The sequence below is a fragment of the Campylobacter sp. BCW_4332 genome (genome assembly GCF_001763175.1).
GTDB lineage: Bacteria > Campylobacterota > Campylobacteria > Campylobacterales > Campylobacteraceae > Campylobacter_D > Campylobacter_D jejuni.
Genome location: NZ_MJYF01000024.1, coordinates 1 through 57,671, shown reverse-complemented (window position 1 = coordinate 57,671; position 57,671 = coordinate 1). Strand labels below are relative to the sequence as shown.

Genomic DNA, 57,671 nt, shown 5'->3' with positions numbered 1-57,671 from the left:
ACTTTGGCTTAGTCAGCTAAATTTTTACCAAAAAGTCCTTGTTATTCTTTAAAAAAATGATAGACAAGGGTCTCAAATTCATTCTTGGTTAAGATCAGATAAATATTTTAAAATAAATTCCATAAATTCATCACTATCATTAGGACAACTTATTAAATCATAATCACATTTTGCTAAATGTTTATACTCCATACCTAGTTCAAAAATCGTTTCAGAACAATCTATACAAAAAGAAATAGGATAAATCAAAGCTTTATCGTTTAAATTTGCCAAAATATCGCTTGTATTTGGTTCAAGCCATTTTACAGGGCCTAGTTTGGACTGATAAGCTAAAATAAATTCATCAAAATGATCTTTTAATTTTTCTTTTAAAATTTCTACATGATTATTTACATGCTTTTCGTATAAATCACCCTTATCAATAATGCTTTGTGGTAAAGAATGCGCTGAAAAAATCAAAATTTTGGCATCAAATTTATTTTTTTTAGCCAAAATGTGCGAAATTATCATCTCATTATAAAGTTCATTTTTGTAAAAAATATCTATAGTTTTTACTTTTGCTTGAATTTTTTGCTTTGAAATTTCATTTTGCAGAACTTCTAAAGATGAAGTTACTGTGGTGCAAGAATGGTGCGGATAAAGTGGAAAAAGAATGATTTCATCACTTTCATTTAAAGTGTATTTTTGCAAAATTTCTGTGGCAAAAGGAGGCACATAAAGATTTACAAAATCAAATTTAAATTCATCTTGTTTTAAATTAAGCTTGTCACACAGGCTTTGAGTAAGTTCGTTTAAAGGGGATTTTCCGCCCATTTTTTTATAGTTTTCTTGCATGGCTTTAACGCGAGCCTTTGTTATGATCCATGCTACAAATTTTCTTAAAAATCGATTTTTGATTCCTAAAATATAAGGATCATTAAACATATTTTTTAAAAAAACTTCACAATCTTGTAAATTCGTAGCTCCGCCCATATTTAAAAATAAAACTAATTTCACGCAAACCTTTCTAAAATTTCTTGAACTTTGTAAGCATCGCTCGTGCTGGCTAGATGATTGGGTTGATTATCGATAAGTTTTAACAAAGCTTCGTGTTCTGAAAAAAGTGGACTTTGTTGAGTAAGTTCTATAAAATTTCCATCTTTTAATAAAGAAAAATCATTTAAATTGGCTTCATAAAAATGATTTTTAGTAATAAGATGAATTTTTCTTAGTTTTTGTGTGCTATTCCAACTTTGATGTATGCTAGCAATACATTTTTCAAGCCCACATAGAATAATGCTTTCACTTTCTCTTGTTTGATCTTGAGTGTATTTTTTAAGCAAATTGGTTTTTGTTATTTCTTGCTTGCTTAAAAAACAAAGCAAATCAAGATCATGTACAGCCAAATCTTGCAAAATCCCTACATCGCTGATTCTTTGCGGGTAGGGTGAAAATCTTTGTATGTTAATGCTGATAATTTCTTCATTTTCAAGCTCTTTTTTTAGGGCTAAAACTGCAGGATTAAATCTTTCGCAAAAACCTACGCCTACTTTTATGCTGTATTCTTTAGCTAAATTTGAAATTTCGTCTATTTCTTTTAAATTTAGAGCTAAAGGCTTTTCGATTAAAACGCATTTGCATTGTTTAAAAACTTTTTTTGCTATTGCTAAATGTGAATTTGTAGGTGTTGCTATGATGATAATATCATTATTTTGATTTAAAAATTTATTCAAATCATCATAAAAAATATCATCAAAAATATTTAGATTTGGATTTTTGCAAAGATCAAAAAGTGCATTAAGCTTAAAATGAGAATTTTTGCTAAGTTCATTTAAGTGGTTTTGCCCCATTTTTCCAAGGCCTATGATACCTATTTTCATGGAGTTAATCTTTAAAAATATAAATAACTTGTTCTTGTTCTTCTTCGCTTAAAAAAGGTGAAAAAGGCAAAGATAAGATGTGTTTGCTTGCATATTCTGAATTTTTAAGTTCTAAATTTGAAAACTTACTAAAGCAAGGTTGTTTATGCAAAGGGGTTGGATAGTGTATAGCATAAGGTATATTAGCTTTTTCAAATTTTTGCAATACACTAGATCTATCTTCAACTAAAACGCTGTATTGTGCATAAGCGCTAAAAGCATTTGGATCAATTTGCGGAATTTGGCAGTTTTTTAAATTTGCATTATAAGTTTGTGCTAATTTTTGTCTTTTGTCTAATTCTTTTTCTAGGTATTTTAACTTAACATTTAAAATCGCCGCTTGTAAAGTATCAAGGCGTCCATTTATACCTATAAATTCATGTTTATAACGCTGAGTTTGTCCGTGATTGAGTAAAATTCTTATTTTTTTAGCAACTTCATCATCATGGCAAAAAATAGCCCCACCATCGCCATAAGCTCCCAAAGGTTTTGAGGGAAAAAAGCTTGTGCATGAAATTTTAGCTATAGAGCAGGATTTTTCTCCTTTGAAACTTGCGCCAAAACTTTGTGCACCATCTTCGATCAAAGTGATATTTTTATCTTTTAAAATTTCTTCTAAAGCCCTTAAATCACTCATTTGTCCAAACATACTCACTGCTATAACAGCTTTAGTTTTTGGGGTTATTGCTTTTTGCACTGCTTCAAAATCAAGATTGTAATTTGATAGATTTATATCTACAAAAACAGGTTTTGCACCTGTTAAGGCCACAACTTCAGCTGTTGCTATGAAAGTAAAACTAGGCACTATAACTTCATCATCTTTGCCAATATCTAAAGCTCTTAAGGCAAGATATAAAGCACTGGTTCCACTTGAGCAACCTATAGCGTGTTTAACACCTAAAAAATGAGATAAATTTTGCTCAAATTCGTTAAGCTTTACACCGCCTATGAAAGAAGAGCTTGATAAAACGCTTTCAATTTCAGTATTGATTTCATCTTTGTATGCGAGATATTGGGCTTGAAGATTGATAAAATTCATAAAAAACCTTAGAGAAATAAAATTAAATAAAAATGTTTATTGTATTTTAGTTTTACTTAATTTAAAGTAATTTTGGTATGATATGTTTTTATAAAAATTTCTTTAGGAAAATTCATGGATATTAGAAAAGCTTATTTGGATTTTTTTGCATCAAAAGGACATGAGATAACCCCGTCAAGTCCTTTAGTTCCTGATGATGCAACTTTACTTTTTACTAATGCGGGTATGGTGCCTTTTAAAAGTATATTTACAGGAGAATTTCCACGCCCAAACCCTCCACGCAAAACAAGCTGTCAAACTTGTATAAGAGCGGGTGGAAAACACAATGACTTAGATAATGTAGGATATACCGCACGCCATCATACTTTTTTTGAAATGCTTGGAAATTTTAGCTTTGGAGATTATTTTAAAGAACAAGCCATAGCTTATGCTTGGGAATTTGTAACTGAAGTTTTAAAACTACCTAAAGATAGACTTTATGTAACCGTGCATGAAAACGATGATGAAGCTTTTAATCTATGGCAAAAACACATTCAAAAAGAAAGAATTTACAAATTTGGTGATAAAGATAATTTCTGGCAAATGGGCGATACTGGTCCTTGTGGTCCTTGTAGTGAGATTTTTTATGACCAAGGACAAGAGCATTTTAACTCAAGCGAAGATTATATGGGTGGAGATGGAGATAGATTTTTAGAAATCTGGAATCTTGTTTTTATGCAATACGAAAGAAGCGCTGATGGAGTGCTTAGCTCACTGCCAAAGCCAAGTATTGATACAGGAATGGGGCTTGAAAGGGTAACAGCGATTAAAGAAGGTAAATTTAGTAATTTTGATAGCTCGCTTTTTATGCCAATCATCAATGAAATTTCAAAACTTTGTAATAAAACTTATGTTTATGAAAGTGGAGCAAGTTTTAGAGTAATAGCCGATCATATAAGATCAAGTGTATTTTTACTTGCGCAAGGGGTAAGTTTTGACAAAGAAGGCAGAGGCTATGTTTTGCGTCGTATTTTGCGTCGTGCTTTAAGGCATGGATATTTGCTAGGTTTTAAACAAGCTTTTATGTATAAACTAGTTGATGTTGTATGCGATTTAATGGGTGGACATTATACCTATCTTAATGAGAAAAAAGACTTTATAAAAGAACAAATTCGCCTTGAAGAAGAAAGATTTTTAAGCACTATAGACAATGGGATTGAAATTTTTAATGAAGAGCTTAAAAACACCAAAGAAATTTTTAGCGGAGAAGTAGCCTTTAAGCTTTATGATACTTATGGTTTTCCGCTTGATTTAACGGCTGATATGCTAAGGGAAAAAAACCTCAAAGTTGATGAAGAAAAATTTGAACTTTTAATGAATGAGCAAAAAGCACGCGCTAAGGCTTCTTGGAAAGGAAGTGGAGATAAAACTGCAAGCGGAGATTTTAAAAACTTGCTTGAAAAATTTGGAGAAAATCATTTCATAGGTTATGAAAAAGCAGAATGCGAAAGTAAAATTTTAGCCCTTTTAGATGAAGATTTTAAAGAAGTTTCTACCCTTAAAGATACGGGTTGGGTGATGCTTGAAAACACACCTTTTTATGCGACAAGTGGGGGGCAAAGTGCTGATAGTGGGTTTATAGCTAAGTGTGAAGTTTTAGATACGCAAAAGTTTTTTAATCTCAATCTTAGCTTTGTAAAAGTAGGTGAAGAACTAAAAGTTGGCGATACGGTTCATGCAAAAATCGATACAGAAAAAAGAGAGCAAATCGCACGCCACCACTCAGCTACTCATCTTTTGCACCATGCTTTAAGAGAAATTTTAGGTTCTCATGTAAGCCAAGCAGGATCTTTGGTTGAAAGCAATAAACTAAGATTTGATTTTACTCATCATAAAGCTTTAAGCAAAGAAGAGCTAGAAAGCATTGAAAAAAGAGTGAATGAAATGATTATAAACTCAAGTGAAGCTATATTAGAAAATATGCCTTTAGAAGAAGCTAAAAAAAGCGGTGCCATAGCATTGTTTAATGAAAAATATCAAGGCAATGTGCGTGTTTTAACTCTAGGTGAAAGCAAGGAACTTTGCGGAGGAACTCATGTTAAAAATACTGCTCAAATAGGAAGTTTTTACATAGTTAAAGAAAGTGGTGTGAGTGCTGGAGTTAGACGCATTGAAGCTGTGGTTTCTAAAGCGGCTTTAGAATTTGTAAAAAATCAACTTGAAGAACTTTCTAAAGCAAAAAATGAGCTTAAAAATAATGATATTTTAAGCGGGATTAAGAAACTTAAAAATGAAATTTTAAGTTTAAAAAATGAGCTTAAAAACTCAAGTAAAACCGAGCTTGATTCTAAAAATATCCAAGGTGTTGAAATTTGCGTAAAGTGTATAGATAATGGCGATATTAAAGCTATGATTGATGATTTTAAAAACAAATTTGCTAAAGTGGTGATTTTACTTATCCAAGTAAAAGATGAAAAAATCACTTTAGCAGCTGGTGTTAAAGATGCGCCTTTAAAAGCAGGAGCTTTAGTTAAAGAAGCGGCGCAAATTTTAGGTGGAAATGGTGGCGGAAGAGATGATTTTGCTACTGCAGGTGGAAAAGATTTAAACAAAATTGATGAAGCTTTAAAACAAAGCTTAGAAACGATAGAAAAAGCACTTTAATGTTAATTCTTGCTTCAAGTTCCATTTCAAGGGTTAACTTGCTTAAAACCGCAAAGATTGATTTTAGGCAAGTTAGTTTTGATTATGATGAAAATTTAAATAAAAATATTTCACCTTTTTTATATGTTCAAAAAATAGTTCTTGAAAAAGAAAAACAATTTTTAAGTGCTTTAGGCAAAGATTTTCAAAACCAAAATTTACTTTTTGCAGATAGTATAGTTTGTATAGATGAAAAAATTCTTACCAAAGCAAAGGATAAAAAAGAAGCCTATGAAATGCTTGCCTTGCAAAATGGCAAGTATGCAAGTATTTTATCGGCTTTTTTGCTTGTAAAACCTGAAAAAAGAGTTTTTTCTCTTTCAAAAACTACGCTTTATTTTAAAAATTTTGATGAAAATGCTTTAAAAGATTATGTAGAAAATGATCTTTATAAAGGCAAGGCGGGTTGCATTATGTGTGAGGGTTTTCATCAAAATTTCATCACCCAACAAGTAGGAAATCTAAGCACTGCTTTAGGGCTTGATATCCAAACTTTAAAGGCTTATTTATGAAAATATTAAAATATATTTTTTCATTTTTTACTCTTTTGTTTATAGCTGGATTTATTTATGTGGCTTATCTTTTCACAAGTGCTGATACTGAGGGTTATACTTTTAAAGAATACAAACCTCCTCTTACAACACAAATTTACGATAGAAATGGCAAGCTTGTGGCTAATATTTTTGAACAGCATCGTTTTTACGCTCCTTATGAAGAGCTTCCTCCACGCCTTATAGAAGCTTTGGTTGCTATAGAAGATACAAGCTTTTTTGAACATAATGGAGTTAATATCGATGCCATTTTTAGAGCTGCTGTAAAAATCATAAAAAGCGGTGGAAAAACCATGGAAGGAGCTTCCACTCTTACCCAGCAATTTATTAAAAACACGGAATTAACCCCTGAAAGAACTATTACGCGTAAAATTCGCGAAGCTTTGCTTGCTTATAAAATGGAAACCATTTTAACTAAAGAGCAAATTTTAGAAAGGTATTTAAATTTTATCTTTTTTGGACATGGGTATTATGGAGTAAAAACCGCAGCTTTGGGGTATTTTCATAAAAATTTAAATGAATTAAGCCTTAAAGAGATTGCTATGTTAGTAGGTATGCCAAAAGCACCTAGCAGTTATGATCCTACAAAGCATTTAGATCTTTCCATCTCAAGAGCAAATAATGTTATTTCAAGAATGTATAATCTAGGTTGGATTTCAAAAGCAGATTATGATACAGCCATTAAAGAAATTCCGCAAGTTTATGATGATACGCTTACTCAAAATGCTGCTCCTTATGTCGTAGATGAAGTGATTAAACAATTAAGTCCTAATATCAAAGACTTAAAAACAGGTGGATATAAAATCATTTTAAATATAGACTTAGATGTTCAAAATATGGCGCAAAATGCTTTGAAATTTGGTTATGATGAGATAGTAAAACGTGATAAAAATGCAAATTTAAGCACTTTAAATGGAGCTATGGTTGTGGTAAATCATCAAAGTGGCGATGTTTTAGCTTTGGTAGGTGGGATTGATTATGAAAAAAGTAATTATAACCGTGCTACTCAAAGTATGCGTCAACCTGGAAGCTCTTTTAAACCTTTTGTGTATCAAGTGGCGATTAATTTAGGATATTCACCTATGAGTGAAATTGCTGATATTTCTAGAATTTTTGAAGGTGGAGCGGGTAATAATGAGGATTGGAAACCTAAAAATGAAGGGGGTAAATTTTTAGGTTTAATTACCTTAAAAGAAGCTTTAACAAGATCAAGAAATTTAGCTACCATTAATCTCGCACTTGATATGGGGCTTGATGTTCTTTACTCTAAACTAATGGAATTTGGATTTAAAGATATACCGCCTAATTTATCAATCGTATTGGGAAGTTTTGGTATTTCTCCTTTGGAGTATTCGAAATTTTATACCATGTTTGGGAACTATGGAACGATTAAAGATCCTCAAATTATCAGACAAGTTCAGGATAAAACCGGTAAAACCATCATGGAATTTAACTCAAATAAGCGTAAAGTCAGCGATGAAGCGCAAAGTTTTCTGGTTTTAGATATGATGAGAAATGTTGTTGAAAAAGGCACAGGGCGTAATGCAAGAGTAAAAGATATAGAAATAGCAGGAAAAACAGGAACAACGAATAAAAGTGTTGATGCTTGGTTTTGTGGACTTACGCCTGAAATAGAAGCAATCATTTGGTATGGAAATGATAACAACAAGCCTATGCGTTATACAGAAGGTGGCGCTAGAACGGCTGCTCCTGTGTTTAGAGAATTTTTAACTCAATATATAGAAAAATTCCCTGATACAACTAGAAAATTTAGCATTCCTAATGGAGTTTATCGTGGAAATTATAAAGGAGAAAGTGCTTATTATACCACCAAATCACCATTACCAAAAGCAAATATGAAATTTAATGAAAGTGAGATTATATTTTGAAAGTAGTTCCTTTCTACTTTCAAAATGATTAAGCTTTTTTGATGATTATTTCATCATCTTTTGCATCAATGATAATGCTATCATTTTCATGAAGTTCATCAGCAAGTATCATATCGCTTAATTTATCTTCTATAAGATCATAAATAGCTCTTCTTAAAGGTCTAGCACCAAAATCAGGATCAAAACCATCTTTAGCGATTAAAAGGGCTGCATTTTCGCTTAAACTTGCTTTTATCCCCTTGTTTTCTAAGCTCATTTGTAAATCTTTAAATAAAAGCTTGACTATTTCATAAGCTTCATCTTTTCCAAGTGGATTAAAGGTGATAATATCATCCAAGCGGTTTAAAAACTCAGGTTTAAAGAAATTTTTTAACTCATTTTTTACCGCATCTTCTTGTTCTTTTCCACTTAAATTCATAATGGCACTTGAGGCGATATTAGAAGTTAAAATGATAATGGTATTTTTAAAATCCACTGTTACACCTTTGCTATCGGTTGCTCTACCATCATCTAAAATCCCTAAAAGCACATTAAATACATCTTTATGTGCTTTTTCAACTTCATCAAACAAAAGCACGCTATAAGGTTTTCTTCGTACAGCTTCAGTAAGCTCTCCACCTTCTTCATGCCCTATGTATCCTGGAGGCGCACCTAAGAGTCTTGAAACACTATGTTTTTCCATAAATTCACTCATATCAAAGCGAATCATTGCTTTTTCATCATCAAATAAAAATTTCGCCAAAGCTTTAGCTGATTGTGTTTTTCCTACCCCTGTTGGCCCTAAAAATAAAAAGCTTCCTATAGGTTTATTGTCCGCATTAAGTCCTGCTTTGTTGCGTTTAATGGCTCTAGCTAAAGCACTTAAGGCCTTATCTTGTCCTATGACACTTTCTTTTAAATGTTTTTCCACTTCTAAGAATTTTTGTTTTTCAGAGGTTAGCATTTTTTGCACGCTAATACCTGTCCATTTGCTTAAAATTCCAGCAACCAAATCCTCGTCTACTTGATTTTTAAGTAAAACTCCATTTTCGCTCATTTTTTTCCATTTATCTTCTAAAATTTCTACTTCTTTTTCAAGACTTGGAATTTTTCCATACTCTAGCTCGGCTGCTTTTTGAAATTCACCTCTAGCTTTAGCTAAAGAAGCTTCATTTTTAAGTAGATCAATTTCTTTTTTCTTAGTGCTTATATCATCAAAAACACTTTTTTCATTTTCAAACTGTGAATTTAGGGCATTTTGTTTTTCTTTTAAATTAGCTAGTTCTTTTGTGATTTCATCGAGTCTTTTTTGATTTTTCTCATCATTTTCCATTTTTAAAGCTTCATTTTCAACTTCTAAAGTTTCTATATCTTTGCGTACTTTTCTTAAAGAACTTGGTTCACTTTCAATTTGCATTTTCAGTTCAGCTGCAGCTTCATCGATTAAATCAATGGCTTTATCAGGTAAAAAACGATCTGCTATATAACGCTTTGAAAGTTTAGCTGCAGTTACTAAAGCACTATCATTTATAGTTACATTATGATGAATTTCAAGCTTTTCTTTTATACCCCTTAACATAGCCAAAGCCTCATTAACACTTGGCTCACCTACATTTACAGGCTGAAAACGGCGCTGCAAGGCTGCATCTTTTTCAAAATATTTACGATATTCTTTTAAAGTAGTTGCGCCTATGGTATGGAGTTCACCTCTTGCAAGAGCGGGTTTTAAAATATTTGCCGCATCCATACTGCCTTCACTCGCTCCAGCACCTACTATAGTGTGAATTTCATCGATAAAAAGAATGATATTTTCACTTTTTATCACTTCATTAACCACAGCTTTTAATCTATCTTCAAATTCTCCTCTGTATTTTGCGCCTGCAATTAAAGCACTCATATCAAGAGCGATGACTTTTTTATTTTGTAAAGATTTTGGAACATCTTTTTTGATAATTCTTTGCGCTAAAGCTTCTACTATAGCTGTTTTTCCTACACCTGGTTCACCTAAAAGTATAGGGTTATTTTTGGTTTTACGTATTAAAATTTGCATCAAGCGTTCGATTTCTTCTTCTCTACCTATAACAGGATCAAGTTTACCCTCACTTGCTTTTAAGGTTAAATCTATACCAAATTTATTTAAGCTATCTAAGGTTTCATCGCTTGTTTTGCTATCGATTTTGCGTCCTGCCCTTAGACTTTCAAGCTCTTTTTGAAATTCTCTTAAATCTAAAAATTGCGCTAAAATTTCTTTAATAGGACTTTTTTGACTTTCACTTATAAGCCAAGTATCCACACTTAAATAACTATCTCCATTAGCACTCATCAATCCTTTAGCATTTTCTAATGAATTTATAAGTTCATTGGAAAAGCGTATATTTTCACGGCTTACATTTGAACTCGTTGCAAGTTTTGAAATTCTGCTTTTAATTTCAAGCTCTAAGGCTTCTTTAGAAATATTTAATTTATTTAAAATTTGATTTAAAATACTTGTACTATCTACGCTTAAAGCCCATAAAAGGTGCAAAGATACGACTTCGGTATTTTTAGAATGTATAGCTAAAGATGCTGCACTTTCAAGGTTTGAAAGCATATTATCAGTTAAAAAATCTTGTATATTTGTCATGTTTTATCCTTTATTTAGTTTATATACTTGACATTATATAACTTTAGTCATATAATGTCAAGTTAATTGAGTAAAATTTTTTAAATAATAGGACAAATGACTAATTTTAGATTATTTCATAAACATATCTATAGCCTTGTTTAATTCTTCTATGCTTTGAATATCATTTTCTTCTATAGCATGTACCATACAATGAGCTAAATGTTCTTTTAAAACTACTTTTGCGGTATTGTTAACTTCGGCTTTTATGGCAGCAAGCTGGATTAAAATTTCACTACAGTCTTTGTCATTTTCAACCATTCTTTTAATAGCACTTAAATGCCCTATGGTTCTACTTAGACGATTGCAAACTGCTTTAAGATGTTTTTGAGAATGTGTATGAGTATGTTTTTCTTGGCACATTGTATTAACTTTCTTTTTGGAATTTTTAGTCTATTTTAACATATTTTTAAGAATTTAAATTTATTTACGAAGTTTTAAGTAATTTTTATTAAAATTTACTCTTTAAACTAAAACTCAATAATGGAGCTTATTTTGAAAACAAAACGATTTTTTGCAGGTCTTGCAGGCTTTGCCACTACTTTTATTTTATGTCTATTTTTAACGAGTCATTTACAAGCTAAAGTTGATCAAAAAGAAGAGCAGGTTCAAAAACGCCTAGAAACTTTAGATAAGCTTACAAAAACTCTTGCCATAGTAGAGCAATATTATGTGGATGATCAAAATATCAGCGATTTGGTGGATAAATCTTTATCAGGGCTTTTAAGCAATCTTGATGCGCATTCTTCTTTTTTAAATGAAAAAGATTTTAATGATATGAAAATTCAAACCAATGGTGAATTTGGTGGTCTTGGTATAACCGTAGGTATGAAAGATGGTGCTTTAACAGTTGTTTCTCCTATAGAAGGAACACCAGCAGATAAAGCAGGGATAAAATCAGGAGATATTATTTTAAAAATTAATGATGAGGCCACTTTGGGAATTAATCTCAATGATGCTGTGGATAAAATGCGTGGTAAGCCAAAAACTCAAATCACTTTAACCATCTTTAGAAAAGGTACAACAAAACCTTTTGATGTTACACTTACAAGAGAAATTATTAAGATAGAAAGTGTTTATGCAAAAATGATAGAAAATGAAAACATTCTTTATCTTAGAGTTACAAATTTTGATAAAAATGTTGTAGATGTGGCAAGTAAAGAACTTAAAAAATATCCTAATGTTAAAGGGGTTATTTTAGATCTTAGAAATAATCCTGGTGGACTTTTAAATCAAGCCATAGGACTTGTAAATTTATTTGTAGATAAAGGTGTTATTGTTTCTCAAAAAGGACGCATCGCAAGTGAAAATCAAGAATATAAAGCCGATCCTAAAAACAAAATTTCTAATGCTTCTTTGGTTGTGCTTGTAAATGGTGGAAGTGCTAGTGCAAGTGAAATCGTAAGTGGAGCTTTACAAGATCTTAAACGCGGTGTTATTGTGGGTGAAAATACTTTTGGAAAAGGTAGTGTTCAACAAATCATACCTATTAATAAAACTGAAGCTTTAAGGCTTACTATTGCAAGATATTATCTTCCAAGCGGCCGTACTATTCAAGCAGTGGGTGTAAAACCTGATATTGAAGTTTTTCCAGGTAAAGTAAATACTCAAGAAGATGGTTTTTCTATAAAAGAAAGCGACTTAAAACAACATTTAGAAAGTGAGCTTGAAAAAATAGATAAAAATAAAAAAGAAGATAAACAAGAAAATAAAGACAATAAAAATCTAATCAGTCAAAAACAAATCAATGATGACGCACAGTTAAAATCAGCTATTGATACTATTAAAATTTTAAATATCAAACAAGGACAATAAAATGACAAAAAAAGAAATGCTCTACGAAGGAAAAGGTAAAAAACTTTTCAAAACTGATGATGAAAATTTACTAATTAGTGAGTTTAAAGATGATTTAACTGCTTTTAATGCAGAAAAAAGAGGCAATGAAAGTGGAAAAGGCGCATTAAACTGTAAAATCAGTACTGAAATTTTTCATTTGCTTGAAAAAAATGGGATTAAAACCCATTTGGTAGAAACTATAAGCGATACAGAACAAGTGGTTAAAAAATGTAAAATTGTTCCTATTGAAGTTATAGTACGCAATGTTGCAACAGGTTCTCTTACAAAAAGACTGGGCATTAAAGATGGCACTGTACTACCTTTTGCTTTGGTGGAATTTTGTCTTAAAGATGATGCCTTAGGCGATCCTTTTATCAATGATGAGCATTGTTTGATTTTAAATTTAGTGCAAAATGAAGCTCAAATTAGTGAAATTAAAAATATAGCTAGAAAGATTAACTCTATTTTAACTCCATTTTTTGACAATAAGAATTTAAGGCTGATTGACTTTAAAATCGAACTGGGTTTAACTAAAGATAATGAGCTTGTTTTAGCTGATGAAATAAGTCCTGATAGTTGTAGATTTTGGGATAAATTTAGTAATGAAAAATTAGACAAAGATAGATTTCGTCAAGATCTAGGTAATGTAAAAATGGCTTACGAAGAAGTTTTAAAAAGAATATTAAATTAAGGAAAAATATGGAAGTTATTGTAAATATTTCTTTAAAAAATGGGGTTTTAGATCCACAGGGCAAAGCGGTGGAAAAAGCTTTGCATTCTTTAAATTTTAATAGCATAAAAGAAGTAAAAATAGCAAAACAAATCAAAATTTCTCTTGATGAGAAAGATGAAAAATTAGCCAAAGAACAAGTCAAAAAAATGTGTGAAGAGTTGTTGGTAAATAGCGTCATTGAAGATTATGAGCTTGTAATTGAGAAAGAGTAAAATGAAAGTTGCTATTATTAGATTTCCAGGGACAAATTGTGAATTTGATACAGCTTATGCCTTTGAAAAACTTGGAGTAAAAACGCAGATTGTTTGGCATGAAGAAAAAGAATTTGATGCAGATTTAGTTGTTTTGCCAGGCGGATTTTCTTATGGAGATTATCTAAGATGTGCAGCTATTGCAAAACTTGCTCCTGTTATGCAAGGTGTTTTTAATCATGCAAAAAAGGGAGGATATATCTTAGGTATTTGCAATGGTTTTCAAATTTTACTTGAAAGCGGTCTTTTAAAAGGTGCAATGAAGCATAACAACAATCTTAGCTTTATCTCAAAAAACCAAAATTTAAGAGTAGTTTCTAATGATAATGCCTTTTTGAAAAATTTCAAAAAAGATGAAATTATTAATTTGCCAATTGCCCATGGAGAGGGAAATTATTACGCTGATGAGGCTACTTTAAAAGAATTGCAAGATAAAGATCTTATTACTCTAAAATACGAGTCAAATCCAAATGGTTCTGTATTTGATATCGCAGGAATTTGTGATGAAAACAAAAAAATCTTTGGACTCATGCCACATCCTGAGCGTGCTTGTGAAAAAGTTCTAGGTAATGAACTAGGTTTGAAAATGCTTAAAGGCTTTTTATTTTGAAAATTTTATTAACTTTAGTTTTTAGTGTTGTTGTATTGTTCGGCAGAGGTGAAATTTCTGTATTTAGCGGCCAAGATGAAAATATGCAAAAAGAATTACAAAAATTACCCCAAGAAGAACAAAAAATTTATCAAAATATTCCGCCAAGCGATGAAAATAATGACTTTGAAAGCAATGTAGATGATCCTTTTATAGCTAAAGGGAGTTTGGTTCTTACAAATGATGAATATCCAAGTAGGGTATATGTTGGAGAAGTTTTTCCTATTACGATCTATGCTCGCACTACGGAAAATACAAAATTTGATTTTAACATAAGCGTAGAAAAAACTAATTTATCTTTTTTAAATCCAGATGCAAAATGGGAATTTATCAATAACGAATATAAAACAACTTTATGGTTTGAAGCTAAAAATTCAAATGCTAGTTTGAGTAAAATTTCTATCAAACTTCTTAGAAATAATGAAGCTTTTCAAGAGGCTGATATCAATCTTAATCCTATCAAATTTGAAAATACTTTATCCAATAAAGATTTTTCACACCTTGTGGCAAGTTCTTTGGAAATTAAAAAAGTTAAAGCGAGTTATTTTGATGATGCTAATATCATTATGATGGTAGAACTAAACGCAACCAATACAAATCTTAAAAGCTTTTTTATAGAAGGAATTCAAAAGCAAGGCATTGAAAATTTAAAAGGGGATTTTAATGCTTCTAGTGCTTTTTATTATGCTATTTTGCCATTAAGTAAAACAAATTTTGAATTTTCGTATTTCAATAAGGACAGTAAAAAGCTTGAAAATATAAATTTAAAACTAAAAATTAGTGACGATGAGATCAGCACTCAGAGTGATTTAAATCCTGTAAATAAAGACTTAAATATTTATAAACAATATACCTTATGGTTTTTAGCGGTTTTATTTGGAGCTTTATTTGTATGGAGAAAAAATTACATTATTCTGGCTTTGGCAGTTGTTTGTTTTGCGCTTAGTTTTCTTGTAGATACCAATACTCAAAATGCAATTATCAAGGCTGGTTCTAGGGCTAAAATTTTACCTACAGAGCCTTCAACTTATTTTTATACGGCAAATGCAGATGAAAAAGTAGAAGTTTTAGGCAAAAGACAAAATTATATTAAAGTACTGTTTTCTGATGGAAAAATAGGTTGGGTTAATAAAGATGATTTACAAAAAAATTAAAGCTCTTTATTTTTGGATTTTTTTTGTTTTAAGCGTTGCTTTGGTGGTTTTTTGTTTTTACTTTACAAAATCTCAAAACACACTTTGGAAAATCCGCAAAATTTGGGCTAAATTTCAAAGATATACCATCTCTTATAAACAAGAAATCATTGGTACTTTTAATCCACAAGCTCAGATGATTTTAATGAATCATCAAAGTGCTTTAGATATCATTGCTTTAGAAGAATTATATCCTAAAAATTTATGCTGGATTGCCAAAAAAGAATTAGGAGAAATTCCTATTTTCAAAGTCGCTATGAAAAAACCAAAACTTCTTTGTATAGATAGAAAAAATCCGCGTGATTTGGTACGAGTTTTAAAAGAAGCAAAAGAAAGAATTAGCGAAGATAGGGTTTTGGCTATTTTTCCAGAAGGAACTAGATCTAAAAATGAAAAAATGCTTAAATTTCAAAGTGGAGCAAAAATTTTAAGTGAAAAATTAAATCTTAAAGTTCAGCCTATTTTAATTGTGGATTCTGCAAAAATTTTAGACACAAAAAGTTTTAGTGCAAGCAGTGGAGTACTTAAAATCATTTGTATGGATTTAGTCGATACAAATGATGAAAAATGGCTTGAAAACACCAGAAAAAAAATGCAAGAATTGCTCGAGCAAGAAAGAGCTAAGCTTTGCTAAATACCCTTTTAGTTGTTGGTTTTGGGGGATTTATAGGGGCAATCTTAAGAATGCTTTCTATAAATTTAGTGAATAAATTTTTTCCTTATTCTATCAGCCTTGGAACTCTTTTTGTTAATGTTTTGGGTTCTTTTATCATAGGACTTTTGTTTTCTTATGCCCAAAATAAAGGTTTATCTCCTTTGCTTAAAAGCTTTATAAGTACAGGTTTTTTAGGAGCTTTTACAACTTTTTCTACTTTTTCTTATCAAAATTTACTTCTTTTGCAAAGTGGAAATTATCTTCATTTTGCGTTAAATATTATCTTAAATGTCTTTCTTTGTTTATTTGCCGCATGGCTTGGTTTTATAATTTTCAAATAAATCTTTAAATTTACTTTAGAATTTGTATTTTTTGCTAAAATACCACTTTAAAAAATTACAAAGGAGATTAAAATGCAATTTCAAACCGAAGTAAATCAGCTTTTACAGCTTATGATACACTCTTTATATTCTAATAAAGAAATTTTTTTAAGAGAACTTATTTCAAACGCAAGCGACGCTTTAGATAAGCTTAATTTTTTGAGCGTAAGTGATGATAAATATAAAAGCTTAAAATTCGAACCTAAAATTGAAATCAAAATTGACAAAGATAAAAAAACTTTAAGCATTAGTGATAATGGTATAGGTATGGATAAAGATGATCTTATCAACAACCTTGGAACCATAGCAAAAAGCGGTACTAAAAGCTTTTTAGAAAATTTGAGCGGTGATGCTAAAAAAGATTCTCAACTCATAGGACAATTCGGAGTAGGTTTTTATTCTGCTTTTATGGTGGCTAGTAAAATCGAAGTTTTAAGTAAAAAAGCTTTAGATGATAAAGCTTATCTTTGGAGTTCTGATGCAAATGGTTATGAGATTGATGACGCAAACAAAGAAGAACAAGGAACAAGCATTACTTTATATTTAAAAGATGATGAGTTTGCTAATACTTATAAAATCGAAAGCATTATTGAAAAATATTCTAATCATATTCAATTTCCAATTTTCATGGAAAAAGAAGAATTTACTCCTGCTAAAGAAGGCGAAGAAGAAGGGAAAACTGAACTTAAAATTTCTCAAATCAATAAAGCCAATGCTTTATGGAGAATGCAAAAATCAAGCCTTAAAGCAGAAGATTATGAAAGATTTTATGAGCAAAATTTTCATGATTCAAACAAACCTTTACTTTATCTTCACACTAAAAGCGAAGGAAAATTAGAATACAATTCTTTATTTTTCATACCACAAAATGCACCTTTTGATTTATTCCGTGTGGATTATCAAAGTGGCTTAAAACTTTATGTAAAACGCGTATTTATCAGTGATGACGATAAAGAACTTTTACCAACTTATTTGCGTTTTGTGCGTGGGATTATCGATGTAGAAGATTTGCCGCTTAATGTAAGCCGTGAAATTTTACAAGAAAATCAAATTTTAAAAGGTGTTAAAGAAGCTAGCGTTAAAAAGATTTTAGGTGAACTTGAAAAACTAAAAAACAATGATAAAGAAAAATACTTATCTTTCTTTAAAACCTTTGGCAAGGTATTAAAAGAAGGACTTTATGGTTTTGGTGGAGAAAAAGATGGTCTTTTAAAACTCATGCTTTATAAAAGCACTAAAGGTGAAAATTTACGCTCTTTAGAGGAGTATAAAAATGACCTTCAAGGCGAACAAAAGGAAATTTTTTATATAGCAGGAAATAATGAAAGTTTATTAAGAACTTCTCCTTTACTTGAAGAGTATAAACAAAAAAATATAGAAGTTTTACTCATGGACGATGAGATTGATTCTTTAGTAACTCCTATGCTAGAATTTGAAGGTTTGAAATTTGTAGCCATCAATCAAGTAGAAGATAAAAATGAACTAAGCGATGAAGAAAAAAATACTTTTGCTCCACTTGTAGCTAAATTTAAAGAACTTCTAAAAGATCAAGTTGAAGATGTAAGACTAACCAGTCGTTTAAAAGATAGCCCAAGTTGTATAGTTTATGATAAAAATAAACCTGATTTTGCTATGCAACAACTCTTAAAACAAATGGGTCAAGAACAAAATTTCAAACCTATTTTAGAAATCAATCCAAAACACGCTATTTTTACAGGTCTTAAAAACAACGAAACCTTTAGCGCAGATATAGCAACCCTAGTTTTAAATATGGCAAAACTAAGCGAAGGTATGGGCGTGGATAATCCTGCTGAATTTAATGCAAGCCTTACAAAAATCATCAACAAGGCTTTTTCATGATAGAAAATATCCCTGCAAGTCTTTGGACAAAGCAAGATTTAAACGCATATCAAATTTTTGATGTGCGCACTCCTTTAGAATGGGAAGAAGGCATTTTACCTAATGCGCAATGTGTGGCTTTATATGATAATAAAGGGCTTTTAAATGCTAAATTTTTAGATGAATTTCAAAGTAAAAGAGATGAAAATAAAAAACTTGCTTTTATTTGTCGTAGTGGTCATAGAAGCATGGTTGCAGCTGAATTTATAGCCGAAAAATTGGGACTTGAAAGCATTAATTTAGATGGTGGCATGCTAGCCCTTAAGGGTTATTAATGCTAGGAATTTATTTACTCATAGCAGCTTTGTCTTTTTTAGCTCTTTATTTTGCTGTTAAAAAGCTTACTTTAAATATAGATGAGCGAACTCTTTTAGAGCCTATTAAAATGGATATTTATCCGAAATTTTGTGATTTAATCGATGAAAAAATCAGAGAATTTAAAGAAAATATCCAAAATACTAATTTAGCATTAAAAATTTCTTATCAAAAAGATGAATTTTTAGAAAAAATTGGGGATTTAAGCAGGGAGCTGACTTTCATACAAACCATGAATTTGAGTAATAAAAACGATAGTATTTGGCAAAATGAACTTTTTTCTTTTTTAAAAGAATTAGAAAATTTATTGCTTGAGTATCTAGAAAAAGGCGAAGAAGAAGCTGAAAATTTGAGGGAATTTCTGATGAATGAATTTGAAAAATTAAAAGGTTAGGTATTGCAAGAGGAAAGAAATTCTTTAAAATATTTTAAATTTATTTCATGGAGCATTTTTGCTTTAGTTCTGATTTTTATTTTAATTCGTTATGACGAGCTTGCCAATCTTTTAGCAGGAGTGGCAATACTTCTTATTGGAATGACTAATTTAGGTATAGGTTTTAAAGCTTTTAGTGGTGGTTTGCTTGAAAAAATTTTAGCAAAGTCAACTGATACAAAGATAAAAAGTATACTTTTTGGTACTTTAAGTACTTTAATTATGCAATCTTCAACTTTAGTTTCTATTATTACGATTTCTTTTTTGAGTGCAGGGCTTATTTCTTTAGGTGCGGGCATAGGGATTATTTTTGGAGCAAATTTAGGAAATACGGCAAGTTCTTGGCTGATTGTTGGTTTGACAAATATTAAAATTTCAATGTTAGCTATCCCACTTTTGATTATTGGAGTATTATTTTTCTTTCAAAAAGATAGTGTATTAAAGGGTTTGGGTAATATTTTTATTGGTATAGGATTTTTCTTTTTGGGTGTGGATTATATTAAAAGTGGTTTTGAAAATTTTAAACATATAATTGATCTTTCTCGCTTTGATTTTGCTGGTTTTAAAGGAGTTTTTGTTTTTTTAGGATTAGGTGCTTTGCTTACAGGAGTTATACAATCAAGCACAGCTACAATGGCTATTATTGTTGCTGCTTTACTTGCTGGACAAATCAGTTTGGAAAATTCCTTAGCAGCAAATTTAGGTACTAGTGTTGGAGGGGTTGTAACGGCTGTTTTAGCTTCTTTAAGTACCAATATTGAAGGAAAGAAATTAGCGTTTGCAAATTGTATTTTTAATTTTGGTATAGCTTTTTTAATAGTGCTTATTTTTCCTTATTTTATACATTTTCTTAATTTTTTATCCATTATATTAAACATAGAAGATATAGCTTTGAAAGTAGCATTATTTCACACTTTGTTTAATTTAATTGGTGTTGTGCTTTTTTCATTCTTTACTCCTCAAATTGTTCTTTTTTTAAATAAGATAGTAAAAGCTCCTAAAGATAAGAATAAAGACAAGCCTTTATATCTTGATAGTAGTTTGGTTAAGTTTAGTGACACAGCCATCGAAGCTTTAAGGAAAGAAAGCGAGCATCTTTATAACAATACCTATGCAATTGTTGCTCATGCTATAGGTTTTAGTCGTAAAGATATACAAAGTGATAAAAGTTTTAAAGAAATTTTAGAAAATAAAAGGTGGTTTAGTAAAAATGTGGATTTGGACTATTTGTATCAAACTAGGATAAAGGTTCTTTTTGAAGCTATTATTGATTTTTCAACTAAAGCACAAGTTTATATTAACGATGAAACAAAGAATCATAAAATTTTTACCTTTAAGATGGCAGCTAAAAATTTAGTCGAAACAACTAAAAATTTAAAAATTATCCAAGCAAATATTAAGAAATATTCTAGTTCTTCTAATGAATTTTTGGCTTTAGAGTATAATAAAATTAGATCGAATTTAGGAGAGCTTTTAAGAAGTATCGAAGAGCTTAGAGTGGTTGAAGATCGTGAAAAGCTTTATTTGATTATTAAAAATCTTCAAAAAGGAAAAGAAATTTTAAAAGAAATCGATACTTTAACCTTGAGCAATGTTGAACATCTTATTTCAGTAAGAAAAATCACAACAGCTGAAGGAATTTCAATACTTAATGATACAACTTTTGCTGCTAAGATTGCTGAAGAACTTATAGGTGCTGTTGAGGTGATATTTTCTAAAGATGTATCAAACTAGTTGTTTGTGTTAGTTTGGTTATTGTCTTGTATAGGCGTTAGAAATTCTTCATTGATTAAAATATCAACAACATCTTTAAACATAGGCAAAGCACTTTGTGCAGCATAATAACTATAGGGTTTAGTAGGATGTCTTACGAGAACTCCTATGGTATAGGCGTGATTTAAATCATTTGCAAAACCAAAAAAGGATGCATTGTAGCGATTTGAGGTGTAACCTTGTCTTTCGGCTATTCTTGCCGTTCCTGTTTTACCTCCTGCAATAATACCTTGTGTAATTGCCTTTTTTCCTGTTCCTTTTTCTATAACATTTATAAGAACATTTTGCATCGTTTTAGTGGCTTCGCTAGAAAGAATTTTTTCTTTTTTTACATCATTATCAAGATTTGTAAAGCGTCCATTTTGATAGAATTTTTCAGCTAAACGCGGTGTGATATAAAACCCATCATTGTTGAAAACATTATAAGCTGCAAGGAGTTGTATAAAGGTTGTTTTAAGTCCATAACCATAACTTAAAACAGATTTTTCTATATCTCTTAAGCGCTTAGGATTTGGAATTTCTCCTTTTTGTTCATAGGGTAGGTCAATACCACTTTTTTCGCCAAATTTAAATATTTTAAGTCCTGATACGATTTCTATATTGTTAAGTCTTTTAGCAATTTGTATCATGCCTATATTTGAAGAATATCTTATAACTTCCTCCATAGTCATTTTGTCCATTTTGTGATCGTCTTTGATGGTGAAACGTCCTAGCTTATAAGAACCGCCATAAGTATTAATTACTTCATCCATTTTTATTTTACCAAGTCTTAAGGCTGTTGTAAAGATAAAAGGTTTTATAACAGAACCTGCTTCATAGCCGTATTCTATAGCACTTGCATTAAGAACTGATAGATCTTTTCCACGATTTTGCGGGTCATAGCGCCTTGAGCTTGCTAAAGCTAAAATTCTTCCTGTTTTGCTTTCCATTACCCCAACGATGATTTCATTGGCTTTTAAATCCTCATTTCTTTGATCTATGGCTTTTTCTATGCTTTTTTGTAGTTTCAAAGAAAGATTTAAATATAAATCACAACCATTGATCTTTTTTTGTTGTAGTGAATTTAGATTTAAAATAATATTTCCACCTATATCTTTAAGTCCTTGAATTTTTTCATTTTGAACAGGACTTAGACATTCATCGTAGTATTTTTCTAAACCTTTAACTCCTATATTTTTTAAAATTCCACTTTCTGGATCTAATATCATTTTAGTATAACCGATAATAGGAGTAAAAGAATCTTTTGACATGTAAATTCTATCTTCTTCATGTTCGATGATATTTAATCCTCTTGTTTCAACTCTTCCAGAATTATTTGTAAAAGCTTTGAAAAAGCCTTGTATATAAAGTTTTTTAGCAAGGTCTTTAAGGTAGCTTGCTTGCTTGGAATCTAAGTTTTGTAAAAGAACAAAATTATAAGAACGTTTTTTTTGATTTTGCATTCTTTTTTTAATATCTGCTACTTGATCGTTACTTATCCCACTATAAATTTGAAAAAGCTTTAAAAATAGATCAAATTTATCTTTGTTAATACTTCTAAGATCAATTTCAGCGCGATAAATTTGTTTAGAACTTGTGATAGTAAAATTATCTTTAGTTATAATCGATCCTCTTAGAGCAAGAGCGTATTGATCTTTTTCAGTGTTAGGTATATGACGTTTTGATGTAAGAAAAAAAGTAGAGCTGATAAAAATAATCATAAACAAAAGTGCCATGCAGTAGGCAAAGGCAACTTTTGAAACCCTATTTTTTTTATATTCTTGCATTAGGGTTTAAATTTGAGTTCTTGTGATTTCTTTATAAGCACTGATCGCTTTATTTCTTACTTCTAGCATAAATTTCATACTGCTTTCAGCTTTAGTGATAGCTATAGCTGCTTGATGCAGATCTTTTACTTGTCCTGTGGCAATGTCTGTCATTGCAGCTTCTCCACTTTCTTGTGCTTTATTTAAATCATCGATTTCATTTTTAAGCATCTTGGCAAATTCATCACCAATTCCTGTGGAATTTTGACTTTTGTTGGTATTTGAAATATTATTATTTAATCTTAAATCATTAATATTGTTCATTTTTTATTATCCTCTTAATAAATCAATCGCACTTTGAGCTATAGTTTTTGCACTTGTAAAAGCACTTACATTCGCTTGATAAGCTCTTGTAGCTTCAATCAAATCTGCCATTTCAATAACAGGATTTACATTTGGATACGCTACATAACCTTCAGCATTTGCATCAGGATGGCTTGGATCATACTTCATGCGAAAATCTTTGTCATCTCTGACCACTTTATCCACTACAACACTTTGAATAGCAGGTTTAGCTTCTTCTGGCGAACTTGGATCATTTAAAGGATTTTCATATTTTAAAAAATTATTATCTTTGTTAATTTGCTCATTTAAAAGCTTATCAAAATCTGTTGCTTTAAAGATCACTTCGCGTCTTCTATAAGGCCCACCCTCAGCTGTTCTTGTAGTGTTTGCATTAGCTATATTAGAGCTAATAACATTCATTCTAAAACGTTGAGCACTTAAACCATAACCACTAATATCAAAATCACTTAAGTATGCCATAATTTACCTTTAACTTAATTTAGAGCTTGCATCAAGTATAGAACTAAAGATATTGCTTTGTCTTCTTAAAACTCCATCAAGAGCTGTTATCATAACTGTATTTTTACTCATTTCTGTGGTTTCCACATCTAGATCAACAGTATTTGCATCATTTCTTGCTAAATGTCCGTCTCTTAAGTAAATAGTAGATTTACTAGGATCTGGAAATTTCCAAGGTTTTTGATGTCCTTCTTCAGTTACAGCTAATTGCAATTCTTTATTATCATTTTTTTTAAAAATTTCATTTGCACGACTTACCAAAGCTGTTTCAAATTCAATATCTCTTGCTTTATAAAAAGGAGTATCAACATTTGCAAGATTGGCATTGATGAGTTGATTTCTTAGATTTCTACCCGCTAAAGCACCAGTAACTAGTTCTTTTGATTTAAATGGGTTGATCATTTTTTATCCTTTTTATAATTTTTAATATTAGCAAGCAAATACTGTTCCAATTTAACTATTTTGTATAAAAATATCAAAATTATTTTCCTTTTTGTAAATTTATGGCTTTATTGTGATCATCTATATTTGTGCTAAAAATATGAACTCCAGTATTTTTATCACGCACAAAATATAAATAATCTGTCTTTAAAGGAAAAATAGCTGCGCGAATAGCAGCTAAAGAAACATTACAAACCGCTTCTTTAGGCAATCCTGTAAATTTATAGGTATTATAAGAACTATTATCTTGTCTTATTCTTTGTGGGGTAACTTTTACATGGGAGTAAATTCCATAATTTAAAGTTCCATCCATTTGAAGCTTCATACCTTTTTTAAGTCGATTGTAAATTACGCTTGCAACTATAGGCATTTCATTTTCGTTAGCAGCTTCTTTTTGTATTACAGAAGCGATGATGATATATTGGTGCCATTTTTTTGGATTATAATCCCCAAAAATTTTCTCAGAAGTTTTTTTATTGGAAATTTCAGCATGGTTTAAAAGCATTTGAATGAGTAGATTTTCCGTAATGCCTTTTGGAATTTTATAAGTTTCTGGTAAAAAAACTCCTTCATCATAAGGAGCTTGAGCTTGAAATTCTTTTAAAAGTATATCTTTATCAAGTTCAAGTTGTTTGGCTGCTTGTTCTAAAAAGATTACACTTGTTTCCCCTGGGATAAGAGTAATGGTTTGAAGTGCTGCTTTAGCAATAGTGAGTTTATGTAGAAATTCAGCTCTATTTAAATCTTTTGTACCTATGTTGATCCAGCCTGATTGAGGGTGTCCTAAAAAAAATAAAATATATTTATCAATACTACTCATCTGATATTTATTTTGCTTTAAATATGTTATAATTTGAGAAATTGAACCTTGGGGAATAAATACCACAGAATTGCTTTTTAAAGGCTGAGTTAGATAATAAAAAATCCCCAAAATAAATATCAAAAAGAAGTTGCGTATGAAAAAGAAAATTTTATATATTGTTGTATTTTTTGTTGTGCTTATATTAGCTTTGTTTATAGTGCTTAAAAATGGGATTGTCATCTCTAGTATCCAATTTGATTTTTTAAAATTAGAACAATTATATATTAAATTAGATAAAAAATTAATTGTACGAGCAAAAAATATCACTATAAATGAGACTCAAAATTCCGAAATTTCATCACAAACTCACTCTTCTGATAATGCTTCAACAGAGATTTTAAAAATAACAAAAAATTTAAAATATCTATATACTTTTGTTGAAGAGATTGATATACAAAATTTAAATATAAAAGATAATCATGTGCGTATTTTATTTAAAGATAATGAATTTTTTATAGATAATGATTTATTGTTTTTAAAATTAACATTACAGCGTCAAAATAAAGAACTTATAGCTGGTATTAAAAAACTTTTATTAAAAGATTATGATTTAAATATTGATGGAAATTTAAGTATCAATACTAAGAGCGAGTTTTATTATTTTCAAGGTAGAGCAAGTGGAGAATTGCTTGACTTTAACGCAAGCATCTCTTACAAAGATAAAAATTTAGCTTATAAAATAGAAGATTTAAATATTAGAAATATTACGGAAATTTTTAAAAGAGTTAATAAAAGAATAGAACTTCCACAGAGTTTAAATCTTTGGATGGCATATAGGGCTAAGGGAGAATTTTATCATTTAGATTATTTGCAGGGCTTTATAGATTTTACTAAAAATAATTATTATTTAGACAATATTAGCGCATCAGGTTATGTTAATAATGTCAAAGTTCGCTTGGATGATAAAATGAATGCTATTGAAATTCCAAAACTCGATTTAAATTTAAACAAACAAAAGTTTGATTTTGTCTTTAATAAAGCTTTCTATAATGGTGCTGATTTAAGTTCTAGTAAGGTTTATCTATATGATTTATTTGATGAAAAAAAAGCTGGGATTTATTTGCGCATTAAGTCTAATAATCTAAAATTTGATGAAAAACTTGCTAAAGCTTTGGAAGATTATCATTTTTCATTACCTTTTTATCAAAAAAGCGGAAAAATTAAAAGTGATTTAGAGCTTAAAATTGATTTTCATGATAAGGGTGAAATTTCTTATAGTGGTATTTTAGCTTTAGAGAATGCTAGTATTTCTTTGGCTGATTTTAATATTACAAAAGCATTTGTAAAATTAAATCAAAATAATTTAAATATAGAAAATGCTAGTGTTGAAAATGGCTTTTTAAAAGCTGATTTTAATGCTAAATTTGACTTGCAAAAACAGCAAGGAAATTTCAATACTCAGATTTCAAGGCTTTATTTTGACAATGGGGAGCTTTTAGATTTAAAAAATCAAAATGTAGAAGTAAAATTAGATTATTCGCAAAATGTTAACATTAGCATTCCTCAGTGGAATTTGATTTTAAATTTTAAAGATGGACTTGAGGCTAATCTTAGTAATCCTAAGATTTTATTTTCATTTTCTCCATTGCTTAAAAAGTTTGGGTTTATCGATGCTAAAAATGTTTATTATAAAACTTTAAATTTTGAAGATTTTAATGCAAGCGTTAATGATGCTTATTTTAAAAATAATTTACTTATTAACGGTCAAACTCCTTATGAAAATGATAGCTTTGATATTGTAAAAAATAAGGGCATTATGGAAATTCATACTCAAAGTGATACAGCAAGTGCTAAAATAAGTTCTGATAATAAAGAAATTCATTTGAAAAATTTAAGTTATATTTATAGAAAAGGTTCCAACTCTTCAAATTCAACATTTGATATTTCTACTAATACCCAAAATATTAGTTTTGGTGGAGCAAATGTAGCTTTAATTTTGCCAGATTCTAATAAAACTTTGGCTTTTGATAAGGTAGAGGCTGATTTAAAAGGCAATGCTTTGGATCTTAAAGGTTCTAGAGGAAATGCAAAATTTGATCTTTATTATTCTTCTAATGATTTAAATTTAAACGTTAGCAATATTGATGATAATTATTTAAATGAGTTTTTACAAAAACAAGCTGTTCAAGATGGAGTGTTTAACTTAAGTATAAAAGGAAGTGGATTGGAGTATTTTGACGGACAGATCGATTTTAAAAACACTTATGTGAAGGATTTAAAAGGTGTAAATCAGCTTATTTCCTTTATTGATACTGTACCAAGTTTATTGATGTTTAAATCTCCAACTTTTAATCAAAAAGGTTTAAGCCTACATGATGGAAAGATTATTTTTAATAGAAAAAAAGATCTTTTAAGTGTTTCAGCTATTAATTTAAACGGCGATAGTGTAGATATATATGGTTTAGGATCAGCAAATTTAAGATTAAATACAGTGGATTTTAGTTTAGAGCTTAAAACTTTAAAATCAGCTTCAGAAGCTATATCCAAGGTTCCAATTTTAAATTATGTAATTTTAGGTAAAAATCAAGAAATTAGCACAAACTTAAAAATAGATGGAAGTATAGATGACCCTAAATTTCATACCGAAATTTTAACAGATACCCTAAAAACCCCTTTTAATCTTATTAAAAATATCATACAACTTCCTGCTAATTTACTTAATTAAAAATATTTAAAGTTTGTTTGAAAACTAAAACAAACTTTAAACTTACTCTTGCATTTTTTTTTATTTGTAATATACTTAAAAATGAAAATAAAAATAAGTTTTTAAAGGACTAAAAATGCAAATTACTTATACCTTAACAGATGAGTCCCCAGCTCTTGCGACTTATTCGTTTTTGCCTATAGTGAAAGCTTTTTTAAGTAGGGCGTATATAGGAGTAAAAACCTCGGATATTTCTTTATCTGGAAGGATTTTAGCTACTTTTAGTGAGTATTTAAAAGAGGAGCAAAGATGTGAAGATGCTTTAGAGCTTTTAGGCGAGCTTGTCAAAAGATCGGATGCAAATCTTATTAAAACCCCAAATATTTCAGCTTCTATTCCTCAGCTTAAGGCGGCGATTAAAGAATTGCAAGATAAGGGTTACATGTTACCAAATTACCCAGATGAGCCAAAAAATGATGAAGAATTGCAAATTAAAACAAAATATCAAAAAGTTTTAGGTTCAGCGGTTAATCCTGTATTAAGACAAGGAAATTCAGATCGTCGTTCAACAAAAGCGGTAAAAGACTATGCAAAAAACAATCCTTATCGTGTGGTTGAGTTTAATCCAAACTCAAAAACTCGTGTTTCTTACATGAAAGAAGGGGATTTTTTCTCTAATGAAAAAGCGGTTTTAATCGATCAAGATTGTGTGGCTAATATAGAATTTACAAGCGTTGATGGTAAAAATGAAATTTTAAAAGAGGGCTTAAAACTTGAAAAAAATGAAATTTTAGACGCTACTTTTATGGATGTGCAAAAACTTCAGGAATTTTATACAAAAGAAATTAAAGCAAGCAAAGATGATGATGTGCTTTTTTCTTTGCATTTAAAAGCTACAATGATGAAAGTAAGTGATCCTATACTTTTTGGCTATGCGGTAAAAGTATTTTTTAAAGAATTATTTATCGAATTTCAAGATGAATTTGAAAAATTAGGTATTAATCCAAATAATGGTTTAAGTGAGCTTTTAAGTAAGATCGAAAATTCAAGCAAAAAAGATGAAATTTTAAAAAAATACAATGAAATTTTAGCTAAATCTGCAGATATTTCTATGGTAAATTCAGATAAAGGCATCACAAATCTTCATGTTCCAAGCGATGTTATCGTTGATGCTTCTATGCCTGCAATGCTTAAAAATGGCGCAAGATTGTGGGATAAGGAAGGTAAGGAAAAGGACACAAATGCCGTAATTCCTGATCAAACTTACGCAACTATTTATGAGGCGGTTATTGAAGATTTGCATAAAAATGGTACTTTAAATCCTTCAAAACTTGGCAGTGTATCTAATGTAGGTTTAATGGCTAAAAAGGCTCAAGAATATGGCTCGCACGATAAAACCTTTGTGGCTAAAGAAGAAGGAGCTTTTAAAATAGTTTCTAACGGTAAAGTTTTATTAGAGCATAAGGTTAGAAAAGGTGATATTTATAGAGTCAATCAGGCTAAATTTGATGCGGTGCTAAATTGGATTGATTTAGGTATAGAAAGATCAGAACTTAGTGGAGCCGAAGCTATTTTTTGGTTAGATAGCAAAAGAGCTAGCAATAAAATCATGATAACTTTGGTACAAAATCGTTTAAAAGAAAAGGGTAGAAATATAGCCATTTTAGCTCCAAAAGAAGCTTGTTTAAGAAGTTTAGAGTTAATCCGAGAAGGTAAAGATGTTATTTCTATCACGGGTAATGTTTTAAGGGATTATTTAACCGATCTTTTTCCTATTTTAGAGCTTGGAACAAGTGCAAAAATGCTTTCTGTTGTGCCTATGTTAAAGGGTGGAGCTATGTTTGAAACAGGAGCAGGGGGTTCAGCACCTAAACAAGTAGAACAATTAGTCGAAGAAAATCATCTGCGTTGGGATAGTTTGGGTGAATTTTTGGCTTTGCAAGCAAGTTTGGAATTTTATGCAAATAAGTGTAGCAATCATAAAGCTAAGGTTTTAGCAGAATGTCTTGATGAGGCTATAGGCGAATGGCTTGAAAATAATAAAGCTCCATCAAGAAAAGTTAAAGAAGATGACAATAGAACAAGTCATTTTTACTTAGCAATGTATTTTGCAAATCATTTAGCAAGACAAGCAAGTGATATGGAGCTTCAAAGCTTTTTTAAAGATATTGCCCTAGAGCTTTCTTCTAATGAAGAAAAAATCAGAGCCGAATTTAATGATGCACAAGGTGTGAAAGTGGATTTGGGTGGATATTATAAATTTGATGATGAAAAAGCAAATAAAATCATGCGTCCAAGTGCAACTTTTAACGCTATTTTAGAAAAAATAGGACAAAGATGAAAATTACTGTTATAGGGGCTGGTAATGTGGGCTCAAGCGTAGCTTATGCTTTGATTTTAAGAGAAATAGCAAATGAAATTGTTTTAGTAGATATCAATGAGGATTTACTTTATGCAAAAGAACTAGAACTTACTCAAAGCATAGCTGCTTTAAATTTAAATATAGATTTACTTTGCACTCAAGATTATACTCATACCAAAAATTCAGATATAGTGCTTTTTAGTGCAGGTTTTGCTAGAAAAGATGGGCAAAGTAGAGAAGAATTGCTTCAGTTGAATACAAGCATTATGCTTGATTGCGCTAAAAAAATTAAAGATTTTACAGAAGATCCGCTTTTTATTATTTTAACTAATCCTGTGGATTTTCTACTTAATACTCTTTATGAAAGCGGAATTTTTTCATCAAAGAAAATTATAGCCATGGCGGGAGTTTTAGACAATGCAAGATTTAAGTATGAGCTTGCCAAAAAACTTAATGTCAAAATGTCAAGCGTGGATACAAGACTTATTGGTTTTCATAATGATGATATGGTTTTGGTAAAATCTTACGCAAGTGTTAAAAATAAAAATATAAGCGAATTTTTAAATGAAGAAGAATTTGATGATTTAGAAAATGAAGTAAAAACAGGTGGAGCTAAAGTAATCAAACATCTTAAAACTTCAGCTTATTTAGCCCCTGCTAGTGCTTGCATAAGAATGCTTGAGTCCATAAGAAGTGGCGAGTTTTTACCCATGAGTGTGATTTTACATGGAGAATTTGGAGTGCAAAACAAAGCCTTAGGAGTAATGGCAAGATTAGGACTTGAAGGTGTGATTGAAATCATGAAAATGGATCTTAGTTTGCAAGAAAAAGACAAATTAGAAAAATCTTTAATCAAATATCAATATAAAGGAGAATAAATGAACATACATGAGTATCAAGCAAAAGCAATTTTTACAGACAATGGCATCCCTACCTTAAAGGGAAAAGTTGCATTTAACGTAGATGAAGCTGTGGCTAATGCTAAAGAATTAGGCGGTAGTGTTTGGGCAGTTAAAGCTCAAATTCATGCAGGAGGCCGTGGTCTTGGTGGTGGTGTTAAAATCGCTAAGAATTTAGATGAGGTAAAAGATTACGCAAGTAAAATTTTAGGAATGAATTTAGTAACTCATCAAACAGGACCTGAAGGTAAGCTCGTGCAAAAACTTTATATAGAAAGTGGCGCTAATATAGTAAAAGAGTATTATTTGGCTATTTTATTTAATAGAATGGCAGAGCAAATTACCATTATCGCTTCAAGTGAAGGAGGGATGGATATAGAAAAAGTAGCCAAAGAAAGTCCTGAAAAAATTGCAAAAGTAGGCATTGATCCACAAATTGGTTTTAAAATGTTTCATGGACTTGAAGTAGCGAGAGTTTTAGGACTTGATAAAGATGAAGGCAAAAAACTCATTTCTATGATAGCTAAACTTTATAAGCTTTACATGGATAAAGATATGAATATGCTTGAAATCAATCCTTTAATTAAAACTGCAGAAGGGGATTTTTATGCCCTTGATGCAAAATGCAGTTTTGATGATAGTGCGCTTTATCGTCATCCTGAAATTGCTGAACTTAGAGATATTACTGAAGAAAATCCTGCTGAAAGAGAAGCGGCTGAATTTGGCTTAAGCTATGTGAAACTAGATGGAGATGTAGCTTGTATGGTAAATGGTGCGGGTCTAGCAATGGCAACTATGGATATTATTAATTATAGTGGTGCAAAACCTGCAAATTTCTTAGATGTAGGTGGGGGAGCTTCTCCTGAAACTGTTGCAAAGGCTTTTGAAATCATTTTAAGAGATAAGAATGTAAAAGTTATATTTATCAATATCTTTGGTGGTATTGTTCGTTGTGATAGGATAGCAAATGGAATTTTAGAAGCTACTAAGAATGTTGAGGTAAATATTCCAATTGTAGTGCGTCTTGATGGCACTAACGCAGCAGAAGCAAAGACAATTTTAGATAATTCAAATCTTAAAAATATCAAAGCAGCAACCAATCTTAAAAACGGTGCAGAGCTTGTAAAAAGTTTAGTAGGATAAGGATAGAAAATGAGTATATTGGTTAATAAAAATACAAAAGTAATAGTTCAAGGTTTTACAGGTAAAGAAGCAACTTTTCACGCTGAGCAATGCATGGCTTATGGTACAAATATAGTTGGAGGTGTCACACCTCATAAAGGCGGACAAACTCATTTAGGTAAACCAGTTTTTGATACCGTTGCAGATGCGGTTAAAGCAACAAAGGCTGATGTGAGCTTGATCTTTGTACCTGCTTTTGCTGTGGGTGATAGCGTGATTGAAGCAGCTGATGCGGGTATTAAGCTTGCAGTTGTAATCACCGAGCATACGCCTGTAAAAGATATGATGTTTGCTAAGCAATATGCTAATAAAAAGGGTATGAAAATCATTGGACCAAATTGTCCAGGTATTATCACTTCTGAAGAATGTAAGTTAGGTATTATGCCAGGTTTTATTTTTAAAAAAGGTTGCGTGGGGCTTATTTCAAAAAGTGGAACTTTAACTTATGAAGCTGCTAATCAGGTAGTTCAAGGTGGTTATGGAATTTCTACTGCAGTAGGAATTGGTGGTGATCCTATCATAGGTCTTGCTTATAAAGAACTTTTAAGTGAATTCCAAAAAGATGATGAAACTAAAGCTATTGTAATGATAGGTGAAATTGGTGGTAGTTTGGAAGTGGAAGCGGCTAAATTTATTAAAGAAAATATTAGCAAACCTGTGGTAGCATTCATTGCAGGTGCAACTGCTCCTAAAGGCAAAAGAATGGGACATGCAGGTGCCATAGTAGGAAGTGCTGATGAAAGCGCTGCAGCTAAAAAAGAAGCTTTGAAAAGTTATGGAATTCATGTGGTGGATTCTCCGGCTTTAATTGGTGAAGAAATTCAAAAAATATTAGGTTGATAAAGGAAAAACATGAGTATGACAGCTCCAAAAGATACCCCTGTTTGGGTAGATGAGCATAGATGTAAAGCATGTAATATTTGTGTTAGCTATTGCCCTGCTGGGGTTTTAGCTATGCGTGATGATGTGCATGCGGTTTTGGGACAAATGATAGAGGTGGTACACCCTGAATCCTGTATAGGCTGTACTGAGTGTGAGACACATTGCCCTGATTTTGCTATTATGGTGGCAAAAAGAGATGAATTTAAATTTGCCAAACTTACTGCTGAGGCTAAAGATAGAGCTGTAGCCGTAAAAAATAACAAATACAAAAAATTAGCATAGGAAAAATAATGAGAGAAGTTATAGCAACAGGTAATGTTTTAATCGCCAAAGCTGCGATTGATTGTGGATGTAAATTTTTTGGAGGTTATCCTATTACTCCTAGTAGTGAGATAGCTCATGAATTAAGCCATATGCTTCCTGCAAATGATGGAACTTTTATACAAATGGAAGATGAAATTTCAGGTATTAGCGTGGCTATTGGTGCGGCAATGAGTGGAGTAAAATCCATGACTGCAAGTAGCGGTCCAGGAATTTCTTTAAAAGCGGAGCAAATAGGACTTGCATTTATTGCTGAAATTCCACTTGTGATTGTAAATGTTATGAGAGGTGGTCCTTCGACAGGTCTTCCAACTCGTGTAGCACAAGGAGATTTGTTTCAAGCTAAAGCACCAACTCATGGGGATTTTGCAAGCATTGCTATTGCTCCTGCAAGTCTTGAAGAAGCTTATACAGAAACCATTAGAGCGTTTAATTTAGCTGAAAAATATATGACTCCAGTATTTTTACTTATGGATGAAACTGTAGGGCACATGAATGGTAAAGCGGTTTTACCTGATTTAAAAGATATTAAAGTGTATAACCGTAAAAAATTTGAAGGAGACAAAAAGGATTATAAACCTTATGCAGCAGGAGAAAATGAGCCTGCAACTTTAAATCCTTTCTTTACAGGTTATCGTTATCATGTTACAGGACTTCATCATGGAGATATAGGTTTTCCAACTGAAGATGGAGTTATAGTGAAAAAAAATATGGAAAGACTCATAGGTAAAATAAAAAACAATCAAGAAGATATTTGTGCTTATGAAGAGTATATGCTTAATGATGCTGAATTTTTAATCATTGCTTATGGAAGCGTAAGTCGTTCAGCAAAAGAAGCTATACAAAGATTAAGAGAGCAAGGGATTAAAGTGGGACTTTTCCGTCCAATTACTCTTTATCCAGTGGCTGAGAAAAAAATCGCTGAAGTTGTAAGCAAATTTAAAAAAGTAATGGTAAGCGAGCTTAATATGGGACAATATCTTGAAGAGATTGAAAGAGTAACTTCGCGTCGCGATTTTATTAGCTTGCACCGTGCAAATGGTCGTCCTATCACTCCAAGTGAAATTATTGCTAAGGTAAAGGAGAATATATAAATGGCTTTTAATTATGATGAATATCTAAGAGTAGATAAAATGCCTACTCAGTGGTGCTGGGGATGTGGTGATGGCGTTGTTTTAAAATGTATTATCCGTGCAATAGAAAAACTTGGTTGGAATATGGATGATGTTTGTCTTGTTTCGGGTATAGGTTGTAGTGGTAGAATGAGTTCTTATGTAAATTGCAATACAGTTCATACAACTCATGGTAGGGCAATAGCCTATGCAACAGGTATTAAATTAGCCAATCCTAGTAAACATGTTATTGTAGTAAGTGGAGATGGGGATACTTTGGCAATTGGTGGAAATCATACCATACATGGTTGTCGTAGAAATATTGATTTAACCCACATTGTGATCAATAATTTTATCTATGGACTTACGAATTCACAAACAAGCCCAACCACTCCAAAAGGTTTTTATACAGTAACAGCTCAATTTGGAAATATTGACCCTAATTTTGATGCGTGTGAATTAACTAAAGCTGCAGGAGCTTCTTTTGTGGCAAGGGGTAATGTGATCGAAGCTAATAAGCTTGAAAATTTAATTTATAAGGCTCTAGCGCATAAGGGTTATAGTTTTGTAGATGTTTTTTCAAATTGTCATATCAATCTAGGTAGAAAAAACAAAATGGGCGAAGCTGTAGCTATGCTTGATTGGATTAAAAATCGCGTTGTGGATAAAGCTAAATTTGAAAGCATGGATTTTGAAGAAAGAAAAGATAAATTTCCAACAGGAATTTTACATGAAGATAATTCTCAGCCAGAATACTGCCACGCTTATGAAGAAGTACGTCGTGCAGCCAAAGAAAAAAGAATGGTGGATTTAGGAGCTTTAAAATGAAATATCAATTAAGATTTGGCGGTGAAGGCGGACAAGGTGTTATCACCGCAGGAGAAATTTTAGCAGAAGCAGCCATTAAAGAAGGTCGCCAAGCTTTTAAGGCTTCAACTTATACTTCACAAGTGCGTGGTGGCCCTACTAAGGTGGATATTATCATTGATGATAAAGAAATTTTATTTCCTTATGCTGTAGAAGGGGAGATAGACTTTATGCTTTCGACTGCAGATAAGGGCTATAAAGGTTTTCGTGGCGGTGTAAAAGAAGGAGGCATCATAGTTGTAGAGCCAAATTTGGTACATCCTGAAAGTGAAGATTATAAAAAATGGCAAATTTTTGAAATTCCTATTATTACCATAGCTAAAGATGAGGTAGGAAATGTGGCTACTCAATCAGTTGTAGCACTTGCAATTGCTGCTTATATGAGCAAATGTATAGATTTAGATGTTTTAAAGGAAACTATGCTTCATATGGTTCCTGTAAAAACTCGTGACGCAAATGCTAAAGCTTTTGATTTGGGTGTAAAATACGCCACTCAAGCAAAACCACATTCATAATAAATTCCGCACCATGCGGAATTTAACTTCTAAAATTTTACATATTACAAATAAAATTTAAATTTTAATTATTTTAATTTAGCTACTTTTAACGATTAAAATTTTATAATCAAAAACTTATATTTTCAAGGAAAATTAATGGATTTTTTTGATGAAATGTTTAATAAAACTCCAAAAGAAAAATTTATAGAAATTATACAAAATGGAAATTTAGGAGCCTTAGAAAAAGTTTTTGAGGAATTTTTTGCTGATCATATTGCCATGGTAGAACTTTTAGAAAAACAAGGTTTAACAGAAATGGATGTAAAAAATTTCATATTAGAAAATGGTGATTTTATAGAAGAAAGGCAAAATGATATTTATATAGAATTAGGCGCAAAAATTTTAGGACACGAAGGCTAAAATTGTTTAAAATAAGCCCTTGTTTAATTTGTATTTTTTTTATTTTTAGCAATGTTTTAGCATCTGAACCAACTTTTGATTATACTTATAAATTTATACTTAAAAAAGATGAGAGAGCTAGTGTGCAGATTAAAGAAATAGGCTATGAAGATAAGGTGCAAAATTTTGATTTTTATTGGACTTTGTTTGATAATACTAATATCATCGTACATTCGAAATTTCGCAAATATCCGCGTCAATTTGTGATGAGTTTAAGAAGAAATTTAGATTGGGTAACTCAAACTTTAATACCTGATTATACCAATCCACATATTGATAGAGCAAGACTGATTTTAGAATTTAGTGCTTATAATAAAGGTTTGGCAACTTTTACAGTTTATATAGAAGATAAGGAATCTCGTTTAATGGTAGAATTTTTAGATCCGAGAAAAAAAGCTTTACAAAATCCACCGCAAAACAATCAGGTTGTTCCTATGATTAATTTTAACGAACCTCAGGTAAAACCATTAACAAACAAAGAAAATAATAATAGCAATTAACAAGGAAAAGATAGTGCAAAAAATAGATGAATTAATAAAACAGTTTTTACAAGAACTTGGCTATGAACCTATTTTAAATATGCTTTCAAATGTAAAATCAGGAAAGAAATTACGCTCTAAATTATTATTAGCTATCGCAGATGAGAGTGAGATTGCTTTTAAAATTTGCGCAGCTATAGAATTGATACATCTTGCTAGTTTGTTGCATGATGATATTATCGATGAGAGTGAATTAAGGCGTGGAGCAAGATCTGTTAATGCTGAATTTGGCACAAAAAATGCTCTTATGTTGGGCGATATTTTGTATTCAAAAGCCTTTTATGAATTAAGCAAAATGGATACTAGATTTGCAAGTATTATTTCAGATGCTGTTGTAAAGCTTGCTATAGGCGAACTTATGGATGTTGATTTGGGAGAGAAATTTAATATCAATAAAGAAGCTTATTTGAAAATGATCTATAATAAAACAGCTGTTTTGATCGAAGCAAGTGCGAGATGTGGAGCTATTTTGGCTGGATTATATGAAAAAGATTTTGCAGAATATGGAAAAAATTTAGGACTCGCTTTTCAGATGATTGATGATATTTTAGATATTAAGAGTGATGAAAAAATTCTTGGAAAACCTGCTATGAATGATTTTAAAGAGGGTAAGACTACCTTACCTTATATTTATCTTTATGAAAATTTACAAGAACAAGATAGGATATATTTGCAGACTTTATTTAAAAAAGATTTAAATGAAAATGAAAAAGAGTGGCTAAAAACTAAATTTGAAGAACAAAAAGCTTTGGAAAAAGCTATTTTAGAAGCTAAAACTTATGCAAAAAAGGCTAGTAAAGCGATTGAAAAATATGATAATAACAAGCTTAATGATATTATTAAAGCTATGATAGATAGGGAATTTTAATGTATTATTGTATATCTTTTACTCATAAAAATACAGATATTGCCTTAAGGGAAAAGTTAAGCTTTTCCAATGAAGCTAAAAAAAGTGAGTTTTTAAAAATCATTAGCACTCATGAAAATATTGAAGAATGTTTGGTTATAAGTACTTGCAATCGTGTTGAAATTGTTGCTTTTGTAAAAATGGCCTGTGCGGAGTTTATTGTTAAATCTTTGGCTTTGCTTTGTGATGTGGATAAAGATATTTTACTTGAAAAAGCTGATATTTTTGAAGATAGTGGAGCAATCCATCATCTTTTTTCCGTAGCAAGTTCTTTGGATAGTTTGGTGGTTGGAGAAACTCAGATAGCAGGACAATTAAAAGATGCCTTTGCTTTTGCCGTAAAAAATAATTTTTGCGGAGTGCACCTTTCACGAGCAGTACATAGTGCTTTTAAATGTGCTGCTAAGGTACGCAATGAAACTCAAATTTCTAAAAATCCTATTTCTGTGTCCAGTGTTGCTGTGGCAAAAGCAAAAGAACTTGCAGATTTAACACAGAAAAAAGCTGTTGTTATTGGAGCTGGAGAGATGGGGGAACTTGCAGCAAAACATTTAATTGCTGCGGGTGCTAAAGTGATTATTTTAAATCGTGATTTACAAAAAGCCAAAGATTTGTGTGAGAGACTTGGTGTTTTAAGCGAATATGATAGTTTAGAAAATTTAAAAAAATATTTAAATCAATACGAGTTTTTTTTCTCAGCTACCAATGCACCAAATGCTATTATTACAAATGCTTTAATAGAAGAACTTCCTTATAAAAGGTATTTTTTTGATATTGCAGTTCCAAGGGATATTGATATCAATGAAAATGAAAATATATCTGTTTTTGCCGTAGATGATCTTGAGATTGTGGTTCAAAAAAATTTAGCGTTAAGAGAACAAGAAGCTCGTATGGCTTATGGGATAATAGGTCGTGAAACAAGTGAATTTTTTAGATATTTAAACGATTTGGCTTTGATGCCTATTATCAAAGCTATACGCTTGCAAGCTAAAGAATATGCAGATAAACAACTTGAAATTGCGTTAAAAAAAGGATACTTGAAAAAATCCGACAAAGAAGAGGCTAGAAAGTTGATTCATCAAGTTTTTAAGGCTTTTTTACACACACCTACTGTAAATTTGAAGCATTTACAAGGTAAAATGCAAAGCGATACAGTGATTAATGCTATGCGTTATGTTTTTGATTTGCAAAATAATCTTGAAGGTTTAAATCAATATAAATGTGAATTTGATATGGAGAATAATGATGAGATTTACTAAATTTTATGCACCAAGCTTAAAAGAAGCGCCAAAAGATGCGAGTTTACCTAGTCATATTTTTTTAACGCGTGCAGGTTTTGTAGAACAAATTGGTAGTGGACTTTATAATTTCTTGCCTTTGGGAAAAAGAGTTTTAGACAAGATTAAAAATATAGTTAAAGAAGAAATGGATAAGGCTGGAGCACAAGAAGTAAATCTTAGTTTTATCACTCCTGCAAGTTTGTGGCAAGAAAGTGGGCGTTATAATGTTTTTGGAAAAGAGCTTTTGCGTTTTAAAGACAGAAAAGAAAATGAATTTGTTTTAGGTCCAACACATGAAGAAGCTATGCTTTCTTTGGTAAAAAACAAAATCACAAGCTATAAACAACTTCCTTTGCATTTATATCAAATTGGACTTAAATTTCGTGATGAAGCAAGACCTAGATTTGGGCTTTTAAGATGTCGTGAATTTTTAATGAAAGATGGATATAGTTTTCATGCTAATGAAGAAGATTTAGGGCGTGAGTTTGAGCTTATGTATAAAACTTATTCTCAAATTTTACAAAGAATGGGGCTTGATTTTAGAGCAGTTGAAGCTGATAGTGGGGCTATTGGTGGAAGTGGTTCTAAGGAATTTATGGTTTTAGCAAAAAATGGGGAAGATGATATTTTAATTTGTGAAAATTGTGATTATGCAGCTAATGTTGAAGCTGCAAAAAGAGCTAAAAAAACTTGTCAAGATGAGCGTCCTGAAGCAAATTATGCAAGTAAATTTCACACTCCAAATATTAAAACTATAGATTCTTTAGCACAATTTTTTAAAATCAATGCTTTTTATACGATTAAAGCAGTGGTAAAAAAAGCTATTTACGAAAATGAAAGCAAATTAGTTGTGTTTTTTATAAGAGGAAGTGATGATTTGCAAGAAATCAAGGCACAAAATGCTTGTAGTGCTCTTGAACTAGTCGATGCAAGCGAAAAAGAATTAGAAAAAGCTGGTTTGGTAGCCGGTTTTATAGGTTTTGTGGGATTAAAAGATATAGATTTTTATATAGATTTTGAGCTTGAAAACGAAAAGCAAATGATTATGGGTGCAAATGAAAAAGATTATCATTTAATCGGCATTGATGTTGTAAATTTAAACAAAGATCGTTTTAAAGATTTGATTGAAGTTAAAGAAGGGGATTGCTGTGCTAAATGTGGAGCAAAATTAAAACAAAGCAAAGGTATAGAAGTAGGGCATATTTTTAAACTAGGGCAAAAATATTCCAAAGCGATGAATGCAAATTTTTTAGATGAAAATGGCAAAAGTCAGCCTTTTTATATGGGATGTTACGGCATAGGTGTTTCACGCTTGTTGGCTGTAGCTATTGAAGCAAGTCATGATGAAAAAGGATGTATTTGGAATAAAACTTTAGCTCCTTTTGTGCTTGAAATTATTGTTTCAAATCTCAAAGATGAAAAGGCTTTAGAATTTGCTAACAAGCTTTATGAGGATTTAACCAATCTTGGATTAGAAGTATTGCTTGATGATAGAAATGAGCGTTTTGGGGTCAAAATGAATGATTTTGAACTTATGGGTTTTCCTTATGCGTTAGTTATTGGTAAAGGATTAGAAAATAATGAAATAGAGTTTATCCAAAGAGAAGGTTTAGTAAAGGAACTTATAAAAACTGATGAACTTATGGAAATTCTTAAAAAGAAAGTGTTATGAATTATAAATTAAGTTTAAGCCCTTTATTTGTACTTGAAATTATTGCAAGTATATTTTTTATAGTGTTTTTTGGTTTTGGTAATTTTTTATTTTTCATACTTTTGAGTATGATTTTTGGTGCGGTTTTATTGGGAATTTTTTGGAAAAATATGCTTGAATTTCAAATGGGTGGCTTAAAGGATATGTTAACACAATTTTCTTTTGTTATCGCAGGGTTTTTACTTGTTGTTCCAGGGATTATTACAAGTGTTTTTGGAATTTTTGTATTTTTCTTTGGTATTGCTTTGAAAATAATGACTAAATCAAAATATCAATACACTAAGCAAGAGTATCAAAATTCTAATGAAGAAATCATTGATGTTGAAATTATAGAGGATGGAAAATGAAGCTTATTATCGCAACAAGAAAAAGTCAATTAGCTCTTTGGCAAAGTGAACATGTAGCCCAAATTTTAAAAAATACACATCAAATTGAAGTGCTTTTAGAAGGTTTTAAAACAAAAGGTGATGTTTTGCTGGATTCTCCTTTGGCAAAAATTGGCGGCAAAGGACTTTTTACAAAAGAACTTGAAGAAAGTATGTTAAGAAAAGAAGCGCATTTAGCGGTACATAGTTTAAAAGATGTGCCTAGTTTTTTTCCTCAAGGTTTAGTTTTGGCAGCGGTAAGTAAAAGAGAGCAAAGCAATGATGCTATGTTAAGTCAAAATTATAAAGATTTTCTTTCTTTGCCAAAAGGTGCAAAAATAGGCACTACTAGTCTGAGACGCAAGATGCAGATTTTATTATTAAGACCTGATTTAGAGATTATTTCTTTGCGTGGTAATGTTAATTCTCGTATAGAGAAATTAAAAAATAATGAATTTGATGCGATTATTTTGGCAATGGCGGGAATTAAACGCTTAAACTTAGATAAGCAAGTGAATTTTGTTTATGGATTTAGCAAGGATGAGCTTATTCCTGCGGCTTCTCAAGGAGCTTTAGGTATAGAAAGCATAAATGATGAAAAAATTTTAGAACTTTTAAAATGTTTAAATGATGAAAATGCTTTGATTGAAACAAGCATTGAAAGAGAATTTATTGCTACTTTAGAAGGGGGTTGTCAAGTTCCTATAGGTATTAACGCAGAGCTTTTAGGAGATGAAATTTGTGTGCGTGCAGTGCTTGGACTACCCGATGGAAGAGAAATTTTAAAAGATAAAAGAATGATTAAAAAAGATGATTTTAAAGGTTTTGGAGAGAGTTTGGCTAAGGAGTTTATTGCTAAAGGTGCTAAAGAACTTTTAAAAAAAGCTGAGAGCATGCTATGAAAGAATTTATTCAAATTTTAAAAGAAAATGATCTTTTAAGGGTAATTGAAGAGCCTGTAGATGTAGATCTTGAAATCGCTCATTTAGCATATATAGAAGCTAAAAAAGGAGAAAAAGGTAAGGCTTTATTGTTTAAAAATCCTATAGATAAAAAATTAAATAAACAATATAAATTTCCTGTTTTGATGAATACTTTTTGCAATGAAAAGGCTTTAAATTTAGCTTTTGGGCGTGATTATGAAGAGGTGGCTGAAGAAATTTCAAAACTCACCAAGCTTCATATTCCTACGAGTTTTAAAGCAAAAATGGATTTTTTTATGAATTTGTTAAGTTTTAAAAATGTTCCTCCTAAAAGACTGAAAAAAAATAAAGCCTTGTATGATTATGAAATTTTAAACTCTCTTGAAGAACTTCCAGTGCTTAGAACTTGGGAAGATGATGCGGGTAAATTTATCACCATGGGGCAAGTTTATACGCAAAATTTAGATAAAACTCAAAATAATCTTGGAATGTATCGTTTGCAAATGAGTGATAAAAATGAACTTTTAATGCATTGGCAAATTCATAAAGATGGGGCAAATTTTTATCACGAATACAAAAATGCTGGTTTTAAAAAAATGCCTGTAAGTATAGCTATAGGTGGAGATCCACTTTATATTTGGTGTTCTCAAGCACCTTTACCTAAGGGAATTTTTGAACTTTTGCTTTATGGTTTTATTAAAAAAACTCCTGCAAAACTTACCCCTTGTGAAAATGGTATTTTTGTACCTTATGATAGCGATGTAGTTATTGAAGGTTATGTGGATTTAGAAGAGTTTAAAATCGAAGGTCCTTTTGGAGATCATACGGGTTTTTACACTCCTGCTGAACTTTTTCCTGTGATGAAAGTAGAAAAAATTTATACTAAAAAAGATGCGATCTATCAAGCAACGGTTGTAGGAAAGCCTCCTTTAGAAGATAAGATTATGGGGCTTGGTACCGAAAGAATTTTTTTACCCTTGCTTCAAACTTCAGTACCTGATTTAATTGATTATAATATGCCTGAAAATGGAGTTTTTCATAATCTTATCTTAGCAAAAATCGATGCAAAATATCCCGCTCATGCGCAACAAATTATGCATGCATTTTGGGGAGTAGGGCAAATGAGTTTTGTTAAACATGCGATTTTTGTAGATAAAAATGCACCTTCTTTGAAAGATTATGATGCTTTAATTCCTTATATTTTAAATCGTTTTGATACAAAGAAAATGTTAATTTCAGAAGGAATTTGTGATCAATTAGATCATGCTTCGCCTAATTCTTGTTTTGGGGGTAAAGCAGGACTTGATGCTTGCAAGGAAACACAAGTAGAAGAGCTTGAAATTTTAGAAGATGAAAAATTGTTAGAACTTTTTAAAACTAAGGTAGAGCTTTTAAATTTAAAGCAATTTTATAAAGAAAGCAAAAGTCCTATAGTTTGCATTTTGCTTAATAAAAAAGAAAAAATTGAACAAAGTTTTAATAAATTTTTAGAATTTAAAAAACATTTTAGGATTTTAGTATTTTTGGATACTGAAAATAAGCTTGAAAACCCTTATATGCTTGTTTGGCGTGTGGTAAATAATATAGATGCTAAAAGAGATATTTTTATCAAAGAAGAAAGACTTGGAGTGGATGCAAGTGCTAAGGGTGAAGCTGAGGGCTATTTAAGAACTTGGCCTAAGCAAACAGATTGCACTAAAAGCGTGATAGAAGATTTAATCTTACGTAATATCTTAGAAAATAATCCAGATCTTTTTAATAAATTTGAAATTTTTTAAGATAGTTGAGATTTTTTTAAAATTTTGGCACAGTTTTTGCTTACTATTTTTTATATTGAAAAATAAATTTTTCTTTATTAAGTGTTCATAAATTTATAAATTTGTCGATATAAGCTTGTAACTAGCAATAAGAAATTTTAAAAAGGATTTTAAAATGGAAATATCGAAGGCAAATGGGCAAATGGATACAGCTTTGGCAAACATTAGCCAAAGAACAAGTGAGACACAGGCTAGTTTAAACATTCAAACCGATAGAAGTCAAAGCCAAGGAGGCGATGATGGACAACAGCAAGGTGTGAATGAAAAGTTAGCTGATATTACAAAAAAGTTAAATGAACAAATGGATTCTTTAGATACTAATGTTCGTTTTGGTTATAGTGATAAAATTAATTCTATGTATATTAGCGTGACTGAAAAAAGTACTGGAAGGGAAATTCGTCAAATTCCTAGCGAAGAAGCTATGAGATTAGCTGAGTATTTTAGAGATGTGATAGGAATGATATTTGATAAGGAGAGTTAAAAATGGCATTCGGTAGTTTATCAAGTTTAGGATTTGGTTCTGGGGTTTTAACTCAAGAAACCTTAGACAAGTTAAAAGAAGCAGAACAAAAAGCTCGTATTGATCCTTATACTAAAAAAATCGAAGAAAATACAACCAAACAAAAAGATTTAACCGAGCTTAAAACCAAGCTTTCTGCTTTTCAAGCAGCTGTATCGTCTTTAGGAGACTCTACGGCTTTTGCAAAAAGAAAGGTTATAGCAAGTATCACTGATAATCCTCCTGCAAGCCTTAGTGTGACTTCAGGTGTTGCTTTGCAAAGCATGAATATCAATGTAACTCAACTTGCCCAAAAAGATGTTTATCAAAGCAAGGGTTTGGTAAATGATACAGGAATTATCAATGCAAGTTTAAAAGAACCTACAAATTTAACTTTTTTTTCTAATGGAAAAGAATATAGCGTTACTATAGATAAAAATACAACCTATAGTGATTTAGTTGATAAGATTAATACTGCTACGGGTGGAGAAATTGTAGCTAAGATGGTAAATACAGGAGAAAAAGACGCACCTTATCGCTTAACCTTAACGAGTAAGGAGACAGGTGAAGATAGTGCTATAAGCTTTTATCCGGGTGCAAAAGATTCTGATGGTAAATACAAAGTTGATGAAAATGCTAAAAGTGTTTTTGAAAGTCTTGGTTGGAAACTCGATGAAGATGCTTTAAAAGCTGAAGATTTTGATCCTGCTAAAAGTAAAAAAGGTGTTGGCATTATTGATAGCGAAGATAATCCTTTGCATATTCAAAAAGCTCAGGATGCTAAATTTACCATGGATGGTATCAAGATGACAAGATCGAGCAATACTATAACCGATCTTGGTGTAGGTATTACTTTGACTTTAAATAAAACAGGTGAAATTAATTTTGATGTTCAGCAAGATAGTGAGTCTGTTACCAAGGCTATGCAAGATATGGTTGATGCCTATAATGATTTAGTGTTAAATCTTAATGCCGCTACAGACTATAACAGCGAAACAGGAACCAAAGGTTCTTTACAAGGCGTAACCGAAGTAAACTCTATACGCTCAAGTATTATTTCTGCGCTTTTTAAAACTCAATCAGTTGATGGTACCGTAGAAGATACTAATGGAAATAAAGTAAGTGCTAAGGTAATGCTTTCTTTACAAGACTATGGTTTAAGTATGACTGAGTCAGGAACTCTAAATTTTGACTCTTCCACTTTTGAAAGCAAGATGAAAGAAAATCCCGATTTAACTGAAAGCTTTTTTTCAGGCATTACTCAATACAAGGATATAAACTATACTGGTGATTTAATTAAAGAAGATAGTCTTAGCAAATATGTGGGCGAAGGTGATGATAAAGGTATAAGTTTTTCTTCAGGTAAGTTTCAAATTGTTACGAATTTTGAAACTTATGATTTATCTAAAAATGCTGATGGAACTGATTTTAAATTAACAGGAAAAACAGAACAAGAAATGCTTCAAAATCTAGCTGATCATATCAATAGTAAAGGTATTGAAGGTTTAACAGTTAAAGTTGAAACTTATGAAAAAGATGGAGAAAAAGGATATAAGCTTAATTTTAAAACCGACGGAAGTTCTGATTTTGCCATAAAAGGAGATAGCGAATTTCTTAAACAATTTGGCTTAAGCCAAACGAGCATTGCTGCTGAGGCAGTTGAAGGTGTGGGTGTTTTTGCGCAACTTAAAACAACTTTACAAGGTATAACAGGCAAAGATGGCTCTTTAACAAAATACGATGAGAGTTTAACAAATGATACTAAGTCTTTAACCCAAACCAAAGAATCAACTCAAACTTTGATTGATACAAGGTATGATACAATGGCAAATCAATGGTTGCAATATGAGAGCATCTTAAATAAACTTAATCAGCAATTAACAACTGTGACTAATATGATCAATGCAGCAAATAATTCTAATAATTAAGGATAAAAAAGATGCAAAATAGTTTAGCTTATAATGCTTATTCTCAAAATCAAGCGGGGATAGAATCTCCGCAAAAACTTATCGAAATGCTCTATGAGGGAATTTTGCGTTTTTGTGCAAGGGCTAAAGTGGCGATAAGAAACGAGGATATAGAGCAAAGAGTATACTTTGTAAAAAGAACAACAGCTATTTTTATAGAGCTTATTAATACTTTAGATTATGAAAAAGGTGGAGATGTGGCGCATTATTTAAGTGGGCTTTATACAAGAGAAATTCAACTTTTATCTTTGGCAAATTTAGAAAATAACGAAGAAAGAATTAATGAAGTTATAAATGTAACCAAAGGTTTACTAGAAGCTTGGAGAGAAGTGCATAGTAATGAAACAGTGGATCAATGATTTTAAACTCGCGTTAATTCAAGAAGATATTAATAAGCTTGAAAATTTGCTTGATAAACTTGATATGAAAGCTTTTATTAAAAATTTAGCTAAAAGATCGCCCTCAGAAGACTTTATAAAAGAAAATATAAATGATATATTTTATCAAATTCAAGCTCTTTTGCAAGAAGCTGTTGCACTAATTGAACAAAAGAAAAAAGCAAAGGCTGTTGAAATTCAAAAATTTCAAAAAGCTTTGACCTATATTAGATCTTAAAAAGCATAGCGATAAGCCGAGTTCTGTCTTGAATGCTCATTTATCTAGTTTTGTTTTTACAAACAAAATCAAGCGAAGGGTTAAAACAAAGACGCTAACCATCCCTTCTTGCTGCACATTGGGTTTACATAGCCGAAATTGTTGCCAAAATCGCTGGTAGGCTTTTACCCCACCGTTTCACCTTTTCCACTTGTGTGGTAGTTTTCTTTCTGTTGCACTATCCCTTAGGTTTCCCTAGCCATCTGTTAGATGGAATGCTTGTCTTTAGCAGCTCGGACTTTCCTCTTCTAAAAAGAAGCGAGCATTTACTATGCTTTAAATTTAAATTTTAGCATAATTTTACTTATTTTTTTATCAAATAAAATAATTTTATTGTGATATCAATCAAAATTTGATAGAATTATTTTTTATTTTTTAACAAAGGAAATTTATGGCATCTTATTCAATGGGTGATTTAAAAAAGGGACTTAAAATAGAAATCGATGGAATTCCTTTTAAAATAGTTGAGTATCAACATGTAAAACCAGGTAAAGGTCCTGCTTTTGTGCGTATTAAAATCAAATCTTTTATTGATGGTAAAGTACTTGAAAAAACTTTCCATGCAGGCGATAAATGTGAAGCTCCAAATTTAGAAGATAAAACTATGCAGTATCTTTATGATGATGGTGAAAATTGCCAATTTATGGATACACAAACATATGAACAAGTAGCTATCAGTGATGATGATGTGGGTGAGGCAAAAAAATGGATGCTTGATGGTATGATGGTAGATGTACTTTTTCATAATGGCAAGGCTATCGGCGTAGAAGTTCCACAAGTTGTTGAACTCAAAATCATCGAAACGGCTCCAAATTTCAAAGGCGATACTCAAGGATCAAATAAAAAACCAGCTACTTTAGAAACAGGCGCAGTAGTGCAAATTCCTTTTCATGTGCTAGAAGGTGAAGTTATACGCGTTGATACTGTGCGTGGTGAGTATATAGAAAGAGCGAACAAGTAATACAAAAAAAGCTTTTGGACTATTCCAAGGCTTTTTTAAATTTATACAATTTTTTATTTTATTCTTCAAGGCATTCTTTAAATTTTTAAACTTGACTTTTCTGTAGTGTTTTAATTCTATATTATAAAGATGAGCTTATGAGAATATTTTTTCTATTTTCAAATATTTTTAGATGGGATTATGGTGTTGTTTTTTTGCCTAAAAAGGGTTTTTGCTTGTTATAATTCAAGATATTCTGTAAAATATTTTATAAGATGAGTAAATTTGTTACTAAATAGATATTTTTTAAATTTTAGATTTTGTTTTTATGCTTTGAAAAATATATTTTTTGATATCATAAGCCCTATAATATTTTAAAGGATGATAATGGTTTTTTTAATCATCTCTAGTATTATAGTAGCCATCATTTTAGGCTATATTACTAGACATAATGTTGGAATTTTTGCTATGATTTTTGCTTATATTATAGGAGCCTTTTTTATGGATTTAGCTCCTAAAAAAATCATAGCTTTTTGGCCTATTTCTATATTTTTTGTTATTTTTGCTGTTTCATTGTTTTATAATTTTGCAACCGTAAATGGAACTCTTGAAAAATTAGCTGGACATTTGATGTATCGTTTTGCTAATCATCCTTATTTACTTCCTTTTGTTATTTTTGTGGTTAGTGCTATTATAGCTGCTTTAGGAGCGGGTTTTTATACGGTTTTGGCTTTTATGGCGCCCCTTACTTTTTTACTTTGCGATAAAATCGGTTTAAGTAAAATTGCCGGAGCTATGGCCATAAACTATGGTGCTTTAGGAGGAGCAAATTTTATGACTTCTCAAAGTGGGATTATTTTTCGAGGATTGATGCAAAATTCAGGTATTGAAGCAAATGAAGCTTTTATAAATTCTAGTATTATTTTTGCTTTTACTATAATTTTGCCTATTGTGGTATTATCTTTTTTTGTGTTTAATGCTTTTAAAAATAAGATGCAAACCAGTGTTATTTCAAAACCTGATCCATTTGATTATAAACAAAAAACTACTTTAATTCTCATGTTTATGATGATTATTGTTGTTTTAATCTTTCCTGTGCTAAATATTATTTTTCCACATAATGAGACAATTAGTTATTTTAATAAAAAAATAGATATAGCTATGATAGCCATGATTTTTGTTGTCATTGCTTTATTTTTAAAATTAGCCAATGAGAAACAAGTTGTTGCTTTAATTCCTTGGGGAACCTTAATAATGATTTGTGGAGTAGGGATGTTAATTAGCATAGCAGTTGAAGCAGGTGCTATAAAATTATTTTCAGACCTTGTAGAAAATGAGGTCAATGTGATTTTTATTCCGTTAATAATGTGTGCTATTGCAGCTTTTATGTCGCTTTTTTCAAGTACTTTGGGTGTGGTTACTCCAGCGCTTTTTCCTATAGTTCCAAGCATTGCTGCAAGCAGTGGATTAAGCGAGGCATTGCTTTTTTCTTGTATTGTTGTAGGGGCTCAAGCTTCCGCTATTTCTCCTTTTTCTTCTGGAGGAAGTTTAATTTTAGGATCTTGTCCTGATAAATATAAGGAAAAATTATTTAAAGATTTACTTATTAAAGCTGTGCCAATAGGATTTATGGCGGCGATTTTAGCTACTATTATAATGAGTTTTATTTTATAAGGATAATTTAATGAAGATTGATACTCATGCACATATATTTTTGAAAAAGTTAAATACAGTTGCAAATGCAAGATATAAACCTGATTATGACGCTAGTTTTAAAGATTATAAAGCAAATTTAGATCATTATGATTTTGATAAAGGGGTTTTAGTTCAGCCAAGTTTTTTAGGTGTTGATAATGAATTTTTGCTTCAGAGTATCGAAAAAGATGAAAATATAAAAGCTATAGTTGTGGTTGATGAAGGTATTAAATTTGATGAGCTTCAAAAACTAAAAGAAAGAAAAGCTTGTGGAGTTAGATTAAATTTAATTGGCAAAGAATTGCCAAATTTTAAAAGTACAGTTTGGACTCAATTTTTTGAAAATTTAAGTAAGCTTAAAATGCAAATAGAAATTCAAAGAGATTTGGATAATAATCTTGTTGATATTGTTAAAAATTTAATTCCTTATGGTTGTAATATTGTTATCGATCATTTAGCAAGAGCTAATGTAAACTTAACAAATTTAGAGGATTTAATTTGCTTAAAAAACTCTAGAATATTTTTTAAAATTAGCGGTTTTTATAGAGCAAAAATAGACTATGTTAATAATGAACAAGCTATAAAATTTGCAAAGAAAATATATGAAATTTTAAAAGAACATTTTCCACTTAGCAATTTTGTTTTTGGAAGTGATTGGCCGCATACAAATTTTGAAGCAAATGTTAATTTTTCATCGGCTCTAGCAGCTTTTAATGAAGTTGTCGTATCTAAAAAAGAACAAGAGCAAATTTTAGGGGACAATGCTTGTGTTTTATTTGACTTTTAAGCTTTTCGTTTTATCCTAAAGATGTATTTTGCAATGCGTTCAAAATGTACTCTTAGATAAGGTTTATAAATTACAAAACCACCCAAAAGTCCTAAAATGCTTCCTATTACGACATCAACTAAGCGAGCGAGTATTAATGTATTTGCATTTTCACTCATAAAATTAGCCGCTTCTGAAAGATAAGTAGCATAAGGAGTAAAGAAAATCATAGCTAAAGCATAGTTTCGATTGACTAAAAATTGTCCTATAAAAAACAAAGACATCATAAGTAAAACAAGCTCTATATCGTGAAATTGTTTAGATAAAAGCCACCATGCAAAACATACTCCTAAGGCCGTTCCTATGATGCGTTGAATTTGTTTAATCCATATAGAATTTAAAGTTACACCTTGCATAATAGCTGTGCAAGAAATGGCTATCCAATAACTTCTTTCAAGTTCTAAAAAAGTTCCTATAAATATAGAAAAAGCCACAAAAGAACCCATGATCAAAGAATCCACAAAAACTGCGTCAAAACCTATGTATTCTCTAGGTGGAATTTCGCTAGGTAAAGCATTTTTAAATCCATAAATCACAACGATAGAATATAAAAAAGCCATTAAATTAGCTACCATTGCCCCAAGAAAAACAAGACCCACTAAAAAGATAAAATCCTTAGCTTCAAAAGGAGAATAAGCTCCTAAAACACAAGAAAATACAAAGAAAAAATATCCAGGTGTACCAATGTTATAATATCTAATTAAAATAGAACTTCCCATGGCCACAAGTCCTATAGGGATGAAGGCAAAAATTGCAGGTAAAAAATGGGTTAAAATTCCTAAGAAAAAACTAGAAACTATGCCAAAAGAACAGCACATCACAACAGCCATTCTATGATATAAAGGAGTGTTTGGAACATATAAAAAAGATAAAGCTCCTATCATGGCAATGAGTCCATAGTTTAATTTTCCAAAAAATACACTAAACCCTAAAACTATACCCACACCCAAAGCCGCAAAAAAAGGCATTTGCCAAACTTGTTCACTTGAATTTAGTTTAGCAATTTCTTTAAAGTGTTGCTTTAGCATTTCTATTTTATTCACTCTCGAATTTGTCCTTCCCCATTGATTATATATTTATAAGTGCAAATATCTTCAACCCCCATAGGACCTCTTGCATGCAATTTGCTAGTTGAAATTCCAACTTCCCCACCAAAGCCAAATTCTCCTCCATCGCTAAAACGCGTTGAAGCATTAGCATAAATACAAGATGAGTTTATAAGGCGTTGAAATTTAGCGATATTTGAAGCATCATTTGAGATAATGGTTTCAGAATGCAAGGAGCTGTGTTTGTTGATATGATCTATAGCTTCATCGCAATCTTTTACTAATTTTACACTTAAAGCAAAATCAAGCCATTCTGTATCAAAGGTATTTTCACTTGCTTTAAAAACTTCTAAATTTGAGTTGTTAAAATAAGCCAAAGCATTTTCATGGGCGTGAATTTTTACCTTAAATTTTTTAAATTCAGGGATTAAAAGACTTATAAAATTTTTAGCAATTTTTTCATGGATTAAAAGCGTTTCTAAAGCGTTGCAAACACTTACTCTTTGACACTTTGCATTAAGGATTATTTTTAAAGCCGTATCTAAGTTAGCACTTTGATCTACAAAAGCATGACACAAGCCCTTATCTTGCTTAATGAGAGGAATTTTGGTATTGTTTGCGATTTCTTGTATCATATTTGAACTACCGCGAGGTATGATCACATCGATTAAATCATCAAAAGTTAGAATTTGCTTGATTTCGTCTCTTTGAGTAAACATAGCAAAACAATCTTGCAAACCAAATTCCTTAAGTGTTTTGCTAACAAGAGTAAATATAGCTTCATTTGTAAATTTTGCTTCACTTCCACCTTTAAATACACAAGCATTAGAACTTTTTATCATTAAAGCTGCGATTTCAGCGCTAAGACTAGGCCTTGCTTCGTAAATAACACAAATGAGTCCTAAAGGAATGCTTATTTTTTGTATACTCAAACCTGCATAATTTTTCCAAGCTTTAGAAATTTTGCCTATAGGATCTTCGATATAAGCGATTTTTTCTAGACCTTCACAAAGAGCTAAAATGCGTTTTTCATCTAACAAAAGCCTATCTTTTATTGCTCCATTTTTTGTGAAATTTGCTATATCTTTTTCATTTGCTTCTAGGATAATTTTGAAATTTTCTCTTAAAATTTGAGCTAATTTTAAAATAATTTTTTCTTTATCTTTAGGTGTTAAGTTAAGTAGTTTTTGAGAATTTTTCTTAATATTTTCAAGCAAATTTCGCATTTTTAATCCTTTATTTACAAAAAACTTGATAAATTATACAAAAAAAATCAGAATTGAAAGGTAAATATAAATGAAAAAAATAGATTTAATTATAGTAGGTGCAGGTCCAACAGGTATAGGCTGTGCGGTTGAAGCTAAGCTTAAAAACAAAGAAGTTTTGATACTGGAAAAATCAAATAACATTTGCCAAACTTTAATGCAATTTTATAAAGATGGCAAAAGAGTAGATAAAGCTTATAAGGGATGCGAAGGAACTAATCATGGACATGTTCCTTTTGAAGATGGTACCAAAGAAAGTACTATAGAAACTTTTCAAAACGTATTAAAAGAACACAATATAGAAGTTGAATTTGGCTCTGAAGTTGAGAGCGTTAAAAATGAAAATGGAGTTTTTTTAGTAAGCACAGCTAAAGGCGTTTATGAGTGTAAAAACATCATCGTTGCTATAGGTAGAATGGGTAAGCCTAATAAGCCTGATTACAAACTTCCTATGACTTTAACAAAAATCATTAATTTTAATGCCAATTCAGTTTTGGGAAATGAAAAAATTCTTGTTGTAGGTGGTGGAAATTCAGCAGCAGAATACGCTGTGGATTTGGCTAATTCAAATCAAGTTAGCCTTTGTTATCGTAAAAAAGAATTTACAAGATTAAATGATATAAATCTTAAAGATATTCACGAAGCTGGAAATTCGGGTAAAGTAGAGTTAAAACTAGGAATTGACATTAATGAGATAGAAGATGATAGTGGCAAGGCTAAGGTAAATTTTACCGATGGTACAAGCGATATTTATGATAGAATCATTTATGCTATTGGTGGTTCTACTCCACTTGATTTTTTACAAAAATGCGGGATTAATGTTGATGATAAAGGCGTGCCTTTAATGGATGAAAATAAACAAAGCAATGTTAAAGGTATCTTTGTAGCAGGAGATATTGCTACTAAAAATGGAGCAAGTATAGTTACAGGGTTAAATGACGCTGTAAAAATTCTTTCCGTGCTTTAAAATTTAGCCTTCGGGCTAAATTTGACTTATTAATAAGTAAATTTTATAATTCTTATTATTTTAATTTAAATCTATGAAAATGCAAAATAAAACCAATACAAAAACAACAATAAGAACTTATCGTTTAAATTTCTATATTTTAGGACTTCAAGCACTCTACTAACGTCTTTAAAAATATTTTATTTTAATATTTTTAAAGGATTTGTATGTCAAATATTTTTAGCACTTTAAGCCCTTTTAGGCTTTTTATAAAATGTGCCGTGCCAAATGTCATAAGCATGGCTTTTATTTCTTTTTATTATATAGTTGATGGAATTTTTGTTGGAAAATATCTAGGAAGTGATGCTTTAGCAGCACTAGCCTTGATTATTCCTTTTATTATGATGTCTTTTGCTTTGGCTGATATGATAGCTATAGGTTCAGCAGTGCAAATTTCTATGCATTTGGGTTTAGGCAAGAAGAATTTAGCTAGAAAGATATTTAGTTCTAGTATATTAATTATTTTTCTAATTTCTTGTTTTATTGGAATTTTGGAGTATTTTTTAGGACCTGTTTTGATTGATTATCTAAATGTTAGCGATGAGATTAAAACCATGGCTAAAGAATGTATGTTTGTTTTTGCTTTATTTGCACCTTTTACTATGCTTTCTTTTGCCTTGGATAATTATTTAAGAATTTGTGGAAAAACAACCTATAGTATGATTATGAACATAATCATAGCTTTAAGTAATATTGTATTTGATTATCTTTTTATAGTTGTATTTGGTTGGGGCTTGTTTTCGGTAGCCCTTGCAACTTGTTTGGGACTTGTTTTAGGTGGTATTTTTGGAATTTTTCCTTTTTTATTTCAAAATTTAGAGCTTAAATTCTCAAGTTTATATATAAATTTGAGAATTTTAAAAAATATTCTTTATAATGGAAGTAGCGAGTTTTTTGGCAATGTTTCGGGTTCTTTATATAGTATTTTTGCAAATTTTGTTTTGTTAAAAATTTCTACCACTCAAGCCGTGGCAGCTTTTTCTATAGTTTTATATATTGATAGTTTTATTATAATGCTTATTATTGCTATGGGAGATGCGATGCAACCTGCACTTAGTTACAACTATGCTAAAAAAGATTTTTCAAGGATTAAAGCTATTATAAAAGTGGTATTTTTTGCAGGGGGAATTTTATCTTTATTTTCTATAGTATTTATATTGATATTTGGAGAAAATTTGATAGCACTTTTTGCAAAAGAAAATGATCAAGAATTTAAAACTTTTGCTTATACAGCTTTGATGCTTTTTGCTTTTAATTATCTTTTTGCATGGTTTAATGTCCTAAGCGGTTCTTTTTTGACAGCTTTTAATAAGGCAAGTTTTTCTTTGGTTTTAAGTTTAACGCAAAATTTATTCATGCCTTTATTTTTTCTTTTGCTTTTATCTTATTTTATAGGTTTAAATGGAGTATGGTTAAGTCCATTTTTTGCTGAATTTTATGTTTTGATTTTAGCTTGGATTTTTCTTAAAAGGATTTTTAAAGATCTATCTTTATAGTGGATAGATCTTTTTTAAATTTTATCAAAGGAGCTTTTTTTATAATTTTTTAGAATTTATATCCTATTCCAGTTAAAACAACTTGATAGGTTTCATCATAAAATCCTATATCGCTATTTCTTTTTTCTATACCATAATTTGCAAAACCATAAAGTCCGTTATAGCCCAAAAATTGATTTTTAACAACTTTTAGATTAAGCTTAACTATATTACCGTCTTGTTTTTTGTGGAAGATAGGATCTGTTCCTACTGCTTCATATTTGTTAAGACTTAAATTTGGGGTGAAGATATAGTCATTAGCAAAAGCTAAATTTGCTCCCATGCTTAAACCATATCTTGAGTAACTTTGAGCTTTTCCATCTGCATCATTATAATCATAGCTTAGTCCTAAATTTAACAAACTATAATTGTAATTTAATTCAAACTCGTGATAATACCCCTCTCTTTTTAAAGAGTTGTACTCAACTGCGTCTTTATCATATTTGTTTTTGCTAAATAAATATGAAGCTGTAAATTTTCCTAAATCACTTTCGTAAAGTTGAGAGATTTTAAAACCATATCTATCAACATCAGTTTCTTCTCTATTGCCTATTTGATAAGGATTTGCATAAGCTTTTTCTCTTAAAGAAGAAATTACAGAAAAAGAAGTGCTAAAACGCTCTAAATAGGCTTTTTCATAACCTAAAGCTATACCGCTGATATCTCTTCCATTGTAGTTTTTGATAAAAACTCTATCATTGTCTATAAGGTTACCATAGTAAAGTTCTACACCGATAAAAGGAATAAAAGAAGAGTCCGAATTATCAGCATCATAACCACCTAAGTAATCACTATCCGCTAAAGTTGAAATATTGCTTTTAATATCTCTTGCACCTACACCTATGCTTAAATTTCCACTAAAACCTTCTTGAAAATCTACAGCCATAGCTGACTGGGCTAAAATGGAAGCTAAAATACATGAAAATAAATGTTTTTTCAAGTGTTCTCCTAATAAAATAAATGTTGTGATTATAATTGTAACTAACATTACTTTAAATATTTATAAAAAATTAAAGTTTATAATTTTAAGTTTTTTTAGATAAAATTTTTAAAACTATTTATATTTATAAGGAAATTTAGTGCAACAAGAGTATTATGACTTGGATTTAGAGCGAGCTATTTTAAGCAGTTGCATCATGAGTGAAGAAGCTTACGCTAGTATAGCAGGCGATATTAGTCCGAAAGATTTTAGTCTTAAAGCTCATGAAGATATTTTTAAAGCAATTATAGCTTGTAGCAACAACAAAGAGCCCATTTCTATAAGTTTTTTAAAAAAACATAAAAAAATAGATGAAGAGATTTTAGCAGAAATTCTTGCCACTCCTTCTATGATAGATTTGCCTGCTTATGTAAATGAACTTCGCGAAAAGTCCATCAAAAGACAACTTTTGAGTTTTGCACATCTTTTACCAGCTCGTATTAATGAAAATCGTGCCGTAAGTGAAATCGCAGATGAAATTGGTAAAGAAATTTTTAGCATTACAAATCGTGTAAATTTTAGAGATATTAAAGATGTTAATATAGTAATATCAGAACTTTTTGAAGAATTTAAAAAGCAAAAAACTTTAGAAAATAAAAATATCATAGGGCTTGATACAGGTTTTGAGGGTTTAAATAAAATGACAAAAGGTTTTAAAGGAGGTGAGCTTATAATAATCGCTGCACGCCCAGGTATGGGAAAAACAACCCTTTGTTTAAATTTCATTGATAAAGTTTTAAGACAAAATAAAGGTGTGGCTTTGTTTTCTCTTGAAATGCCCGCAACTCAAATCATGCAAAGAATGCTTTCTTCAAAAACTTCTATCCCTTTACAAAGAATTTTAACCGCAGATTTAAACGATGATGAATGGGAGCGTTTAGGAGATGCTTGTAATGATTATAGTCAAAAGAAATTATATATTTATGACAGTGGTTATGCAACTATTGCTGATGTAAGAGCTATTTTAAGGCGTTTAAAATCTCAAGATGAAAGTATAGGACTTTGTGTGATTGACTATATAGGGCTTATGATGAGTAATTCAAATTTTAATGATAGGCATTTGCAAGTGAGTGAAATTTCAAGAGGACTTAAGCTTTTGGCTAGGGAGCTTGATATGCCTATTATCGCACTTTCACAACTTAATCGTGGCTTAGAGCAAAGAGCAAATAAGCGTCCTTTGATGAGTGATTTGCGAGAAAGTGGAGCTATAGAGCAAGATGCGGATGCTATTTTGTTTGTATATCGCGATGAGGTTTATAGAGAGCAAGAAGAAAAAGAAAGAGAGAATAAAGCTAAAGCTGAAGGCAAAGCTTATCAAAGGCTTTTTATACCAAATCCTATGCAAGAAAATGCTGAAATTATTGTTGGAAAAAATAGAAATGGGCCTGTTGGAACTATAGAAGTTGTATTTTTAAAAGAAAAATCTTGTTTTGTAGATAAACCTATAGGCTACGAAGCTACTGAATTTACAGGCTAGCTTTAATTAATATAAATTAATTAAAAATATCTCACAAATAATTTTAATATTTAATTAAATTTACTCTCATTAAATAAATTTTTTTATAAAATAAAATTTAAATTGAAATTTTATAATTATATAATAATCAGTATTTAATTATACTTTAAGTTCAAATATTTTATTATTCCGCTATTTTATTTTTATATTTTATATTATTATTAAAAAATAAATAATATGAAATTAATTTCAAAATAAATCATTTTAAATAAGGAAGGAGAAAAATATTTGAGTAAAAATATTATTT

53 protein-coding genes, 1 other RNA gene and 2 pseudogenes (1 of these 56 running past the window's edge) are annotated in these 57,671 nt (G+C 30.7%); 42 read left to right on the top strand and 14 right to left on the bottom strand.

Features of this window, described 5'->3' with window-relative positions; translation table 11 throughout:
- Positions 1-12 (top strand): annotated as a pseudogene (locus AJN64_RS01895) (hypothetical protein) (it extends 580 nt beyond the left edge of the window).
- A 66-nt stretch (positions 13-78) separates the two neighbouring features.
- On the opposite strand, the gene hemH reads toward AJN64_RS01895, so the two are convergent.
- The 3 genes from hemH to AJN64_RS01880 are packed head-to-tail and all read right to left on the bottom strand — an operon-like array spanning position 79 to position 2,937.
- Positions 79-996 carry a ferrochelatase gene (hemH, locus tag AJN64_RS01890; protein WP_002881223.1) on the bottom strand — a complete coding sequence of 306 codons (918 nt, stop codon included), beginning with the start codon at positions 994-996 and terminating at the stop codon, positions 79-81.
- On the bottom strand, positions 993-1,859 hold the full coding sequence (locus tag AJN64_RS01885) for a Gfo/Idh/MocA family protein (RefSeq protein WP_070233408.1): 867 nt from the start codon (positions 1,857-1,859) through the stop codon (positions 993-995). The genes hemH and AJN64_RS01885 overlap by 4 nt, the downstream gene beginning before the upstream one ends.
- A 4-nt stretch (positions 1,860-1,863) precedes the next feature.
- Complete coding sequence (locus AJN64_RS01880) at positions 1,864-2,937, bottom strand: DegT/DnrJ/EryC1/StrS family aminotransferase (RefSeq protein ID WP_053872518.1); 1,074 nt, start codon at positions 2,935-2,937, stop codon at positions 1,864-1,866.
- A 114-nt stretch (positions 2,938-3,051) separates the two neighbouring features.
- On the opposite strand from AJN64_RS01880, the gene alaS reads away from it, so the two are divergent.
- The 3 genes from alaS to AJN64_RS01865 are packed head-to-tail and all read left to right on the top strand — an operon-like array spanning position 3,052 to position 8,059.
- Positions 3,052-5,580, top strand: a complete 2,529-nt coding sequence (alaS, locus tag AJN64_RS01875) for an alanine--tRNA ligase (protein ID WP_070292592.1) — start codon at positions 3,052-3,054, stop codon at positions 5,578-5,580.
- Positions 5,580-6,131: a septum formation inhibitor Maf gene (maf, locus tag AJN64_RS01870; protein ID WP_002881206.1), complete on the top strand. Its 552-nt coding sequence runs from the start codon at positions 5,580-5,582 to the stop codon at positions 6,129-6,131. The genes alaS and maf overlap by 1 nt, the downstream gene beginning before the upstream one ends.
- A complete protein-coding gene (locus AJN64_RS01865) occupies positions 6,128-8,059 on the top strand; it encodes a penicillin-binding protein 1A (RefSeq protein WP_053872520.1) in 1,932 nt (643 codons plus the stop codon). The genes maf and AJN64_RS01865 overlap by 4 nt, the downstream gene beginning before the upstream one ends.
- A gap of 28 nt (positions 8,060-8,087) precedes the next feature.
- Here AJN64_RS01865 and AJN64_RS01860 read toward each other — a convergent pair whose 3' ends face one another.
- Positions 8,088-10,661, bottom strand: a complete 2,574-nt coding sequence (locus AJN64_RS01860) for an ATP-dependent Clp protease ATP-binding subunit (protein WP_053872521.1) — start codon at positions 10,659-10,661, stop codon at positions 8,088-8,090.
- A 111-nt stretch (positions 10,662-10,772) separates the two neighbouring features.
- Complete coding sequence (locus tag AJN64_RS01855; RefSeq protein ID WP_053872522.1) at positions 10,773-11,063, bottom strand: metal-sensing transcriptional repressor; 291 nt, start codon at positions 11,061-11,063, stop codon at positions 10,773-10,775.
- A gap of 117 nt (positions 11,064-11,180) precedes the next feature.
- On the opposite strand from AJN64_RS01855, the gene AJN64_RS01850 reads away from it, so the two are divergent.
- The 11 genes and pseudogenes from AJN64_RS01850 to AJN64_RS01800 all read left to right on the top strand — a co-directional run bounded on the left by AJN64_RS01850 (position 11,181) and on the right by AJN64_RS01800 (position 20,778).
- Positions 11,181-12,515, top strand: coding sequence for a S41 family peptidase (locus tag AJN64_RS01850; protein ID WP_083271909.1), 1,335 nt, complete (start codon positions 11,181-11,183; stop codon positions 12,513-12,515).
- Position 12,516: 1 nt separating this feature from the next.
- Complete coding sequence (gene purC, locus AJN64_RS01845) at positions 12,517-13,227, top strand: phosphoribosylaminoimidazolesuccinocarboxamide synthase (RefSeq protein ID WP_002880951.1); 711 nt, start codon at positions 12,517-12,519, stop codon at positions 13,225-13,227.
- Positions 13,228-13,235: 8 nt separating this feature from the next.
- Positions 13,236-13,481 (top strand): phosphoribosylformylglycinamidine synthase subunit PurS, encoded by a 246-nt coding sequence (gene purS, locus AJN64_RS01840; protein WP_002880952.1) that lies wholly within the window; start codon positions 13,236-13,238, stop codon positions 13,479-13,481.
- Between the two features lies 1 nt (position 13,482).
- Positions 13,483-14,155 (top strand): annotated as a pseudogene (gene purQ / locus AJN64_RS01835) (phosphoribosylformylglycinamidine synthase I).
- Positions 14,127-15,323 (top strand): SH3 domain-containing protein, encoded by a 1,197-nt coding sequence (locus tag AJN64_RS01830; RefSeq protein WP_044779934.1) that lies wholly within the window; start codon positions 14,127-14,129, stop codon positions 15,321-15,323. Before purQ ends, AJN64_RS01830 begins: the two are co-directional and overlap by 29 nt.
- Complete coding sequence (locus AJN64_RS01825) at positions 15,304-15,996, top strand: lysophospholipid acyltransferase family protein (protein ID WP_044778765.1); 693 nt, start codon at positions 15,304-15,306, stop codon at positions 15,994-15,996. Before AJN64_RS01830 ends, AJN64_RS01825 begins: the two co-directional genes overlap by 20 nt.
- Positions 15,990-16,358: a fluoride efflux transporter CrcB gene (gene crcB, locus AJN64_RS01820; RefSeq protein WP_002855143.1), complete on the top strand. Its 369-nt coding sequence runs from the start codon at positions 15,990-15,992 to the stop codon at positions 16,356-16,358. Before AJN64_RS01825 ends, crcB begins: the two co-directional genes overlap by 7 nt.
- A gap of 72 nt (positions 16,359-16,430) precedes the next feature.
- On the top strand, positions 16,431-18,257 hold the full coding sequence (gene htpG / locus AJN64_RS01815; RefSeq protein ID WP_002921604.1) for a molecular chaperone HtpG: 1,827 nt from the start codon (positions 16,431-16,433) through the stop codon (positions 18,255-18,257).
- Positions 18,254-18,571, top strand: coding sequence for a rhodanese-like domain-containing protein (locus tag AJN64_RS01810; protein ID WP_002861250.1), 318 nt, complete (start codon positions 18,254-18,256; stop codon positions 18,569-18,571). Before htpG ends, AJN64_RS01810 begins: the two co-directional genes overlap by 4 nt.
- Complete coding sequence (locus tag AJN64_RS01805) at positions 18,571-19,005, top strand: hypothetical protein (protein WP_070248437.1); 435 nt, start codon at positions 18,571-18,573, stop codon at positions 19,003-19,005. The genes AJN64_RS01810 and AJN64_RS01805 overlap by 1 nt, the downstream gene beginning before the upstream one ends.
- A 3-nt stretch (positions 19,006-19,008) precedes the next feature.
- Positions 19,009-20,778, top strand: a complete 1,770-nt coding sequence (locus AJN64_RS01800; RefSeq protein WP_070292589.1) for a Na/Pi cotransporter family protein — start codon at positions 19,009-19,011, stop codon at positions 20,776-20,778.
- Here the strand turns inward: AJN64_RS01800 and AJN64_RS01795 are convergent.
- The 5 genes from AJN64_RS01795 to mltG form a co-directional block, all read right to left on the bottom strand.
- Positions 20,775-22,583: a peptidoglycan D,D-transpeptidase FtsI family protein gene (locus tag AJN64_RS01795; RefSeq protein ID WP_053872541.1), complete on the bottom strand. Its 1,809-nt coding sequence runs from the start codon at positions 22,581-22,583 to the stop codon at positions 20,775-20,777. The two genes, AJN64_RS01800 and AJN64_RS01795, sit on opposite strands and share 4 nt — an antisense overlap.
- Before the next feature lie 6 nt (positions 22,584-22,589).
- Complete coding sequence (gene fliE, locus AJN64_RS01790; protein WP_002856884.1) at positions 22,590-22,886, bottom strand: flagellar hook-basal body complex protein FliE; 297 nt, start codon at positions 22,884-22,886, stop codon at positions 22,590-22,592.
- 6 nt (positions 22,887-22,892) lie between these two features.
- The gene (gene flgC / locus AJN64_RS01785) at positions 22,893-23,387 is read right to left on the bottom strand and encodes a flagellar basal body rod protein FlgC (RefSeq protein WP_002855235.1); all 495 of its coding nucleotides are present in this window, start codon (positions 23,385-23,387) and stop codon (positions 22,893-22,895) included.
- A 9-nt stretch (positions 23,388-23,396) separates the two neighbouring features.
- Positions 23,397-23,828 (bottom strand): flagellar basal body rod protein FlgB, encoded by a 432-nt coding sequence (gene flgB, locus AJN64_RS01780; protein ID WP_053872540.1) that lies wholly within the window; start codon positions 23,826-23,828, stop codon positions 23,397-23,399.
- A gap of 79 nt (positions 23,829-23,907) precedes the next feature.
- Positions 23,908-24,909 (bottom strand): endolytic transglycosylase MltG, encoded by a 1,002-nt coding sequence (gene mltG / locus AJN64_RS01775; protein WP_053872539.1) that lies wholly within the window; start codon positions 24,907-24,909, stop codon positions 23,908-23,910.
- Here mltG and AJN64_RS01770 point away from each other — a divergent pair.
- The 21 genes from AJN64_RS01770 to AJN64_RS01670 all read left to right on the top strand — a co-directional run bounded on the left by AJN64_RS01770 (position 24,824) and on the right by AJN64_RS01670 (position 46,577).
- On the top strand, positions 24,824-27,394 hold the full coding sequence (locus tag AJN64_RS01770; protein ID WP_070292588.1) for a DUF3971 domain-containing protein: 2,571 nt from the start codon (positions 24,824-24,826) through the stop codon (positions 27,392-27,394). The genes mltG and AJN64_RS01770 overlap by 86 nt on opposite strands.
- A 115-nt stretch (positions 27,395-27,509) precedes the next feature.
- On the top strand, positions 27,510-29,714 hold the full coding sequence (locus AJN64_RS01765; RefSeq protein ID WP_070292587.1) for an NADP-dependent isocitrate dehydrogenase: 2,205 nt from the start codon (positions 27,510-27,512) through the stop codon (positions 29,712-29,714).
- Positions 29,711-30,613 carry a malate dehydrogenase gene (locus tag AJN64_RS01760; protein ID WP_070292586.1) on the top strand — a complete coding sequence of 301 codons (903 nt, stop codon included), beginning with the start codon at positions 29,711-29,713 and terminating at the stop codon, positions 30,611-30,613. The genes AJN64_RS01765 and AJN64_RS01760 overlap by 4 nt, the downstream gene beginning before the upstream one ends.
- Positions 30,614-31,777 (top strand): ADP-forming succinate--CoA ligase subunit beta, encoded by a 1,164-nt coding sequence (gene sucC / locus AJN64_RS01755; protein WP_070292585.1) that lies wholly within the window; start codon positions 30,614-30,616, stop codon positions 31,775-31,777. It begins immediately after the preceding gene.
- Positions 31,778-31,786: 9 nt separating this feature from the next.
- Positions 31,787-32,656: a succinate--CoA ligase subunit alpha gene (gene sucD, locus AJN64_RS01750; protein WP_002855278.1), complete on the top strand. Its 870-nt coding sequence runs from the start codon at positions 31,787-31,789 to the stop codon at positions 32,654-32,656.
- Positions 32,657-32,668: 12 nt separating this feature from the next.
- On the top strand, positions 32,669-32,980 hold the full coding sequence (locus AJN64_RS01745; RefSeq protein WP_002854819.1) for a 4Fe-4S binding protein: 312 nt from the start codon (positions 32,669-32,671) through the stop codon (positions 32,978-32,980).
- Positions 32,981-32,988: 8 nt separating this feature from the next.
- A complete protein-coding gene (locus AJN64_RS01740) occupies positions 32,989-34,113 on the top strand; it encodes a 2-oxoglutarate synthase subunit alpha (RefSeq protein ID WP_002921590.1) in 1,125 nt (374 codons plus the stop codon).
- A complete protein-coding gene (locus tag AJN64_RS01735) occupies positions 34,114-34,959 on the top strand; it encodes a 2-oxoglutarate ferredoxin oxidoreductase subunit beta (RefSeq protein ID WP_002854895.1) in 846 nt (281 codons plus the stop codon).
- Positions 34,956-35,513 carry a 2-oxoacid:acceptor oxidoreductase family protein gene (locus AJN64_RS01730; protein ID WP_070292584.1) on the top strand — a complete coding sequence of 186 codons (558 nt, stop codon included), beginning with the start codon at positions 34,956-34,958 and terminating at the stop codon, positions 35,511-35,513. Before AJN64_RS01735 ends, AJN64_RS01730 begins: the two co-directional genes overlap by 4 nt.
- Before the next feature lie 138 nt (positions 35,514-35,651).
- Positions 35,652-35,915: a DUF2018 family protein gene (locus AJN64_RS01725; protein ID WP_002854834.1), complete on the top strand. Its 264-nt coding sequence runs from the start codon at positions 35,652-35,654 to the stop codon at positions 35,913-35,915.
- Between the two features lie 2 nt (positions 35,916-35,917).
- Positions 35,918-36,454: a hypothetical protein gene (locus tag AJN64_RS01720; RefSeq protein WP_002870948.1), complete on the top strand. Its 537-nt coding sequence runs from the start codon at positions 35,918-35,920 to the stop codon at positions 36,452-36,454.
- Between the two features lie 13 nt (positions 36,455-36,467).
- Positions 36,468-37,361: a hexaprenyl-diphosphate synthase gene (locus AJN64_RS01715; RefSeq protein WP_044779925.1), complete on the top strand. Its 894-nt coding sequence runs from the start codon at positions 36,468-36,470 to the stop codon at positions 37,359-37,361.
- Positions 37,361-38,659: a glutamyl-tRNA reductase gene (hemA, locus tag AJN64_RS01710; RefSeq protein ID WP_053872533.1), complete on the top strand. Its 1,299-nt coding sequence runs from the start codon at positions 37,361-37,363 to the stop codon at positions 38,657-38,659. The genes AJN64_RS01715 and hemA overlap by 1 nt, the downstream gene beginning before the upstream one ends.
- Positions 38,643-40,352, top strand: a complete 1,710-nt coding sequence (locus tag AJN64_RS01705; RefSeq protein WP_074469927.1) for a proline--tRNA ligase — start codon at positions 38,643-38,645, stop codon at positions 40,350-40,352. Before hemA ends, AJN64_RS01705 begins: the two co-directional genes overlap by 17 nt.
- Positions 40,349-40,738 (top strand): FxsA family membrane protein, encoded by a 390-nt coding sequence (fxsA, locus tag AJN64_RS01700; RefSeq protein WP_070292583.1) that lies wholly within the window; start codon positions 40,349-40,351, stop codon positions 40,736-40,738. The genes AJN64_RS01705 and fxsA overlap by 4 nt, the downstream gene beginning before the upstream one ends.
- Complete coding sequence (gene hemC, locus AJN64_RS01695) at positions 40,735-41,658, top strand: hydroxymethylbilane synthase (RefSeq protein ID WP_002861267.1); 924 nt, start codon at positions 40,735-40,737, stop codon at positions 41,656-41,658. The genes fxsA and hemC overlap by 4 nt, the downstream gene beginning before the upstream one ends.
- Entirely contained in the window at positions 41,655-43,457 is a 1,803-nt protein-coding gene (locus AJN64_RS01690) for a menaquinone biosynthesis decarboxylase (protein ID WP_070292582.1), read from the top strand. The genes hemC and AJN64_RS01690 overlap by 4 nt, the downstream gene beginning before the upstream one ends.
- 154 nt (positions 43,458-43,611) lie before the next feature.
- Positions 43,612-43,977, top strand: coding sequence for a FlaG family protein (locus AJN64_RS01685; protein ID WP_032603292.1), 366 nt, complete (start codon positions 43,612-43,614; stop codon positions 43,975-43,977).
- Between the two features lie 2 nt (positions 43,978-43,979).
- Entirely contained in the window at positions 43,980-45,923 is a 1,944-nt protein-coding gene (gene fliD, locus AJN64_RS01680) for a flagellar filament capping protein FliD (protein WP_002861270.1), read from the top strand.
- Positions 45,924-45,934: 11 nt separating this feature from the next.
- The gene (gene fliS / locus AJN64_RS01675; RefSeq protein ID WP_002861271.1) at positions 45,935-46,321 is read left to right on the top strand and encodes a flagellar export chaperone FliS; all 387 of its coding nucleotides are present in this window, start codon (positions 45,935-45,937) and stop codon (positions 46,319-46,321) included.
- Positions 46,302-46,577: a hypothetical protein gene (locus tag AJN64_RS01670; RefSeq protein WP_070209774.1), complete on the top strand. Its 276-nt coding sequence runs from the start codon at positions 46,302-46,304 to the stop codon at positions 46,575-46,577. Before fliS ends, AJN64_RS01670 begins: the two co-directional genes overlap by 20 nt.
- Here the strand turns inward: AJN64_RS01670 and rnpB are convergent.
- Positions 46,574-46,894, bottom strand: an RNA gene (rnpB, locus tag AJN64_RS01665) — RNase P RNA component class A. The two genes, AJN64_RS01670 and rnpB, sit on opposite strands and share 4 nt — an antisense overlap.
- 113 nt (positions 46,895-47,007) lie before the next feature.
- On the opposite strand from rnpB, the gene efp reads away from it, so the two are divergent.
- From efp to AJN64_RS01650, 3 genes are all read left to right on the top strand, one after another.
- Positions 47,008-47,577, top strand: coding sequence for an elongation factor P (gene efp, locus AJN64_RS01660; protein WP_002855210.1), 570 nt, complete (start codon positions 47,008-47,010; stop codon positions 47,575-47,577).
- 360 nt (positions 47,578-47,937) lie between these two features.
- On the top strand, positions 47,938-49,230 hold the full coding sequence (locus tag AJN64_RS01655) for an SLC13 family permease (RefSeq protein ID WP_083271908.1): 1,293 nt from the start codon (positions 47,938-47,940) through the stop codon (positions 49,228-49,230).
- A 10-nt stretch (positions 49,231-49,240) separates the two neighbouring features.
- A complete protein-coding gene (locus AJN64_RS01650) occupies positions 49,241-50,038 on the top strand; it encodes an amidohydrolase family protein (RefSeq protein ID WP_070209775.1) in 798 nt (265 codons plus the stop codon).
- Here AJN64_RS01650 and AJN64_RS01645 read toward each other — a convergent pair.
- Positions 50,035-51,120 carry an FUSC family protein gene (locus AJN64_RS01645; protein ID WP_070209776.1) on the bottom strand — a complete coding sequence of 362 codons (1,086 nt, stop codon included), beginning with the start codon at positions 51,118-51,120 and terminating at the stop codon, positions 50,035-50,037. The genes AJN64_RS01650 and AJN64_RS01645 overlap by 4 nt on opposite strands.
- Positions 51,117-52,349 (bottom strand): glutamate-5-semialdehyde dehydrogenase, encoded by a 1,233-nt coding sequence (locus AJN64_RS01640; RefSeq protein ID WP_070292580.1) that lies wholly within the window; start codon positions 52,347-52,349, stop codon positions 51,117-51,119. The genes AJN64_RS01645 and AJN64_RS01640 overlap by 4 nt, the downstream gene beginning before the upstream one ends.
- A 70-nt stretch (positions 52,350-52,419) precedes the next feature.
- On the opposite strand from AJN64_RS01640, the gene AJN64_RS01635 reads away from it, so the two are divergent.
- A complete protein-coding gene (locus AJN64_RS01635; RefSeq protein WP_002870933.1) occupies positions 52,420-53,355 on the top strand; it encodes an NAD(P)-binding domain-containing protein in 936 nt (311 codons plus the stop codon).
- 206 nt (positions 53,356-53,561) lie between these two features.
- Positions 53,562-54,890: an MATE family efflux transporter gene (locus tag AJN64_RS01630; RefSeq protein ID WP_070292579.1), complete on the top strand. Its 1,329-nt coding sequence runs from the start codon at positions 53,562-53,564 to the stop codon at positions 54,888-54,890.
- A gap of 49 nt (positions 54,891-54,939) precedes the next feature.
- Here AJN64_RS01630 and AJN64_RS01625 read toward each other — a convergent pair whose 3' ends face one another.
- The gene (locus AJN64_RS01625) at positions 54,940-55,869 is read right to left on the bottom strand and encodes a DUF2860 family protein (RefSeq protein WP_070292578.1); all 930 of its coding nucleotides are present in this window, start codon (positions 55,867-55,869) and stop codon (positions 54,940-54,942) included.
- A gap of 139 nt (positions 55,870-56,008) precedes the next feature.
- On the opposite strand from AJN64_RS01625, the gene AJN64_RS01620 reads away from it, so the two are divergent.
- Complete coding sequence (locus tag AJN64_RS01620; RefSeq protein WP_070248459.1) at positions 56,009-57,385, top strand: replicative DNA helicase; 1,377 nt, start codon at positions 56,009-56,011, stop codon at positions 57,383-57,385.
- Positions 57,386-57,671 lie beyond the last annotated feature (286 nt).

Excerpts from the sequence above, each read along its gene's own strand:
- AJN64_RS01885 (WP_070233408.1), bottom strand. The coding sequence starts at position 1,859 with ATGAAAATAGGTATCATAGGCCTTGGAAAAATGGGGCAAAACCACTTA.
- AJN64_RS01880 (WP_053872518.1), bottom strand. The coding sequence starts at position 2,937 with ATGAATTTTATCAATCTTCAAGCCCAATATCTCGCATACAAAGATGAA.
- alaS (WP_070292592.1), top strand. The coding sequence starts at position 3,052 with ATGGATATTAGAAAAGCTTATTTGGATTTTTTTGCATCAAAAGGACAT.
- maf (WP_002881206.1), top strand. The coding sequence starts at position 5,580 with ATGTTAATTCTTGCTTCAAGTTCCATTTCAAGGGTTAACTTGCTTAAA.
- AJN64_RS01865 (WP_053872520.1), top strand. The coding sequence starts at position 6,128 with ATGAAAATATTAAAATATATTTTTTCATTTTTTACTCTTTTGTTTATA.
- AJN64_RS01860 (WP_053872521.1), bottom strand. The coding sequence starts at position 10,661 with ATGACAAATATACAAGATTTTTTAACTGATAATATGCTTTCAAACCTT.
- AJN64_RS01855 (WP_053872522.1), bottom strand. The coding sequence starts at position 11,063 with ATGTGCCAAGAAAAACATACTCATACACATTCTCAAAAACATCTTAAA.
- purC (WP_002880951.1), top strand. The coding sequence starts at position 12,517 with ATGACAAAAAAAGAAATGCTCTACGAAGGAAAAGGTAAAAAACTTTTC.
- purS (WP_002880952.1), top strand. The coding sequence starts at position 13,236 with ATGGAAGTTATTGTAAATATTTCTTTAAAAAATGGGGTTTTAGATCCA.
- AJN64_RS01825 (WP_044778765.1), top strand. The coding sequence starts at position 15,304 with ATGATTTACAAAAAAATTAAAGCTCTTTATTTTTGGATTTTTTTTGTT.
- htpG (WP_002921604.1), top strand. The coding sequence starts at position 16,431 with ATGCAATTTCAAACCGAAGTAAATCAGCTTTTACAGCTTATGATACAC.
- AJN64_RS01810 (WP_002861250.1), top strand. The coding sequence starts at position 18,254 with ATGATAGAAAATATCCCTGCAAGTCTTTGGACAAAGCAAGATTTAAAC.
- AJN64_RS01805 (WP_070248437.1), top strand. The coding sequence starts at position 18,571 with ATGCTAGGAATTTATTTACTCATAGCAGCTTTGTCTTTTTTAGCTCTT.
- AJN64_RS01795 (WP_053872541.1), bottom strand. The coding sequence starts at position 22,583 with ATGCAAGAATATAAAAAAAATAGGGTTTCAAAAGTTGCCTTTGCCTAC.
- fliE (WP_002856884.1), bottom strand. The coding sequence starts at position 22,886 with ATGAACAATATTAATGATTTAAGATTAAATAATAATATTTCAAATACC.
- flgC (WP_002855235.1), bottom strand. The coding sequence starts at position 23,387 with ATGGCATACTTAAGTGATTTTGATATTAGTGGTTATGGTTTAAGTGCT.
- flgB (WP_053872540.1), bottom strand. The coding sequence starts at position 23,828 with ATGATCAACCCATTTAAATCAAAAGAACTAGTTACTGGTGCTTTAGCG.
- AJN64_RS01770 (WP_070292588.1), top strand. The coding sequence starts at position 24,824 with ATGAAAAAGAAAATTTTATATATTGTTGTATTTTTTGTTGTGCTTATA.
- mltG (WP_053872539.1), bottom strand. The coding sequence starts at position 24,909 with ATGACAATCCCATTTTTAAGCACTATAAACAAAGCTAATATAAGCACA.
- AJN64_RS01765 (WP_070292587.1), top strand. The coding sequence starts at position 27,510 with ATGCAAATTACTTATACCTTAACAGATGAGTCCCCAGCTCTTGCGACT.
- AJN64_RS01760 (WP_070292586.1), top strand. The coding sequence starts at position 29,711 with ATGAAAATTACTGTTATAGGGGCTGGTAATGTGGGCTCAAGCGTAGCT.
- sucC (WP_070292585.1), top strand. The coding sequence starts at position 30,614 with ATGAACATACATGAGTATCAAGCAAAAGCAATTTTTACAGACAATGGC.
- sucD (WP_002855278.1), top strand. The coding sequence starts at position 31,787 with ATGAGTATATTGGTTAATAAAAATACAAAAGTAATAGTTCAAGGTTTT.
- AJN64_RS01745 (WP_002854819.1), top strand. The coding sequence starts at position 32,669 with ATGAGTATGACAGCTCCAAAAGATACCCCTGTTTGGGTAGATGAGCAT.
- AJN64_RS01740 (WP_002921590.1), top strand. The coding sequence starts at position 32,989 with ATGAGAGAAGTTATAGCAACAGGTAATGTTTTAATCGCCAAAGCTGCG.
- AJN64_RS01735 (WP_002854895.1), top strand. The coding sequence starts at position 34,114 with ATGGCTTTTAATTATGATGAATATCTAAGAGTAGATAAAATGCCTACT.
- AJN64_RS01730 (WP_070292584.1), top strand. The coding sequence starts at position 34,956 with ATGAAATATCAATTAAGATTTGGCGGTGAAGGCGGACAAGGTGTTATC.
- AJN64_RS01725 (WP_002854834.1), top strand. The coding sequence starts at position 35,652 with ATGGATTTTTTTGATGAAATGTTTAATAAAACTCCAAAAGAAAAATTT.
- hemA (WP_053872533.1), top strand. The coding sequence starts at position 37,361 with ATGTATTATTGTATATCTTTTACTCATAAAAATACAGATATTGCCTTA.
- AJN64_RS01705 (WP_074469927.1), top strand. The coding sequence starts at position 38,643 with ATGATGAGATTTACTAAATTTTATGCACCAAGCTTAAAAGAAGCGCCA.
- fxsA (WP_070292583.1), top strand. The coding sequence starts at position 40,349 with ATGAATTATAAATTAAGTTTAAGCCCTTTATTTGTACTTGAAATTATT.
- hemC (WP_002861267.1), top strand. The coding sequence starts at position 40,735 with ATGAAGCTTATTATCGCAACAAGAAAAAGTCAATTAGCTCTTTGGCAA.
- AJN64_RS01690 (WP_070292582.1), top strand. The coding sequence starts at position 41,655 with ATGAAAGAATTTATTCAAATTTTAAAAGAAAATGATCTTTTAAGGGTA.
- AJN64_RS01685 (WP_032603292.1), top strand. The coding sequence starts at position 43,612 with ATGGAAATATCGAAGGCAAATGGGCAAATGGATACAGCTTTGGCAAAC.
- fliD (WP_002861270.1), top strand. The coding sequence starts at position 43,980 with ATGGCATTCGGTAGTTTATCAAGTTTAGGATTTGGTTCTGGGGTTTTA.
- fliS (WP_002861271.1), top strand. The coding sequence starts at position 45,935 with ATGCAAAATAGTTTAGCTTATAATGCTTATTCTCAAAATCAAGCGGGG.
- AJN64_RS01670 (WP_070209774.1), top strand. The coding sequence starts at position 46,302 with ATGAAACAGTGGATCAATGATTTTAAACTCGCGTTAATTCAAGAAGAT.
- efp (WP_002855210.1), top strand. The coding sequence starts at position 47,008 with ATGGCATCTTATTCAATGGGTGATTTAAAAAAGGGACTTAAAATAGAA.
- AJN64_RS01655 (WP_083271908.1), top strand. The coding sequence starts at position 47,938 with ATGATAATGGTTTTTTTAATCATCTCTAGTATTATAGTAGCCATCATT.
- AJN64_RS01650 (WP_070209775.1), top strand. The coding sequence starts at position 49,241 with ATGAAGATTGATACTCATGCACATATATTTTTGAAAAAGTTAAATACA.
- AJN64_RS01640 (WP_070292580.1), bottom strand. The coding sequence starts at position 52,349 with ATGCGAAATTTGCTTGAAAATATTAAGAAAAATTCTCAAAAACTACTT.
- AJN64_RS01635 (WP_002870933.1), top strand. The coding sequence starts at position 52,420 with ATGAAAAAAATAGATTTAATTATAGTAGGTGCAGGTCCAACAGGTATA.
- AJN64_RS01630 (WP_070292579.1), top strand. The coding sequence starts at position 53,562 with ATGTCAAATATTTTTAGCACTTTAAGCCCTTTTAGGCTTTTTATAAAA.